The 57,671-nt window shown below is 63.1% G+C and carries 52 protein-coding genes and 2 tRNA genes (1 of these 54 running past the window's edge); 10 read left to right on the top strand and 44 right to left on the bottom strand.

All coding sequences use genetic code 11. The features are described from left to right. From bamA to dnaE, 11 genes are all read right to left on the bottom strand, one after another. Nucleotides 1–1,404 (bottom strand): outer membrane protein assembly factor BamA (gene bamA, locus ACN0TK_RS05465; protein ID WP_417308452.1); only part of this gene is annotated, 1,404 nt, incomplete at its 3' end. 294 nt (nucleotides 1,405–1,698) lie between these two features. After that, nucleotides 1,699–2,808, bottom strand: a complete 1,110-nt coding sequence (gene rseP / locus ACN0TK_RS05470; RefSeq protein WP_417308453.1) for an RIP metalloprotease RseP — start codon at nucleotides 2,806–2,808, stop codon at nucleotides 1,699–1,701. A 73-nt stretch (nucleotides 2,809–2,881) separates the two neighbouring features. Further along, nucleotides 2,882–3,772, bottom strand: coding sequence for a phosphatidate cytidylyltransferase (locus ACN0TK_RS05475; RefSeq protein WP_417308454.1), 891 nt, complete (start codon nucleotides 3,770–3,772; stop codon nucleotides 2,882–2,884). Beyond that, nucleotides 3,769–4,530, bottom strand: coding sequence for an isoprenyl transferase (locus ACN0TK_RS05480; protein WP_417308455.1), 762 nt, complete (start codon nucleotides 4,528–4,530; stop codon nucleotides 3,769–3,771). Before ACN0TK_RS05480 ends, ACN0TK_RS05475 begins: the two co-directional genes overlap by 4 nt. Before the next feature lie 30 nt (nucleotides 4,531–4,560). Further along, nucleotides 4,561–5,121 carry a ribosome recycling factor gene (gene frr, locus ACN0TK_RS05485; protein ID WP_417308456.1) on the bottom strand — a complete coding sequence of 187 codons (561 nt, stop codon included), beginning with the start codon at nucleotides 5,119–5,121 and terminating at the stop codon, nucleotides 4,561–4,563. Nucleotides 5,122–5,146: 25 nt separating this feature from the next. Then, nucleotides 5,147–5,860, bottom strand: a complete 714-nt coding sequence (gene pyrH / locus ACN0TK_RS05490; protein WP_417308457.1) for a UMP kinase — start codon at nucleotides 5,858–5,860, stop codon at nucleotides 5,147–5,149. 153 nt (nucleotides 5,861–6,013) lie between these two features. Then, nucleotides 6,014–6,946 carry a translation elongation factor Ts gene (gene tsf / locus ACN0TK_RS05495; protein WP_417308458.1) on the bottom strand — a complete coding sequence of 311 codons (933 nt, stop codon included), beginning with the start codon at nucleotides 6,944–6,946 and terminating at the stop codon, nucleotides 6,014–6,016. A 69-nt stretch (nucleotides 6,947–7,015) separates the two neighbouring features. After that, nucleotides 7,016–7,795, bottom strand: coding sequence for a 30S ribosomal protein S2 (gene rpsB / locus ACN0TK_RS05500; protein WP_417308459.1), 780 nt, complete (start codon nucleotides 7,793–7,795; stop codon nucleotides 7,016–7,018). 230 nt (nucleotides 7,796–8,025) lie between these two features. Next, the gene (locus ACN0TK_RS05505; protein WP_417308460.1) at nucleotides 8,026–10,407 is read right to left on the bottom strand and encodes a glycoside hydrolase family 3 N-terminal domain-containing protein; all 2,382 of its coding nucleotides are present in this window, start codon (nucleotides 10,405–10,407) and stop codon (nucleotides 8,026–8,028) included. Between the two features lie 143 nt (nucleotides 10,408–10,550). After that, complete coding sequence (locus ACN0TK_RS05510) at nucleotides 10,551–10,793, bottom strand: hypothetical protein (RefSeq protein WP_417308461.1); 243 nt, start codon at nucleotides 10,791–10,793, stop codon at nucleotides 10,551–10,553. Between the two features lie 317 nt (nucleotides 10,794–11,110). Beyond that, nucleotides 11,111–14,581, bottom strand: a complete 3,471-nt coding sequence (gene dnaE / locus ACN0TK_RS05515; RefSeq protein ID WP_417308462.1) for a DNA polymerase III subunit alpha — start codon at nucleotides 14,579–14,581, stop codon at nucleotides 11,111–11,113. 370 nt (nucleotides 14,582–14,951) lie between these two features. Here dnaE and ACN0TK_RS05520 point away from each other — a divergent pair, with 370 nt between their 5' ends. Continuing rightward, entirely contained in the window at nucleotides 14,952–15,347 is a 396-nt protein-coding gene (locus ACN0TK_RS05520) for a hypothetical protein (RefSeq protein WP_417308463.1), read from the top strand. Here the strand turns inward: ACN0TK_RS05520 and ACN0TK_RS05525 are convergent. The 26 genes from ACN0TK_RS05525 to ACN0TK_RS05650 all read right to left on the bottom strand — a co-directional run bounded on the left by ACN0TK_RS05525 (nucleotide 15,344) and on the right by ACN0TK_RS05650 (nucleotide 41,635). Next, the gene (locus ACN0TK_RS05525; RefSeq protein ID WP_417308464.1) at nucleotides 15,344–16,030 is read right to left on the bottom strand and encodes an ABC transporter ATP-binding protein; all 687 of its coding nucleotides are present in this window, start codon (nucleotides 16,028–16,030) and stop codon (nucleotides 15,344–15,346) included. The two genes, ACN0TK_RS05520 and ACN0TK_RS05525, sit on opposite strands and share 4 nt — an antisense overlap. Then, nucleotides 16,023–17,375, bottom strand: coding sequence for an ABC transporter permease (locus tag ACN0TK_RS05530; protein ID WP_417308465.1), 1,353 nt, complete (start codon nucleotides 17,373–17,375; stop codon nucleotides 16,023–16,025). The genes ACN0TK_RS05525 and ACN0TK_RS05530 overlap by 8 nt, the downstream gene beginning before the upstream one ends. After that, nucleotides 17,372–18,733 (bottom strand): ABC transporter permease, encoded by a 1,362-nt coding sequence (locus ACN0TK_RS05535; protein WP_417308466.1) that lies wholly within the window; start codon nucleotides 18,731–18,733, stop codon nucleotides 17,372–17,374. The genes ACN0TK_RS05530 and ACN0TK_RS05535 overlap by 4 nt, the downstream gene beginning before the upstream one ends. Then, entirely contained in the window at nucleotides 18,730–20,079 is a 1,350-nt protein-coding gene (gene proS / locus ACN0TK_RS05540) for a proline--tRNA ligase (protein WP_417308467.1), read from the bottom strand. Before proS ends, ACN0TK_RS05535 begins: the two co-directional genes overlap by 4 nt. Nucleotides 20,080–20,569: 490 nt before the next feature. Then, nucleotides 20,570–20,815, bottom strand: coding sequence for a DUF1467 family protein (locus ACN0TK_RS05545; RefSeq protein WP_417308468.1), 246 nt, complete (start codon nucleotides 20,813–20,815; stop codon nucleotides 20,570–20,572). 3 nt (nucleotides 20,816–20,818) lie between these two features. Beyond that, a complete protein-coding gene (locus ACN0TK_RS05550; RefSeq protein WP_417308469.1) occupies nucleotides 20,819–22,498 on the bottom strand; it encodes a ribonuclease J in 1,680 nt (559 codons plus the stop codon). Between the two features lies 1 nt (nucleotide 22,499). Beyond that, complete coding sequence (locus ACN0TK_RS05555) at nucleotides 22,500–23,324, bottom strand: biotin--[acetyl-CoA-carboxylase] ligase (protein ID WP_417308470.1); 825 nt, start codon at nucleotides 23,322–23,324, stop codon at nucleotides 22,500–22,502. Continuing rightward, complete coding sequence (nuoN, locus tag ACN0TK_RS05560) at nucleotides 23,325–24,770, bottom strand: NADH-quinone oxidoreductase subunit NuoN (RefSeq protein ID WP_417308471.1); 1,446 nt, start codon at nucleotides 24,768–24,770, stop codon at nucleotides 23,325–23,327. 9 nt (nucleotides 24,771–24,779) lie between these two features. After that, nucleotides 24,780–26,291 (bottom strand): NADH-quinone oxidoreductase subunit M, encoded by a 1,512-nt coding sequence (locus ACN0TK_RS05565; protein ID WP_417308472.1) that lies wholly within the window; start codon nucleotides 26,289–26,291, stop codon nucleotides 24,780–24,782. Then, nucleotides 26,291–28,324, bottom strand: coding sequence for an NADH-quinone oxidoreductase subunit L (gene nuoL / locus ACN0TK_RS05570; protein ID WP_417308473.1), 2,034 nt, complete (start codon nucleotides 28,322–28,324; stop codon nucleotides 26,291–26,293). Before nuoL ends, ACN0TK_RS05565 begins: the two co-directional genes overlap by 1 nt. Before the next feature lie 3 nt (nucleotides 28,325–28,327). Further along, nucleotides 28,328–28,648 (bottom strand): NADH-quinone oxidoreductase subunit NuoK, encoded by a 321-nt coding sequence (nuoK, locus tag ACN0TK_RS05575; RefSeq protein WP_417308474.1) that lies wholly within the window; start codon nucleotides 28,646–28,648, stop codon nucleotides 28,328–28,330. After that, nucleotides 28,649–29,257, bottom strand: a complete 609-nt coding sequence (locus ACN0TK_RS05580) for an NADH-quinone oxidoreductase subunit J (RefSeq protein WP_417308475.1) — start codon at nucleotides 29,255–29,257, stop codon at nucleotides 28,649–28,651. Between the two features lie 9 nt (nucleotides 29,258–29,266). Beyond that, nucleotides 29,267–29,755: an NADH-quinone oxidoreductase subunit NuoI gene (gene nuoI / locus ACN0TK_RS05585; RefSeq protein WP_417308476.1), complete on the bottom strand. Its 489-nt coding sequence runs from the start codon at nucleotides 29,753–29,755 to the stop codon at nucleotides 29,267–29,269. After that, nucleotides 29,752–29,985, bottom strand: coding sequence for a hypothetical protein (locus tag ACN0TK_RS05590; RefSeq protein WP_417308477.1), 234 nt, complete (start codon nucleotides 29,983–29,985; stop codon nucleotides 29,752–29,754). The genes nuoI and ACN0TK_RS05590 overlap by 4 nt, the downstream gene beginning before the upstream one ends. Continuing rightward, nucleotides 29,985–31,082, bottom strand: coding sequence for an NADH-quinone oxidoreductase subunit NuoH (nuoH, locus tag ACN0TK_RS05595; protein ID WP_417308478.1), 1,098 nt, complete (start codon nucleotides 31,080–31,082; stop codon nucleotides 29,985–29,987). Before nuoH ends, ACN0TK_RS05590 begins: the two co-directional genes overlap by 1 nt. A gap of 9 nt (nucleotides 31,083–31,091) precedes the next feature. After that, the gene (gene nuoG, locus ACN0TK_RS05600) at nucleotides 31,092–33,200 is read right to left on the bottom strand and encodes an NADH-quinone oxidoreductase subunit NuoG (protein WP_417308479.1); all 2,109 of its coding nucleotides are present in this window, start codon (nucleotides 33,198–33,200) and stop codon (nucleotides 31,092–31,094) included. Nucleotides 33,201–33,205: 5 nt separating this feature from the next. Next, complete coding sequence (gene nuoF / locus ACN0TK_RS05605; protein ID WP_417308480.1) at nucleotides 33,206–34,519, bottom strand: NADH-quinone oxidoreductase subunit NuoF; 1,314 nt, start codon at nucleotides 34,517–34,519, stop codon at nucleotides 33,206–33,208. A gap of 53 nt (nucleotides 34,520–34,572) precedes the next feature. After that, nucleotides 34,573–35,922: an NADH-quinone oxidoreductase subunit NuoE gene (nuoE, locus tag ACN0TK_RS05610; RefSeq protein ID WP_417308481.1), complete on the bottom strand. Its 1,350-nt coding sequence runs from the start codon at nucleotides 35,920–35,922 to the stop codon at nucleotides 34,573–34,575. Next, the gene (locus ACN0TK_RS05615; RefSeq protein ID WP_417308482.1) at nucleotides 35,922–37,112 is read right to left on the bottom strand and encodes an NADH-quinone oxidoreductase subunit D; all 1,191 of its coding nucleotides are present in this window, start codon (nucleotides 37,110–37,112) and stop codon (nucleotides 35,922–35,924) included. The genes nuoE and ACN0TK_RS05615 overlap by 1 nt, the downstream gene beginning before the upstream one ends. After that, nucleotides 37,112–37,723, bottom strand: a complete 612-nt coding sequence (locus ACN0TK_RS05620) for an NADH-quinone oxidoreductase subunit C (protein ID WP_417308483.1) — start codon at nucleotides 37,721–37,723, stop codon at nucleotides 37,112–37,114. Before ACN0TK_RS05620 ends, ACN0TK_RS05615 begins: the two co-directional genes overlap by 1 nt. A gap of 8 nt (nucleotides 37,724–37,731) precedes the next feature. Beyond that, nucleotides 37,732–38,307: a NuoB/complex I 20 kDa subunit family protein gene (locus tag ACN0TK_RS05625; protein WP_417308484.1), complete on the bottom strand. Its 576-nt coding sequence runs from the start codon at nucleotides 38,305–38,307 to the stop codon at nucleotides 37,732–37,734. Continuing rightward, complete coding sequence (locus ACN0TK_RS05630; RefSeq protein WP_417308485.1) at nucleotides 38,298–38,663, bottom strand: NADH-quinone oxidoreductase subunit A; 366 nt, start codon at nucleotides 38,661–38,663, stop codon at nucleotides 38,298–38,300. Before ACN0TK_RS05630 ends, ACN0TK_RS05625 begins: the two co-directional genes overlap by 10 nt. A 254-nt stretch (nucleotides 38,664–38,917) precedes the next feature. After that, a complete protein-coding gene (locus tag ACN0TK_RS05635; protein WP_417308486.1) occupies nucleotides 38,918–39,424 on the bottom strand; it encodes a hypothetical protein in 507 nt (168 codons plus the stop codon). 327 nt (nucleotides 39,425–39,751) lie between these two features. After that, nucleotides 39,752–40,264: an outer membrane protein gene (locus ACN0TK_RS05640; protein ID WP_417308487.1), complete on the bottom strand. Its 513-nt coding sequence runs from the start codon at nucleotides 40,262–40,264 to the stop codon at nucleotides 39,752–39,754. A gap of 275 nt (nucleotides 40,265–40,539) precedes the next feature. Next, a complete protein-coding gene (locus tag ACN0TK_RS05645) occupies nucleotides 40,540–41,055 on the bottom strand; it encodes an outer membrane protein (RefSeq protein ID WP_417308488.1) in 516 nt (171 codons plus the stop codon). A 503-nt stretch (nucleotides 41,056–41,558) separates the two neighbouring features. After that, nucleotides 41,559–41,635: transfer RNA gene (locus tag ACN0TK_RS05650), tRNA-Asp, on the bottom strand. 220 nt (nucleotides 41,636–41,855) lie between these two features. On the opposite strand from ACN0TK_RS05650, the gene ACN0TK_RS05655 reads away from it, so the two are divergent. Further along, nucleotides 41,856–41,931, top strand: a tRNA-Val gene (locus ACN0TK_RS05655). Between the two features lie 90 nt (nucleotides 41,932–42,021). Here the strand turns inward: ACN0TK_RS05655 and ACN0TK_RS05660 are convergent. Further along, nucleotides 42,022–42,297, bottom strand: coding sequence for an HU family DNA-binding protein (locus tag ACN0TK_RS05660; protein WP_417308489.1), 276 nt, complete (start codon nucleotides 42,295–42,297; stop codon nucleotides 42,022–42,024). Nucleotides 42,298–42,857: 560 nt separating this feature from the next. Between ACN0TK_RS05660 and ACN0TK_RS05665 the strand changes: the two genes are divergently transcribed. Together ACN0TK_RS05665 and ACN0TK_RS05670 are read left to right on the top strand one after the other, a co-directional pair. Then, the gene (locus tag ACN0TK_RS05665) at nucleotides 42,858–44,453 is read left to right on the top strand and encodes an ABC-F family ATP-binding cassette domain-containing protein (RefSeq protein ID WP_417308490.1); all 1,596 of its coding nucleotides are present in this window, start codon (nucleotides 42,858–42,860) and stop codon (nucleotides 44,451–44,453) included. Nucleotides 44,454–44,601: 148 nt separating this feature from the next. After that, nucleotides 44,602–45,795, top strand: a complete 1,194-nt coding sequence (locus tag ACN0TK_RS05670) for a GTP-binding protein (protein ID WP_417308491.1) — start codon at nucleotides 44,602–44,604, stop codon at nucleotides 45,793–45,795. 71 nt (nucleotides 45,796–45,866) lie between these two features. On the opposite strand, the gene lon is transcribed toward ACN0TK_RS05670, so the two are convergent. Then, complete coding sequence (gene lon, locus ACN0TK_RS05675) at nucleotides 45,867–48,302, bottom strand: endopeptidase La (RefSeq protein WP_417308492.1); 2,436 nt, start codon at nucleotides 48,300–48,302, stop codon at nucleotides 45,867–45,869. 292 nt (nucleotides 48,303–48,594) lie between these two features. Here lon and ACN0TK_RS05680 point away from each other — a divergent pair, with 292 nt between their 5' ends. Beyond that, nucleotides 48,595–49,407, top strand: a complete 813-nt coding sequence (locus tag ACN0TK_RS05680) for a hypothetical protein (protein WP_417308493.1) — start codon at nucleotides 48,595–48,597, stop codon at nucleotides 49,405–49,407. A 3-nt stretch (nucleotides 49,408–49,410) separates the two neighbouring features. Then, nucleotides 49,411–50,310, top strand: coding sequence for a hypothetical protein (locus tag ACN0TK_RS05685; RefSeq protein WP_417308494.1), 900 nt, complete (start codon nucleotides 49,411–49,413; stop codon nucleotides 50,308–50,310). Here ACN0TK_RS05685 and ACN0TK_RS05690 read toward each other — a convergent pair. Then, a complete protein-coding gene (locus tag ACN0TK_RS05690; protein WP_417308495.1) occupies nucleotides 50,280–51,401 on the bottom strand; it encodes a citrate/2-methylcitrate synthase in 1,122 nt (373 codons plus the stop codon). The genes ACN0TK_RS05685 and ACN0TK_RS05690 overlap by 31 nt on opposite strands. An 85-nt stretch (nucleotides 51,402–51,486) precedes the next feature. Here ACN0TK_RS05690 and ACN0TK_RS05695 point away from each other — a divergent pair, with 85 nt between their 5' ends. Then, on the top strand, nucleotides 51,487–52,569 hold the full coding sequence (locus ACN0TK_RS05695; RefSeq protein ID WP_417308496.1) for a citrate synthase/methylcitrate synthase: 1,083 nt from the start codon (nucleotides 51,487–51,489) through the stop codon (nucleotides 52,567–52,569). Nucleotides 52,570–52,615: 46 nt separating this feature from the next. Here the strand turns inward: ACN0TK_RS05695 and ACN0TK_RS05700 are convergent, their stop codons facing one another. The 4 genes from ACN0TK_RS05700 to ACN0TK_RS05715 form a co-directional block, all read right to left on the bottom strand. Further along, entirely contained in the window at nucleotides 52,616–53,107 is a 492-nt protein-coding gene (locus ACN0TK_RS05700) for a hypothetical protein (protein ID WP_417308497.1), read from the bottom strand. Nucleotides 53,108–53,411: 304 nt separating this feature from the next. Further along, nucleotides 53,412–54,911: an Asp-tRNA(Asn)/Glu-tRNA(Gln) amidotransferase subunit GatB gene (gatB, locus tag ACN0TK_RS05705; RefSeq protein WP_417308498.1), complete on the bottom strand. Its 1,500-nt coding sequence runs from the start codon at nucleotides 54,909–54,911 to the stop codon at nucleotides 53,412–53,414. Between the two features lie 147 nt (nucleotides 54,912–55,058). After that, nucleotides 55,059–55,574, bottom strand: coding sequence for a GNAT family N-acetyltransferase (locus ACN0TK_RS05710; RefSeq protein WP_417308499.1), 516 nt, complete (start codon nucleotides 55,572–55,574; stop codon nucleotides 55,059–55,061). 32 nt (nucleotides 55,575–55,606) lie between these two features. Continuing rightward, entirely contained in the window at nucleotides 55,607–55,915 is a 309-nt protein-coding gene (locus tag ACN0TK_RS05715) for a chorismate mutase (protein WP_417308500.1), read from the bottom strand. A gap of 138 nt (nucleotides 55,916–56,053) precedes the next feature. On the opposite strand from ACN0TK_RS05715, the gene ACN0TK_RS05720 reads away from it, so the two are divergent. The 3 genes from ACN0TK_RS05720 to ACN0TK_RS05730 form a co-directional block, all read left to right on the top strand. Then, nucleotides 56,054–56,722: a DUF998 domain-containing protein gene (locus ACN0TK_RS05720; protein ID WP_417308501.1), complete on the top strand. Its 669-nt coding sequence runs from the start codon at nucleotides 56,054–56,056 to the stop codon at nucleotides 56,720–56,722. 92 nt (nucleotides 56,723–56,814) lie between these two features. Then, nucleotides 56,815–57,288 (top strand): c-type cytochrome, encoded by a 474-nt coding sequence (locus ACN0TK_RS05725; protein ID WP_417308502.1) that lies wholly within the window; start codon nucleotides 56,815–56,817, stop codon nucleotides 57,286–57,288. Nucleotides 57,289–57,542: 254 nt separating this feature from the next. After that, nucleotides 57,543–57,671, top strand: the start of a protein-coding gene (locus ACN0TK_RS05730; RefSeq protein ID WP_417308503.1) for a YjhX family toxin. It continues 129 nt past the right edge of the window; only the first 129 of its 258 coding nucleotides appear in the window; the start codon lies at nucleotides 57,543–57,545; the stop codon falls past the right edge of the window.

Raw genomic sequence — 57,671 nt, forward strand, 5'->3', positions numbered from 1 at the left:
GGAAATGTCGGTCGTGATCGGCAGGCCGAAGCGGATCTGACCACCGGTGGTCGTCGTGCCGTAGATGTTGCTGTCGGTCTCGTCGACGACGCGATGATAGATATCGAAGCCCGACGAAATCCGCAGACCCATGAAGCGCGGCTCGGTGAAGGACAGGCTGTAGCTCTGGCCCGAACCCGAGGCACCGATCGAGGCACGGACATACTGGCCGCGACCAAGGAAGTTGCGCTCGGTGATGGACAGTTCGCCCAGCACACCGTCTTCGGACGAATAGCCGGCAGACACGCCATAATCACCGGTCGACTGCTCGACCACCGCGATGTTCAGCACAACCTTGTCGGCAGCGCTGCCCTGCTCGAGATCAACGTTGACCACCTTGAAGAACCCGAGAGCTTCGATGTTCTTCTTGCCGCGCTGAACCATCGAACGGTTGAAGGCATCGCCCTCACCAAAGTCGAGTTCACGGCGGATCACCGCGTCGCGGGTCTTCTCGTTGCCGGTGATGTTGATGCGCTCGACGTAAACGCGGGCACCCTCATCGATCAGATAGGTGACGTTGAACGTGCCCGAAGCGATGTCGCGGTCGACACGGGGACGCACGTCGGCAAAGGCATAACCCTGGGCCGTCGCCTCGAAGGCCAGGGCTTCCTGGCTCTTTTCGAGATCGGCGATCGAGTAGCGCTCACCCTTGTCCGTCCGCACCAGTCCGCGCAGGGAATCGGTGTTGAGGCCGCCAATCGAGGTCTCGATGCCGACATTGCCGAACGTGTAGCGCTCGCCTTCGGAAATCGTGAAGTTCACGAAATAGGCGTTCCGCGAGCTGTCGTACTCGGCAACGGCCGAGGTGACATAGGCGTCGGGGAAGCCATGGTTCATGTAATAGAGCTGGATCAGCTGCTTATCGATCTCGAGCTGCGTCTGGCTGTACGCGTCGTCGCGGAACAGCCAGCTCAGCAGATGAGTCTCGCGAGTCCGGATGACGGACTTCAGCGTGCCAGCGTCGTAGGTGTTGTTGCCCGTGAAATTGATGGCAGCGATGCCGGTCCGGCCACCCTCATCAACCACGAAGGTCACGCGGGTCCGCCCTCCGTCCACGGCTTCAAGCCGCGGCGTCACGGTGACGTCCACATAACCCTTGTCGACATAGGCCAGACGAATGTTCTCGGCATCGGCAGCGATGCTGCCCTGCGTGAAGCTGCCCCGGCTTCCGACGTCCACCATTGCCAGCAGTTCTTTGTCAGAAAAGCCGGAATTGCCCTCGAAAAGCACCGAGGAGACGAGGCGCGCCTCCTGAGCCTGGGCCACTCCAACCCCGATAAGACCGCTGGCTGTCGAGAGCGGCACGGCCGCCACAAGGGCGAACGCCAGTAGGGCTCCACGCATCAGCTTCTTGGGATTGATCATATTTTATTGCCTCGTGCGACACCCGCCGAGAATCGCCATGCACAGCGCCCTCAGCAAACTCCAGTGCTAGCTTTTACCTGTATTTTAACCACGGGCAAGCCGTTGGACCGCTTCGGGTTCGTAAAAGATTGGTCCGGGTGCATTCCTGCAACACATGGAAAAGTTAGATTATCCAACGGTTAACGCCAAATGACCGCAGCAATGCGAGAACGCCGCACAGTGTGCGCTCGATACTCTTACCGAGTTCTGAACGCCGTGCAGAAGCCCCCTGCCCGGCCCGTCCGACAGAATCGATCAGAAGATATCGTTGACCAGCGTGAACACCATCAGCGTGAAAACGATCGCCAGGCCGAACCGGTAGCCGATCTCCTGGATCCGCTGCGGCAGAGGCCGACCGCGCGCCGCTTCGATGAGGTAGTAGGCCAGATGGCCGCCATCGAGCATGGGAATCGGCAGCAGGTTGAAGATGCCGATGTTGAGCGACAGCAGCGCCATCAGGTTGATCAGCGCCACAAAGCCAAGGCTGGCCACCTGATTGGAGACCTGGGCCACCTTCACCGGCCCGCCAAGCTGCTCGACATCGCCGCGACCGACGAAGAAATCGCCCAGGAAGGCTGCGGTCCGGTCGATAATGAAGCGCACTTCCTCGAAGGTCATGCCGACGGCTTCGATCGGGCCGGGGCGATAAAGCACCACGTCGTTGGGATCGACCGTGCGAGTCACCCCGATGCGGCCAACGCGTTGTGTGTTCCCAAAACGGTCTGTGGTTGTCGCCGATTCCGGCACCATGGAAAGCGTCTGTTCGGTGCCGTTGCGATCCACGACCACGGTCACCTGGCGTTCGGGTGCCGTGGCGACGAGCCGCTGGAAGTCCGAAAACCCGCGCACTTCGTAGCCGTCGACGGCGACGATGACATCGCCTGACTGCATGCCGGCGGCTTCGGCAACCGACCCGGACGTCACCTCATCGATGACGGCTGGCACAGTGTAGCGGCCATAGCCGAGCAGCAGTGCGTAAAGCACCAGAAAAGTAAAAATCACATTGGCGGCAGGCCCTGCGACAACGACGGAAATGCGCTGCCAGACGTTCTTGTTGACGAACAGCTGGCGCTGCAGTTCCGGCGAAGCATTGGCGATCACTTCGTCATCGGGCACGCTGGCCGCATTCATGTCGCCGACGAAGCGCACATAGCCGCCCAACGGAATCGCCGACAGTTTCCAGCGCGTCCCGCGCCGGTCGTTGAAGCCTATGAGCTCAGGACCGAAACCGATGGAAAACGCCTGGATGGCGATGCCATTCCACCGTGCCACCAGATAGTGCCCCATCTCGTGTACGAACACGATGATGGTGAGCACCAAGAGGAACGGCACGATGTAGCCGAGTGGCCCGAAGATGAAATCCATTATGCGTGTCCCGCTGACCGATGCGGCCTATGTGAGCATGAATTGCGTTGAGATTGCGATAAGCGCCCGGGGGTCACCAGAACAGGATGCCCGCGGCCACCGTGGGCGCACCCGGGTGAAAGGTACCGACCATGAACAGGAAGATCGCGCCGAAGGTCAGGCTGTCGAGCCGGTCCATCAACCCGCCGTGCCCGGGAATGATGTCGCCCGAATCCTTGATCCGGAAGCGGCGCTTCAGCGCACTCTCGGCCAAGTCACCGATCTGGCCGAACACGCTCGTCAGAGCCGCGAGCAGCAGGCCGACCCACCACGGTGACGATTGCGCCACGAACAGCCAGACGACAAGGCCGGAGAGCGTGCCGACAGCCAGCCCGCCGATCGCGCCGGACCAGGTTTTTGACGGCGAGATATCGGGCGCCAGCTTTTCGCCGCCCACCTGCCGGCCCGCGAAATAGGCGCCGATATCGGTCATCCAGATGATGGCGGCGAGGAACAGCCCGGCCCATAGTCCGGCATCGAACACTTCGGGCAACAGCCAGGCAGAGGTGCCACGAATCTGCAAAACCATGAGGATGACGATGCCGTAAAAGGCGAGACCGCCAATGCGCCACAGCCTGGGTTCGGTGCGACCGAAGATCATGATGACGGCGATAGCCAGAGCCGCGCCGAACAGCGTAACGAGCGGCCCCAGCGCCGGATACAGCACCGCGGAAAGCGCCAGTATGCCGATCAACACCATGCCGACCTTGGTGATCGGCTTGAGCGTGACCATCCGCTCCCATTCGCGATAGCACCCGGCAAACACCGCGCCGATCAGTGCCGCAAACAGATAGCCGCCGACATAGAGCAAGATCAGCGCCACACTGACCAGAACCAGGCCGGAAATCACCCGAGGGCCCAGATCGGTCCAGGACCGGCGCGCCAGTGGCGTGAAACTCGGACGCGGCTCGGCCGGCTCGTTCACGAGGACCTCGTCTCGATCCCGCCGAAGCGCCGGTTACGCGAGGTATAGGTTTCGAGCACCTTCAAGAAGGTCCCCTCGCTGAAGTCGGGCCAGTTCTCATCGACGAAAATCAGCTCGGAATAGGCGCCCTGCCACAGCAGGAAGTTCGACACCCGCTGCTCGCCACTGGTGCGTACGATAATATCCGGATCCGGCACGCCGTCGGTATAGAGCGCGCTCTCGATGGTCGCTTCGGTGATATCCTCGGGGGCGATCTGCCCGGCAGCGACGGCCTTGGCGATGCGGCGCGTTGCTTCCACCAGCTCGCCCTTGCCGCCATAGTTGAAGGCGACGATCAGCTCCATACCGGTGTTCGCGGCTGTCTTGGCCTGCACATCGTCGATCAGCCGGATCAGCGCACTGTCCAGCCCTTCGCGCCCGCCAATAATGCGTACGCGCACATTGTTGCGGATCAGCGTCGCCAGATCGGACGCCACGAACCGATGCAGCAGCCCGAAGATGAAATTGACCTCGTCGCGCGGCCGACGCCAGTTTTCTGACGAGAAGCTGAACACGGTCAGGTGCTGCACACCGTAGCGGATCGCCAGATCCACCATACGGCGCAGCGCCTTGACGCCCTCCACATGCCCTTCGGTCCGTTGCTTGCCGCGGGCCTGCGCCCAGCGGCCATTGCCATCCATAATGACCGCGAGATGCCGCGGGATCTTCAATCCCGCAGGCGCCTCGAGCGGCTGAGCAATGGCAGCATCGGTGGACATTGCTGTCCCTCCTGGGCGAACACGCAGGAACTAGACCTGCATGATTTCCTGTTCTTTGGCGGACACGACGCTGTCGACCTCGGCAACGGCAGCGTCGGTGGCCTGCTGTACCTGATCGGCCAAGCGGCGACTGTCGTCCTGACTCATCTCGCCGTCTTTTTCGAGCTTTTTGAGCAGATCCATGCCGTCGCGTCGAACATGACGCACCGCGACGCGGGCCTGCTCGGCATAGTTGTGCGCAACTTTGGTCAAGTCACGACGGCGCTCTTCGTTGAGCTCCGGCAGCGGCACGCGGATGACCGAACCTTCGGCCGCCGGGTTGAGACCCAGACCGGAGTTGCGGATCGCCTTCTCGACGGCCGACGCCTGCGACTGATCCCAGACCTGCACGCTCAGCATGCGTGATTCCGGCACGGTGACGGTCGCCACCTGATTGAGCGGCATCTTGCTGCCATAGGCCTCGACCATGACCGGCTCCAACAGGCTGGGCGTGGCCCGTCCCGTCCGCAACCCGGCAAGTTCATCGCGCAGCGAATCAACGGACTTGTCCATCCGTTCCTTCAGCGACGGCAGTGAAAAGCTCTCGGCCATGGATATTCTCCTGATCTGTCGCGCCTTAACCGACGCGCGTACTTCTTGTCTTGCCCGACAGAACCCCCATAAGGCCCTCCGGATCATCGAGCGCATAGACCAATATGGGCAGTCCATTGTCGCGAGCAAGCGCGAAAGCTGCCGTGTCCATAACGCGAAGATCGCGCGAGATCACCTCTTCATGGGTAATCGTCTCGAATCTCTTGGCATCCGGATTGGTCTTCGGATCGGCCGAATAGACGCCATCCACCTTGGTGCCCTTGAGCAGCACGTCGCAATGCAGTTCGATCGCCTTGAGCGATGCCGCCGTGTCGGTGGTGAAGAACGGGCTGCCCGTACCGCCGGCGCAAATGACGACGCTGCCGTCGTTCAACGCCTGATTGGCATCGCGTGCCGTGAACGTGTCCGCCACAGTCGGCATGGGCACGTTGGAATAGACTTTGACCCTGAGGCCCTTCTGCTCGATCGCATCGCCAAGGGCCAGCGAGTTGATGACGGTGCCGAGCATGCCCATGACGTCGCCAGTCACCCGGTTGGCGCCACTGGCCGCGACCGCCATGCCGCGAAAGATGTTGCCGGCGCCGATGACGATGGCGATCTGGACCCCGGCCTTCGCCACTTCGGCGATCTGATCGGCCATGGAATGCAGAAACTGCGGTTCGATACCGAAGGACTGATCCCCCGCCAGGACTTCCCCGGACACCTTCAGCAAGATCCGGTCATAGGCGGAGCGATTCATCCGCAGTTCCTTAAAAAAACGCGCATCGCAGCCGATTCCGCGACGTCCGATGCGCTTATTGCACATTCGGGCGGGCTGTTGACCAGCCCGCCCGAACAAATTCCCAACCCTGTCGCGCCGCCGAAGTTGCCGGCGCGCAACAAACGGCTGAACTCAGACGCCGGCGGTCGCTGCCACCTCGGCTGCGAAGTCGGCTTCTTCCTTCTCGATGCCCTCACCCAGCGCGTAGCAGGTGAAGCCCTTGACCGTGATCGGGGCACCGACGTCCTTTTCGGCCGCCTTCACCACGTCGCCGACCTTGTTCTCGCCATCGATCACGAAGACCTGAGCCAGAAGGGTCACTTCCTCGTAGAACTTGCGCACACGACCTTCGACCATCTTGTCGATGATCTCGGCCGGCTTGCCGGACTCACGCGCCTGCTCGGCGAAGATCGCTCGCTCGCGCGCCACTACGTCCTGGTCGATGTCGTCGGGCGACACGGACAGCGGCTTGGTGTTGGCAATGTGCATCGCGAGCTGCTTGCCGAGGGCGGCGAGAGCTTCCTTGTCGCCGGTCGACTCGAGCGCCACGATGACGCCAAGACGACCCATGCCAGGCTGCACGCTGTTGTGCACATACGAGCCGATCACGCCGTCCGTGACCGACAGAGTCGCCGTGCGGCGCAGCGTCATGTTCTCGCCGATCTTGGCAATCGCTTCGCTGAGCTCGGACGACACCGAACGACCTGTACCCGGGTACGGCATCTCGCTGAGCTTGCCAGCATCGCCATCGGCATCGAGCGCCAGTGTGCTCACGGCACCGACGATGCCCTGGAACTGTTCGTTGCGCGCCACGAAATCGGTCTCGGAATTGACCTCGACGATCGCGCCGCGGGTGCCGTCGACTTTCACGCCGACGAGACCTTCGGCCGCGACGCGGCCGGCCTTCTTGGCGGCCTTGGCCAGACCACGGGTCCGCAGCCAGTCGATTGCAGCGGTCAGGTCGCCATCAGTCTCCTGAAGCGCCTTCTTGCAGTCCATCATCCCCACGCCGGTCTGGTCGCGGAGTTCTTTCACCTGCTGGGCTGTCACCATAAAAATCACCATTCCGCGGTCCCCTGGGGAGACCGCGCCTTTTGAGGACTGAGGTCGAGCCCGCCGGAGCGGGCTCAGGTCTTAGCTGGCGGCGGCGGGCGCTTCTTCAGCAGCCAGCGCCGGCTCCTCGGGCGACATCTCGGCTTCGCCGAGGTCCGCACCACTGCCAGCAGCCGAACGCGAGATGCCGTCGATCGCAGCACGTGCGACGAGGTCGCAGTAAAGCTCGAGAGCGCGCGCGGCGTCGTCATTGCCCGGGATCGCGAAGTCGACCGAATCCGGATCGCAGTTGCTGTCGACGATGGCGATCACCGGAATGCCGAGGCGGTGTGCCTCCTTGATGGCATTGGCTTCCTTGTTGGTGTCGATCACGAACAGCAGATTGGGCAGGTTGCCCATGTCCTTGATGCCGCCGAGGTCGCGCTCGAGGCGCTCCTGCTCACGGCTGAGCAGCAGCAATTCCTTCTTGGTCAGGCCGTGGCCACCTTCGGCCTCCTGCGCTTCAAGTTCACGCAGACGCGCGATCGAGTGCGAGATGGTCTGCCAGTTGGTCAGCGTGCCGCCGAGCCAGCGGGAGTTGACGAAGTACTGAGCCGAACGGCGGGCTGCATCGGCGACGACCGGAGCGGCCTGGCGCTTGGTGCCCACGAACAGCAGACGGCCGCCATCGGCGACGGTGTCCGAGATCAGCTGCAGCGCGCGCTGCAGGGCCGGAACGGTCTGGCTCAGGTCGAGAATGTGGATGTCGTTGCGCACGCCGAAGATGTGGCGTTCCATCTTCGGGTTCCACCGATGCTTCTGGTGGCCGAAGTGAACACCTGCTTCGAGCAGCTGACGCATAGAAAAATCGGGCAATGCCATAAATGGCTCCTTTTCCGGTTATTGCCGCCGCAGAGCACATGCGACGGGCTTCGCCCGCCACCGGCATGGAGCTTCTGGACCGAGGGTCCGAATTCCGCTCTGCGTGTGAATTACGTCCCAAACTCTGGACGCGCCGCGCATATAGGGTGTTTTGCGCCGTGAGGCAAGTGGCTGCGGGCGGTGGCGCCCTGCCCGCAGCCTGTTGGGTGACGCGCAGTGATGCGAGGCTCTTAAGCCGTGCGGTCTGACACTGTCGCGCGGCTTTGCATGCGCCAGGTTTTGCCCAGCAAGGTCCGCTCCCCGGTGACGGTAACGACTCCCGACAATCTGATGTCGCTGCTTGAGGCACCGATATAGACGTCGAAAGCGCCCGGCTCCACACCGCGCGCCATGTCCGAACCTGTGAAGGCCAGCATGTCGGTCGGCACGTCAAAGCTGACGGTCGTTGCTTCACCCGCCGCCAGTTCGACGCGCGCAAACGCCTTGAGCTCCTTGACCGGCCGGACAACCGAAGCCAGCTGATCGCGGACATAGAGCTGCGGCACGGCGACGCCGGCGCGGCTGCCGGTGTTGCGCACCGAAAAACGCACCCGCACGGTGCCGGTCGCCGCATCCACCTGGTCCTCGGCGATCTGCAGGTCGGAATAGGCGAACTCGGTATAGGTCAGCCCGTGCCCGAACGGGTACCGGCTGCCGAAATGGCGGGCGATCGGCGTGCCCGAACTCTTGAACTTGTGGTTGTAGAAATAGGGTGCTGCCGCGGCGCTGCGCGGCACCGACAGCGTCAGCCGGCCCGAGGGCTCGACCACGCCGCGCAGGACGTCGACCAGGGCATTGCCGCCTTCCTGACCGCCGAAGAAGGACATGACCTGCGCCGCGACCTTGCCCTCGAGCCCGCCCAGATTGTAGGGGCGGCCCGAACTGATGACCACGACGACCGGCTTGCCGGTGGCAACGACCGCGTCGAGCAGCTGCTGCTGGACGCCCGGCAGTTCGAGAGTGTCGACATCGGAGCCTTCGCCGACGGTCCCGGTCTGGAAAATGCCCGAGAGGTCGCCGACGCAGACCACCGCGACGTCAGCCGCTTCGGCTGCCGCCACTGCATCGGCAATCAGATCGGTGCGGGTCGAGAGCAGCGACTCGACATCGAGGCTGGAACTGTCATCGACATCGCCGGGAAAGACAGGTGCACCGGATTTGCGCTCTTCGAGGATATAGCAGCCCTGCGCGAACCGGACCCGATCGGCGCCAAGTGCGGCTTCGAAGGCGGCGCGCGGCGTCACGACATTCTGCGTCGCCTCCACCTCATTGGCGACAATGAGATGCACCGGGAAGGCGTAGTCGCCCAGAAGCGCCAGCGGATCGTCCGCCGTTGGCCCGATCAGCGCGATATTGGTCGCGTCCTTGAGCGGCAGCACGCCATCGTTTTCGAGGATGACGACGCTTTGCTCCGCCACCTTGCGGGCCAGCGCAACGGTATCCGGCTGCTGCAGCGCGATCGCCGTCTCATCGGCATAGGGTTTTTCGAACAGGCCGATGCGGAACTTCTCGACCAATACGCGGGTCACCGCGGCATCGATCGTTTCCATGTCGATCTCGCCACGCTCGAGCGCCTCGGGCAGATGGCTGACGCAGTCGTCGCCCGGCAGTTCGACGTCGAGACCGGCCCGCAGCGACATCGCCGCAGCCGCGCCCGCATCGGCCGCGACGCGATGGTGCTGGTAGAGCAGGCTGACGCCGATGTAGTCGGCGACGATCAGCCCATCGAAGCCCCACTCGTCGCGCAGCACCGTGGTCAGCAGGTGGCTCGAGGCATGCACCGGCTCGCCGTCGATATCGTGATAGGCCGGCATGACCGACGCGGCATTGCCGAGCTTCACCGCCATCTCGAAGGGTAACAGAAATGTATCGTTTAGCTCGCGCCAGCCGAGATCGACCGGGGCGTGGTTGCGGCCGCCCTGCGACAGCGAATGGCCGGCATAGTGCTTGAGGGTCGCCAGCAGGTCCCGCTTGTCGCCCTGCAACCCGCGCACATAGCGGGTGGCGAGCACGCCGGTGAGATAGGGATCCTCGCCGAAGGTCTCCTCCGTGCGCCCCCAGCGCGCATCGCGGGCCACATCGAGCACCGGCGCCAGCCCCTGCCGGCAGCCGACCGAACGCGCCTCGTCGCCGATGGCCTTGCCGACGGCTTCGATGAGGTCCGGATTCCAGGTCGCGCCATAGCCGAGCGAGGACGGGAACAGCGTCGCGCCGCGGATCATCAGACCGGACAGGCACTCCTCATGCGCCATCACCGGTATGCCGAGCCGCGTCTCCTCCAGCATGAATTTCTGCAAGCTGTTGAGCGCACGCACCCCGTCGACGGGATCGATCGCCTGGCTGCCCAGCGGCCGGGTGATCTGTCCAAGACCGAGTGCCAGCATGTTCTTCAGTTTGTCGGGGTCCGCCGATCCCGTGAAACTGTCCGAGCGCACACGGTGTTTGCCATCGGGCGACAGCAGCAACCAAAGCGCGTGCAACTGACCGAGCTTTTCCTCGAGGCTCATGCGCTCCAGCAGGTCTGCGGTACGTGCCTCAGCCGAACGCGTGGCGTCCTTGTAGATCGGTGTCATGAAATCCCTCGCACAGCGCGTGTGTCGCGCCTGTTGTCGTTTGAAAGCGCCCACCGAAGCTGCTGCCCTGCGCCAGCAACCCTTCCCGGGCGATCCAGGAGATAGCAAGTTTTGGCGGAACAATGAACCCGGCACGACGGGCCTCAGCCGAGTCCGGCCTGCTGAAAAATCCACTCGAGGAAGCTGCTGGTCTGTCGGGCCGAACCGCTAAAGCTCGCCGCAACGCATTGCATGGAATGCGTGGTGCAGCGTGACAGCGTGTCGGGCCAGATGAGATCGACGCCGACGATGCCCACCAGTACCGCTGAAACCAGCAGCAGGCTCTTCATGCTGCGGGCAAAGGCAAACAGCATCAGACCGCCGAAAATGACGATGACGTAACTCACCGCACCCGGCGGCGTCCGCAGGTCTCAACGAAGTTGATCGTCGCGCTGGGCACCTGTGTCATGACGCGCCACCCTCCAGTAGCGCGGCACATGTTCGGCCCAGACTACTAAAGAACACTGAATCGCCTCAGTATTCATTTCCGAAGATTGCGGGCAACCCGCACTGTAGATGCGGAAAACGGCTACGAACATTGTTGGTCAACTCGGTTCGCATTTGCGTGGTCCACAGGCAAACGCCGCGTAGGAAACGAACACGGCCCAGTCGAACAGCAGCGCATCCGGCAGCTTGCGGCCACCAATGCTCAGCCGACCGAGCATCAGGTCAGGCGCACGTCCATCACGCCATCCATGGCTTTGACCGCGCCGGCGAGCTCCGGGTTGATGCGATAGCGCCCCTTGAGTTCGACCTCATACTCCAGCGCCCCGCCGTCGCGGATGACAACGAAGCTCACCTGCCCTTCGCCGCCGGATTTCAACTGCGAGCTGATCGGGCCGAGGCAGCGCTCGGAACCGGCAAACACTGTGAGCCGCCGGCCGATGCGCTCGGCGAGGCCCTCGATCGGCTCCGCACTGATCAGCCTGAGGCTGATCCCATCGGGCCGCTCGTCGGCCTCGACATTGAGAACGACCGATCGGCCAGTCTGCAACGTGGCGCTGTACTGTTCGATCTGTTCTGAAAAGGCCACCATCTCGAAACTGCCCGAGGTGTCCGACAGCGTGATGATCGCCATCGGATTGCCCTTCTTGGTGCGCCGGTCGTTGCGCGCCCCGATCGTGCCGGCGAGCCGCCCTGCCCGTGCGCCCGCTTCCTTCACCGCCCGCTCGAAATCGCTGAAGGGTTGCACCCGCAAACGGTCGAACAGCTCGGCATACTGGTCGAGCGGATGGCCGGACAGATGAAACCCGATGGCGTCATGCTCGCGCTGCAGTCGCTCTGCCGGTAGCCAGTTCGTTACGTGTTGGTTGAGCGATATCGGCTCCGGTTGGTCGGAGGCGAACATGTCGACGATGCCGTCAGCAGCATTGGCATTGGTGCGCTGCGCCGTGGCGACGACCGCATCGATTGCGGCAAAGGCCTGTTCCCGGCGCGGCACCAGCAGATCGAAAGCGCCGGCGTTGACCAGGGCTTCGAGCGTCCGCCGGTTGATGATCCGGGAATCGACGCGCGTCGCAAAATCGGCGAGATCGGCGAAGGGGCGGTCACCGCGCCGCTCGACGATATGCTCGGCCACCGCCTGCCCCACGCCCTTGACCGCACCGATGGCGTAATGCACCCGCTTGTCGCGCGTGGTGAACACGGCCTCCGACTGGTTGACGCAGGGCGGCACCACTTCGATGGCGTGCTTTTTCGCGTCCTGGCGGAATTCCGACAGCTTGTCGGTATTGCCCATGTCGAGGGTCATCGTCGCCGCAAAGAACTCATGCGGGTAATGTGCCTTCAGATAGGCGGTCTGATAACTCACGAGCGCATAGGTCGCAGCGTGCGACTTGTTGAAGCCGTAGTTGGCGAACTTGGCCAGCAGATCGAAGATCGTGTCGGCGAGGCTCGCCTTCAGCCCGTAGCGGATCGCGCCTTCCTGGAAACGGACGCGCTGCTTGTCCATCTCGGCCTTGATCTTCTTGCCCATGGCGCGGCGCAGCAGATCGGCTTCACCGAGCGAGTAGCCGGACAGGATCTGCGCGATCTGCATCACCTGTTCCTGATAGACGATGATGCCATAGGTCTCGTCCAGCACGGTACTCAGCGCCTCGTGCGGATATTCGACCTCTTCCTCTCCGTGCTTTCGCGCATTGAACAGCGGGATATTGTCCATCGGGCCCGGCCGATAGAGCGCCACGAGCGCGATGATGTCCTCGAACCGGTCGGGCTTCATGTCGATCAGCGCGCGCCGCATGCCCGCGCCTTCCACCTGGAAGACACCGGCAGTATCGCCGAGCTGGTAGAGCTTGTAGGTCGCCTCGTCGTCGATCGGCACGTCCTCGATGCGGAAATTGCCGCCATCGCGATTGATCAGGTCGACGGCGCGCTTGGTGGTGGTCAGCGTCTTGAGGCCCAGAAAGTCGAACTTCACCAGCCCGGCCGCTTCGGCCCATTTCATGTTGTACTGGCTGACCGGCATGTCGGAGCGCGGATCGCGATAAAGCGGCGCCAGCTCCTGCAGCGGGCGGTCGCCGATGACGATGCCGGCAGCATGCGTCGAGGCATGGCGAAACAGGCCCTCGAGCTTTTGCCCGATGGCCAGCAGTTCGGAGACCTGTTCGTCCTCGTCGGCCATCATCCTGAGCTGCGGGACTTCCTTCAGCGAACGCTCCAGCGTCCACGGATCGGCCGGATTGGCCGGCACCAGCTTGGCGATGCGGTCGACCTGGCCATAAGGCATCTGCAGCACGCGCCCGACGTCGCGCAGAACGGCGCGCGCCTGCAGCGTACCGAAGGTGATGATCTGCGCCACCTGCTGGCTGCCGTACTTCACCTGCACATAGCGGATCACCTCTTCGCGGCGATCCTGGCAGAAATCGATGTCGAAGTCGGGCATCGACACGCGTTCGGGATTGAGGAAGCGTTCGAACAGCAGGTTGTAGCGCAGCGGGTCGAGATCGGTGATCGTCGTCGCATAGGCGACGAGCGAGCCGGCACCCGAGCCACGCCCCGGCCCCACCGGAATGTCCTGCTGCTTTGCGTACTGGATGAAGTCGGCCACGATCAGGAAGTAGCCCGGATACTTCATCCGCTCGATGATGCCGAGCTCGAACTCCAGCCGCTCGTGGTACTTTTCGACGCTCACACCGGGCGCCGGGCCGACGGTTTTCAGGCGATTTTCGAGCCCCGTCCACGCCATTTCCGCAAGGGCACGCGCCTCGGCGGCAACGGCCTCTTCCTCGCTGAGCTCCGGGGCAGCAGCGAACTTGGGCAGTACCGGCTTGCGCGTCACCGGCCGGTAACCGATCCGTTTCGCGATTTCGACCGTGTTGTCGAGCGCCTCGGGCAGATCGGCGAACAGCTCCGCCATTTCGGCCCGGGTCTTGAAATAGTGCTGGTCGGTGAGCTTGCGGCGCGCCGTCTGCGACAGCACCGTGCTGCCGGCGATCGCCAATAGCGCGTCATGCGCCTCGTAATCGTCCTGCGCCGGATAAAAGGGCTCGTTGGTGGCAACCAGCGGGATGCCCTTGGCATAGGCATAATCGATCAGCAGCGGCTCGTTCAGCGCTTCCTGCGTCGTGCCGTGCCGCTGGATCTCGATATAGAACCGGTCGCCGAAGACGGCGTGCAGCCGGTCGATCCGCTCATGCGCCTGCGCATCGAGCTTGTTGGTGAACCACGGGTCGATCGCCCCCTCGGGTCCACCCGAGAGACAGATGATCCCCGCCGTCGACAGTGGGTCGAGCCAATCGGTATGGGCCGCAACCGCCCCGTCGCCGCCCTCGAGATAGGCGCGGGAGACGAGGGCCGACAGATTGGCAAAGCCCTCTTCGCTGCCCGCCAGCAGCACGACACTGCCCTTGCCGAAATTCGGCCGGTTGTTGCCGCGCTCCTGCATCCGGTCGGCTGCGCTGGCATCGACACCGAAATCGAGCGCCAGTTCCACCCCGACGATCGGCTGGATACCCTTGTCGGCAGCTTTTTCGGAGAACTCCAGCGCACCGAACAGGTTGTTGGTGTCAGTGATGCCGATCGCCGGCTGGGCATCGGCCTTGGCAAGACCCAGCACCTTGGCGAGTGGCAGCGCCCCTTCCAGCAGGGAATAGGCGGAATGAACGTGCAGATGAATGAAGCCTGGACCAGCCATGGATCGTTCCTAAGCGCCGCCGGTCCGTTCGCCAACCGCGGATTGGTACAATCCACATGCGTCACACGAGTCGGGCAGCGATATCCATCCAGGTAAGCGAAGCGGCGGAAAAACCGACAATAGTCACGAGAGCGAGAAAATCTTTGACGAAACCGAGCATTACGACCTCCTGTTGCCTGTTCGTTCTTGTATGTTCTTTTTTCGTTCACGTCTAGCAACAGCGCTGTAACCGAGAACATGCAGTTAACAGAACGTGAACATGCAAGGGCTCGCCCCTGTTATCCCCGCTGACTTTCAGATAGGAAGGCGCGCATGATTGTTCTTGACCAAGCCCGACGCGTAACGGCCTGCGACTCGCCCGGTCGCCCTCATGACGCAGTTGCCGTCTTCTGCTCTGCCAAAGCCCGAGCCTGACCGGATGGCGCTCGATCCCCGCGACATGGAACGCCTCATCCGCATCCTGCGCCTGCTCGGTTCGGACCACCCGGGCGAGCGCGCCTCGGCCGGGCTCGCTGCGCACCGGTTGCTGCAGTCACTCCATACGGATTGGGAAGCGCTGCTCGCCCAGCCGGAGGCCAAGGTGGTTCTGCAGAGGGTGCGGGACTGGGATCTCGATCAGCGCAGCGCTGCCGAATCCCGTATCCGTCAGCTCAAGGCGCAGACCGAACGGCAGGACCGTCAGATCAAGTCCCTGCGCACGCGGATCAACACGCTGACGGAGCGCGAACGCCTGCGGCGGGAATTGAGCGAAAGCGACCCCGACTAGAGGGTCATGGTCTCCACCTTGCCGTCGCGCAGGGTGACGATCCGGTCGGCGCGCCGCGCCAGATCGTGATTGTGAGTGGCGATCAGCGCCGCCACGCCTTCTTCCTGGATCAGACCGGTTAGCGCCTGGAACACCATGTCGCTGGTCGCCGGGTCGAGATTGCCTGTCGGCTCGTCCGCGAGGATGATGCGCGGATGATTGGCGGCGGCTCGGGCGATGGCGACGCGCTGTTGTTCACCGCCAGACAACTCCGCCGGGCGATGCAGGGCCCGCGGCCCGACGCCCAGCAGTTCGAGCAGCTCATGACCGCGCTTTTCCGCATCGGCTTTGTCGACACCGCGGATCATCTGCGGCAAGACGACGTTTTCGAGCGCCGAGAACTCGGGCAGCAGATGGTGAAACTGGTAGACATATCCGATCGTGTCGCGCCGCAGCATGGTGCGGCCGCGTTCGTTGAGCTTGCTGGTGGGCGTACCGACGATCTCGACCTCGCCCGATTGCGGGCGCTCCAGCAGACCCGAGATATGCAGCAGCGTCGACTTGCCGGCACCCGAGGGCGCCACGATCGCCACCATCTCGCCACCGCGTACTTCGAGATCGGCGTCTTCGAGCACGCGCACGCTGGTGTCGCCCTGCCCGTACTGGCGATGCACCTTGTCGAGCTTCAGATGAATCTCACTCATAGCGCAGAGCCTCCACGGGGTCGTACTGGGCGGCGCGCCAGGCGGGATAGAGCGTCGCCAGGAAACTGAGACCGAGCGCCACCGCAGCGATGGTGATCACTTCGGACGGATTGGTCCGGCTCGGCAGGGACGAAAGATAGAACACCTCGGGCGGGAAGATGGTGATGCCGAGGAGATTGGACAGAAAGGCCCGCAGCGTTTCGGCATTGGCGGCGATCACGATGCCCAGCCCCACGCCGATGGCCGTGCCGGCGACGCCGATCGTGACCCCGGCAATACCGAAAATCCGCATCACCGCGCCGCGTGTGGCGCCCAGGGTGCGCAGCACCGCGATATCGGTGCCCTTGTCCTTCACCAGCATGATCAGGCTGGAAATGATGTTGAATGCCGCAACGACGATGATCATCGACAGGATGACGAACATCACCGTGCCCTGGCTTTGCAGCGCATCGAAGAAGTTCTGGTGCCGCTGCTGCCAGTCCGACAGCACCAGCGGGCGCTCGACCTGCTGGCTGATCCGGAATCGCATGTTTCCGATGTCATTGGCATCGGTGAGGAAAACCTCGATGGCGGTCGCACGGTAGATCCGGTCGAAGGCGGCTTCGCGTTCCTCGATACTGGCGTCTTCGGGGGGCGGCGACACGCCGGGCTTCAGCACCCGGTCGAACATGTTGAAATAGTCCTGCGCGGGCCGCAGCGGCATGAAGAGGTACAGGCTGTCGAACTCGGTCATCCCCAGATCGAAGATCACCTTGACCGGGAAACTGCGCACCTGCGGCGCCCTGCCCTCGGCCGTCATCTGACCGTTCGGGCTGACCAGCGTCACCGGATCGCCGACGACGACATTGAGCTTTTCCGCCAGACGCTTGCCGATCGCAACGCCTTCGCCGGCATCCCAGTCGTCCCAAGAGCCGAGGATCGCCCCATCACGCAGCAACCCGAGCTTGGCGACCGAACTGCCGCTGATGCCGCGCGCGATGATGCCGGTGGAACTGGAGCGCGGGCCCTTGGCCAGCGCCTGCCCCTCGACATAGGGAATGGCCGACACGACACCGTCGACGCCTTCGATATCGATTGCCGACGCCTCGTAGTCGGTAAACCGCGCCTCGATCGGATAGGCCGCGAAATGCCCGTTGAGCCCCAAGAGCTTGCTGACGATTTCGGCGTTGAAGCCATTCATCACCGAGGTGACGACGATCAGCGTCGCGACACCCAGCGCAATGCCGGTCAGCGTCAGCCCGGCGATCACCGAAACGAAGCGGTCCCGCCGCCGCGCATGCAGGTAGCGGAACGCGACGAGGAATTCGAAGCGTGAAAAGGCGCCGGTGTCCTGTGGCTCACTCACTTGTTCAGCCCCTGCACCGGGTCGAGCCGGGCAGCGCGCCAGGCGGGATAGAGCGTCGCGAGGAAGGTCAGCACCAGCGACAGGCCAACGACCGCGACCACCTCCGCCGGATCGACCCGCGACGGCAGCGAGCTGAGCTGGAACAGTTCGGGCGGAAAGATCGAAATGTTGAGCAGGTTCGAGATGCCGCTGCGCAGCGCCTCGGCATTGATCGCGACCACCAGACCCAGGATCAGCCCGATGAAGGTGCCGCTGAGCCCGATGGCAAAACCCGTCATCGAGAACACGCGGAGGATCGCGCCGCGAGTCGCACCCATGGTGCGCAGAACGGCGATATCGGGTCCCTTGTCCTTCACCAGCATCACCAGACTGGCGATGATGTTGAAGGCGGCCACCAGAATGATCATCGACAGGATGACGAACATCACCACGCGCTCGACCTGCAGTGCAGAAAAGAATGTGGCGTTGCGCTGCTGCCAGTCGGCGAGCGCCAGGGGCCGGTCGAACGTCGCCTGAATGCGGTCCCGCATCGTGCCGATCGCGTCGGGATCCTCGACGAACACCTCGACACCCGACACCTGCGGAACGCGCTCATAGGCTGCGTCGATCTCCTCATCGGTTGCCATGACGCCCGGCATCTCGACGCCCGGTTTCAACCGGTCCTCGAACAGCTTGAAATAGGCCTGGGTCTCTTCCATCGGCATATAGAGGTAGAAATTGTCAAACTCGGGCATGCCGAGGTTGAAGATGACGCTGACCGGATAGACCCGCATGGCCGCCGTCTGGCCGAAGGGCGTCATCGTGCCGTCGGGGTTCACGATGGTGACCTGATCGCCGATGGTGACGCCCAGCCGCTCGGCCAGCCGCGCCCCGATGGCCACGCCGCCGCCATCGTCCCACGAATCCCAGCCACCCAGGATGATGGAATCGTGCAGCGTCGTCAGCTTGTCGATCGAGCGGCTCTCGATGCCGCGGACCAGCACGCCGGTCGAATCCGCCTGCCCCGAAACGAGCGCCTGGCCTTCGGCGAACGGGATGGCATAGCGCACCCCGTCGACGCCCTCGATCCTGTCGACCACCGATTGATAGCCCTCGAAGGGTTCGGCGACGGTCTGGACGATGAAATGGCCGTTGATGCCGAGAATCTTGCCCAGCAGTTCGGAGCGGAAGCCGTTCATCACCGACATGACGACGATCAACGTCGCGACCCCCAGCGCCACGCCGATCAGCGTCAGGCTGGCAATGACCGAGACGAAACGCTCCTTGCGGCGGGCCCGCAGATACCGGCCCGCCAAAAGGAATTCAAAGCGTGAGAACGGCCCGGCGCCGCCTGACGCAATGGCCGCCCTGTCGCTCAAACCGTGTCCCGCCGCTGGGGCACGATCAGCCCCGTCAGCCGTTCGACGGCGGCATCGAGCGCCAGCGTCTCGCGTTCTCCGCTCGCCCGGTGCTTGATCTCCACCTGCCCGTCCTTCAACCCGCGTGGCCCGATGATCAGCTGATAGGGAATGCCAATCAGGTCGGCCGCCGCGAACTTGCCGCCGGCGCCCATGTCGCGATCGTCATAGAGCAGATCGAGGCCCGCAGCGGTCAGCTCGGCCTCGAGCTTTTCGGCAGCTTGGCTGGTCGCTTCGTCGCTTGGCTTGAGGTTGATCAGCACGACCTCGAACGGCGCCACACTGACCGGCCAGATGATTCCGGCCTCGTCATGCGACGCTTCGATGATCGCCGGCACCAGCCGGGTCGGCCCGATGCCATAGCTGCCCATATGCACCGGCACATCCTTGCCGTCCGGCCCGGTGACCACGGCCTTCATCGGCTCGGAATATTTCGTGCCGAAATAGAAGATGTGCCCGACCTCGATACCACGCGCCGCAAGCTGCTGGCCTTCCGGCACGGCAGCGCGGAACCCGGCTTCGTCGGTCATCTCGTCGGTGGCCGCGAACAGCGACGTCCAGTCCTTGAAGATCGGCGACAGATCGCCCGTGAAATCGGTGTCGATCGGCGGGATCGGCTTGTTGACCAGATCCTTGTCGAGATAGACGGCGCTCTCGCCCGTATCGGCCAGCACATGGAACTCATAGCTCATGTCGCCGCCGATCGGACCGGTGTCGGCCCGCATCGGAATGCCGACGAGGCCCATGCGGTAGAAGGTGCGCAAGTACGCAACGAACATGCGGTGGAAGGCGGCCACGGCGCCCTCTTCGTCCATGTCGAACGAATAGGCGTCCTTCATCAGGAATTCGCGGCTGCGCATGGTGCCGAAGCGCGGACGCACCTCGTCACGGAACTTCCACTGCACGTGATAAAGGTTCAGCGGCAGGTCCTTGTAGGAACGCACATAGGTGCGGAAGATGTCGGTGATCATCTCCTCGTTGGTCGGACCGTAGAGCATGTCACGCTCATGGCGATCCTGCACCCGCAGCATTTCCTTGCCATAGGCGTCATAGCGCCCGCTCTCGCGCCACAGGTCGGCCGACTGCAGCGTCGGCATCAGCAGCTGGATCGCGCCGGAGCGGTTCTGCTCTTCCTCGATGATCTTGACGACCTTGCCCAGGACCTTGAGGCCCAAAGGCAGCCAGCTGTAGCTGCCTGCAGCCTGCTGCTTGATCATGCCCGCACGCAGCATCAGCTGGTGCGAGATGATTTCCGCTTCCTTTGGCGTTTCCTTGAGCAGCGGAAGAAAATAGCGGCTGAGACGCATGACAACTCCTGACCGAGCCGGGATTCGATTGGCCACCGTATAGCGCAAAGCGGCACAAAGTGGGACGGGCAAATGCGCCCCTTTTTAGGGCATTGCAAAGAGGCTGCACACGGCGCAAGCATTGCTCAAACCTGAATGCTCTCTATTCTTGCCCCTATGTAAAATTGCGATGGCTGGCATGCAGAATCCGCGTGACAGCCCCAGAATCTATTGTTAGGGTCCGCCTGCATAAGAACACAGGCAACCCTAAGTTGCTGGACGTCGACAACGTCAAGGGAGGAGCGCTGGCCGCCACTTCATCGTGTGCCTAAGACCGGCGAATTGTCGATAACTCATACAAGCAGGGCCTTTGGCCCTGCTTTTTTTGTTTCTGCTTCAGGATTCTGCTGCAAACGCCCCTTGGCGCGAAAGATTTGCCGCGCGCCGCGATTCACACACGACACGCGACAACTTCATGAAGCGGGCGAGACGATCCTCGCGATCGACTGGCTCAGCGCCAGTATTCCTGCAGCCAGGGCGTCGTCAGGCCCAGCAGCAGCAGGCCGGTCACCACCACCGCCAGCAGCGACGTCACCAGCAGCTTGGGCCACAGCTTGACGAGACTGGGCGCGCCCCGCTCGGTGCCGCTGACCCAACTGCCTTCATCCACCTGATTGCGCACCTTGAACGGCAGCACCACGAACAGGCACAGCCACCAAACGACAAAGTAGATTGCGATAAAGGTTCCGACTTGCATGCGTTAGACCTGATGCACGAATACGGTCACATTGGGTTTGCGGCCCCAGAAGCTGCCCACCTCGTTGCGCACGGCGCGGGTCAACGCGGTCTGCACCATGCTGGGGTCGGCGCGGCGCTTGGCGGGAATCGATTTCAGCGTGCCACTGACGACACGCCGCACCAGCCGATGCATCGAATCCTCGTCGTCCTCGACCTCCGGCACGCCTTCGAGCGCCATTTCCGGTGCCCCGAGGATATGGCCCGACCGGTTCAGCACGACACTGACCATGATCGCCCCGCCGAAACTGAGACGCCGCCGGCCGCGAACGCCGCTCTCATCGGGCGTGCACAAGATATTGCCATCGAGATAGAGCTCCCCGGTTCTGACTTCGCCGGGAAAGTGCATCACATCGGGGTAGAAGCGCACCATGTCGCCATTCCGCGCATGCACGACTTCTTGAATGCCTTCCGACTTGCCAAGCGCCGCATGCGCCTCGAGATGCGCCGCCTCGCCATGGACCGGCACCAGCAGGTCGGGCTTTACCAGGCTGTAGAGCGTCTTCAGCTCTTCTCGGCGCGGGTGGCCGGTGGTGTGAACGAGCGCCGTCGCATTGGTGACGACATCGACACCGCGGTCGATCAGCATGTTCTGGATATCGATGACTTCGCGCTCATTGCCCGGGATGGCCCAGGACGAAAAGATCACGCGGTCGCCCGCGTTCAGCGAAATCTCCGGATGCTGCTCGCGTGCAATGCGTGCGATGGCGGCGCGGGATTCGCCCTGGCTGCCCGTGCACAGCAATACGACTTTGGCGCGCGGCAGGTTGCGGAACTCGTGCTGATCGAGAAACGGCGGGATGCCTTCAAGCATGCCGAGCTCGCGCGCAATGCCACTGATCCGGTGCAGCGCGCGGCCGGACATCACCACCTGCCGGCCGGCCTTGTGTGCTGCCCGCGCCACCGAGATGATCCGGCCCACATTGGAGGCAAAGGTCGTGACGGCGACCCGGTGCGGCGCCTCGGCGATCAGCTTTTCGAGATTCTCCGCCACCGACTCCTCGGAGGGGCTGGTGCCCTCCTTCAGCGCATTGGTCGAGTCGCAGACGAGCGCCAGTGGCGTCGAGCGGTCTTCGCCGATCTCACCGAGGCGCTTGATGTCGGTGGGCGCCACGCCGATCGGGTGCGGATCGAGCTTCCAGTCGCCGGTGTGCACCGCGCGGCTGGTCGGTGTGGTGATCAGCAGTGCGCAGGCCTCGGGGATCGAATGCGCCACATTGATCGGCTCGATGGTGAAGGGCCCGATGGTGAAGGGCTTGCCCGCCTGCATGCGGCGGATCTCGACATGCTCGGCAATGCCTTCGGATTCCCGCTTTGCCGTCAACATGGCGGTTGCGAAGGCCGTGGCATAGACCGGCCGGTCGAACGCCGGCCACAGGTCCATCACCGCACCATAGTGGTCTTCGTGGCTATGGGTAAGGATCAGCGCTTCGACGTCGTCGGCGTGATCTTCCAGAAAGCTCGGATCGGGCAGGATCAGATCGATGCCGGGCTCATCGGGCCCGGCAAACGTGACGCCGCAATCGACGACAATCCACTTGCGGCGATTTGCAGGACCATAGCCATAGGCAGCCATGTTCATGCCGATCTCGCCGACACCGCCGAGCGGCACGAAAACCAGTTCGTCTTGCGCCGTCTTGGCCATTTTAATTCCTCACACTGGCGGTCGCGCCGAAATGCACGTCTCCCGCGGTAATAGCGATGAGACGGTTGTCATTAGCGCGAACCATCAACCGTCCCGTTTCATCAATCGTCTCGAAAATGCCGCGCACCACGTCGCCGTCGCGCGACACCGCGACCTCGGCGCCGATGCCGGCAGCAGAACCGCGCCAGGCGCCGAGAATGTCGGCCACCCCGCGCCCATTGTCCCAAAGTGCGATGGCGTCGACCCAGCTGTCGCTGAGAACGCCGAACAGGTCGATGGCAGATGCGGACACGCCAAGCGTCTGCAGCGAGGTCGCCGGATAGGGCAGCCCCTGCGGCGCGGCGACGACGTTGACCCCGAACCCGATGACGATGGCCGTCGATCCATCCGGCCGGCGATGCGCCTCGAGCAGGATTCCGGCCAGCTTGGCGCCATCGGCGAGCACATCGTTCGGCCATTTGAGCGCAATGCGGGCGCCCTGCCCGTCCGCGCCGTCGATCCCCACGCGCACCCGCGCCTCCGGCACGGTGCGACGCAGCGCATCGTTCATCGCGACACCCGCGACAAAGCCCAGTGTCGCCGCGATCTGCGGATCGGCATCGGGGACGATAAGCAGGCTGGCGGCAAGATTGCCATGCGGCGATTCCCACACCCGGCCACGTCTGCCGCGCCCCGCAGTCTGCTGCAGGGCGGCGAACCAGACATCGCCGGCGTCGCCAGCTGCAGCCGCCTGCGCCGCCTCCGTCGAGGTGGAGCCGACGCTGTCATAACCGTGGAGGCGGTAACCTCGTGTGGCGGCCCGGGGGCCCAGCCAGAAGCCTGTCACTTAGAACAGGCTTCCCGCGGCAACGCGCGCAGCTGCCGAAAGCGGCGCACCGACGGTGAAGAAATAGGTGACCAGCAGGAAGCCGACGACCGACATCACCACGGCATGTTCCGCCGAAATGCTGCGGAAGCTCGCCACCGGGTCATCGAAATACATCACCTTGATGATCCGCAGGTAATAGTAGGCGCTCACCGCACTGGCCAGCACACCGATCACCGCGAGGATGAACAGGTTGGCTTCGATGGCAGCCAGGAACACCTGCCACTTGGCGAAGAACCCGGCGAGCGGCGGCAGGCCGATCAGCGAGAACATCAGGATCGCCATCATCGCGGCAACGAAGGGCCGCTTCTGCGACAGGCCGGACAGCTGGCCGATGGTCTCCACCGGGCCCTCTTCGGTGCGCAGTGCCAGAATGCAGGTGAAGATGCCGATGGTCATCGTCACATAGATCGCCATATAGACCGCGACGCCTTCGACACCGATCGAGGTGCCGGCGCTCAGCCCGACGAGGGCAAAGCCGACATGGCCGATCGAGGAATAGGCGAGCAGGCGCTTGATGTTCTGCTGACCGATGGCCGCAAAAGCCGCGAGCACCATCGAGGCGATCGACAAGAAGATGACGATCTGCTGCCAATCGGCTGTGATATTGCCGAAGCTCACCGTGACCACGCGGACGATCAGCGCCATCGCGGCAACCTTGGGCGCCGCCGCAAAGAAGGCGGTGACCGGCGTCGGCGCACCCTCGTAGACGTCCGGCGTCCACATGTGGAAGGGCACGGCCGAGATCTTGAAGGCGATACCGGCCATCAGGAACACCATGCCGAAAATCAACCCGATCGAGCGTTCGTCGACCGAGACTGCAGCGACGATGAGATCGAGCTGCGTCGTGCCGGTGAAGCCATAGACCATGGACGCGCCGTAGAGCAGCATGCCCGAGCTCAGCGCACCGAGAACGAAATACTTCAGGCCCGCCTCGGTCGCCTTGGCATCGTCGCGCTTCATCGCGGCAACGACGTAGAGCGCCAGGCTCTGCAGTTCGAGACCGACATAGAGCACGATCAGGTCGTTCGACGACACCATGATCATCATGCCCACGGTGGCGAGCAGCACGAGCACCGAATATTCGAACTTGTTGATCCCATGCTCTTCCGCACTGGAGAGCGAGATCAGCAGCGTGAATGCCGCGCCGCCGAGCACCAGCACCTTCATGAAGCGCGAGAAATCATCGACGATGAAGCCGCCGTTGAACAGCACGCCCTGCTCGCCCATCGTCAGCATCAGCCCGATGGCCGCAACCATCAGCACGATGGCGATGACTGCGACCGCAGCAGGCTTCAGGGCTTTGACGAACAGCGCCAGCAGCAGCACCACGACGGCACCGCAGGCCATGAGCAGTTCGGGATATGCGGGCGCCAGGGAGGCGAAGCTCGTAACGTCGGACTGCATGCCCGTCTCCTAGTGAGCCGCCGCGACGGCGGCCGGCGCGGCGCCGATGGCGTTGGCGAAGTTTTCAGCGACCAGGTTCACCGATGCGGCAGTCGCATCGAGAATTGGCGCCGGATAGAAGCCGAAGAGAATCGTGATGATGATCAGCGGCACCAGAACGATGATCTCGCGTGCGTTGAGATCGAGGATATCCTTCAGATTGTCCTTGGTCAGCGCCCCAAAGACCACGCGGCGATAGAGCCACAGGGCATAGGCTGCCGAGAAAATCACGCCGAATGCGGCAAAGAAGGCCACCCAGGTGTTCACCTGGAAGGCGGCGAACATAGTGAGGAACTCGCCGATGAAGCCCGAGGTGCCCGGCAGGCCGACATTGGCCATGGTGAACACCATGAAGGCCACGGCAAACATCGGCATGCGCGACACCAGACCGCCATAGGCCGCGATCTCACGGGTGTGCATGCGGTCGTAGACGACGCCGACGCAGAGGAAAAGCGCGGCAGAAACGAAGCCGTGCGAGATCATCTGGAACAGCGCGCCATGCACGCCATAGACGGTGCCGGTGAAGATACCCATCGTCACGAAGCCCATGTGGGCGACCGACGAATAGGCGATCAGCTTCTTCATGTCCGTCTGCACGAGCGCCACGAGCGAGGTGAAGATGATCGCCGCGATCGACAGCACGAAGACGAAATCCGCGAACTGGTGCGAGGCATCGGGGAACATCGACAGCGAAAAGCGGATGAAACCGTAACCGCCGAGCTTGAGCAGGATCGCGGCCAGGATCACCGAGCCGCCCGTCGGCGCCTCGACGTGCGCTTCAGGCAGCCAGCGATGGAAGGGCCACATCGGCATTTTCACCGCGAACGAGGCGAAGAACCCGAGCCACAGCCAGGTCTGGGCTTCCGGTGTGAAGCTGAACTCGAGCAGCCGCTGAATATCGAGCGTGCCCGCCTGCCAGAACATGTACATGATCGCCAGCAGCATCAGCACGGTGCCGGTGAAGCTGTAAAAGAAGAACTTGTACGTCGCCTGGATGCGCCGCGCCCCACCCCAGATGCCGATGATCAGGAACATCGGGATCAGCGTGCCTTCGAAGAAGACATAGAAGATCGCCAGATCGAGCGTCGCGAAGGCGCCGATCATGAAGCTCTCGAGCACGAGGAAAACGATCAGGTACTCGCGCACCCGCTTGGTGACCGAGCCGAAGCTGGTCAGCACGACCGCCGGCATCAGCACTGCGGTGAGCGGAATGAAGAGCACCGAAATGCCGTCGACGCCCATGCGGTAGCCGATCGACTCGCCAATCCAGTCGTAGTTCTCGACGAACTGGAAGGCCGTCGAATTCGGGTCGAACAAGTACCAGAGGTACAGGCTCAGCGCCGCAGTCGCGACAGTGAAGGCGAGCGCGATATTGCGCGCCAGATTGGCCGCTGCCTCGTCCTTGCTGACGAAGAGCAGCACCAGGGCGCCCAGCATCGGCAGGAAGGTAATGACCGTCAGAAGGTGGTCGCTGAAGATCATCAGAGCAGTCCCCCGGCGGCGATGGCCCAGGTGAGCAGCGCCGCAATCCCGATCAGCATGGCGAAGGCATAGTGGTAGAGGTAGCCCGACTGCAGCCGCACGACCCGGCTGGTCACGTCACGCACCCGCGCGCCAATGCCTTCGGTGATGGTGCGATCCACCAGCCAGTCGTCAAACCCGGTCCACAACGCCCGTCCGACATAGAGCGTGGGACGCACGAAGATACGGTCGTACAATTCGTCGAAATACCACTTGTTGAGCAGGAACTGGTAGAGGCCCGAATTGGCCTTTGCCAGGCGGCCCGGCATGGCCGGATCGCGAATATACATCTGCCAGGCTGCGACAAAGCCGAGGATCATGGCGATCGTCGCCGACCACTTGACCCACAGCGGCACGTGATGCGCCTCGTCGAGCAGAGCTTCGTTGACCACGAGCGATCCCTGGAAGAAGTGCTCGATGTGCTCGGCATGGCCGAAGAACAGATCGTAGAACACCACACCGGCGAACACCGCACCGATCGACAGCACGCCGAGCGGGATCAGCATGACCATCGGGCTTTCATGCGGCTCATGCGAACCGTGATCGTCATGCGCATGGTCGTCATGTGCTGCATGCGCGTGGCCCGCACCCCACCGCGGTTCGCCGTGGAAGGTCATGAACATCAGCCGCCAGGAGTAAAAGCTCGTGAAGGCTGCTGCGATGACCAGCGACCAGAAGGCGATATAGCCCGTCGACGCACCGGCCGCATACGAGACCTCGATGATGCTGTCCTTGGAGAAGAACCCGGCAAAGCCGAGCGGCGTACCCGGAATACCGACGCCGGTGAGCGCCAGCGTACCGATCATCATCGCCCAGTAGGTCAGCGGAATCTTGGTGCGCAATCCGCCCATTTTCCGCATGTCCTGCTCGTGATGCATCGAGTGGATCACCGCGCCGGCGCCCAGGAACAGCAGTGCCTTGAAGAAGGCATGCGTGAACAGGTGGAAAATGCCCGACGAATAGATGCCCGCCCCCAGCGCCACGAACATGTAGCCGAGCTGCGAACAGGTCGAATAGGCGATGACGCGCTTGATGTCGTTCTGCACCAGACCGATCGTCGCAGCAAAGAACGCGGTGATCGCCCCGATCATCATGACCGTCATCATGGCGGCCTCGGAGGCCTCGAACATCGGCGACAGCCGCGCCACCATGAAGACGCCCGCGGTCACCATGGTCGCGGCGTGGATCAGCGCCGACACGGGCGTCGGGCCTTCCATCGCGTCCGGCAGCCAGGTGTGCAACAGGAACTGCGCCGACTTGCCCATGGCGCCCATGAACAACAGCAGACACACGACGGTCATCGCATGCAGATCCCAGCTGAGGAAGCGCATGGTGTCGTCCGCATGCTCGGCAACGGCGTGGAAGGCGCCGTCGAAATCGAGGTGTCCAAGCACCACGAACGAACCGAAGATGCCGAGCGCGAAGCCGAAGTCACCGACGCGGTTGACCACAAACGCCTTCATCGCGGCGGCATTGGCGGCCGGCCGCGTGTACCAGAAGCCGATCAGCAGGTAGGACGCGAGGCCCACGCCTTCCCAGCCGAAGAACATCTGCAGGAAGTTGTCGGCGGTCACCAGCATCAGCATGGCGAAGGTGAATAGGGACAGGTAGGCAAAAAAGCGCGAGCGGTGCGGATCGTCGGCCATGTAGCCGATCGAGTAGACATGCACGACACTCGAAACGGTCGTCACAACGACCAGCATGACTGCAGTCAGCGTGTCGACCCGCAGCACCCAGTCGAGCGACAGACCGCCCGAATGAATCCAGCTCAGCACCGTCACCTTCATCGCCTCGGCATGCCCGGCAGCGCCATGCGCGCCCTCGGCCGCCTCAGGCGCAAACCAGAAGCCGGCAAACACGACCCAGCTCAGGACCGCGGCGACGATCAGCAGCCCGGTGGTGATGAATTCGCTGGTGCGATGGCCGATGATGCGACCGAGCAACCCTGCGATCAGCGCCCCGACCAGGGGGAAAAAGACAATGGCCTGGATCACGGGTCAGCCCTTCAACGAGTTGACGTCTTCGACGGCGATGGAGCCGCGGTTACGATAGTAGATGACGAGAATGGCGAGCCCGATGGCCGCCTCGGCCGCCGCGACAGTCAGGATCAACAGGGCGAACACATGCCCGGCCAGATCGCCCAGTTCGGCGGAGAAGGCCACGAAGTTGATATTGACCGCCAGCAGGATCAGCTCGATCGACATCAGGATGACGATGACGTTCTTGCGGTTGAGGAAGATGCCGAACACGCCCAGCGTGAACAGGATGGCGGCGACGGCCAGGAAATGGCCCAGCCCGATTCCGGTTTCTGCCAGCATTTACAGCCCCTGCCCCGATTTCACTTTGACCACTTCCACCGCTTCCGAGCGCTTGCGCCCGGTCTGGCGGAACACGTCCTGACGCTTGGCCCCGCTCTTGTGGCGCAGGGTCAGCACGATGGCGCCGATCATCGCGACCAGCAGCACGGCGCCCGCCGTCTCGAACACGAACACATAGCGCGTGTAAAGCAGCTCGCCGAGCGCGCGGGTGTTGTCCACACCGGCGACCATCGGCACCATGGCCGTTCCCGCCGCCTCGGGCGCCAGCACATAGCTGCCGGCGACCAGCAGCAGTTCGAGCAGCAGGATCACCCCGACGACGATGCCGATGGGCGCATATTGCAGCATGCCCGCACGTAGCGTCGCGAAGTCCACATCCAGCATCATGGTGACGAACAGGAAGAGCACCGCGACCGCGCCGACATAGACGACGATCAGGATCAGCGCCAGGAACTCCGCCCCGGCCAGCATGAACAGGCCTGCGCCATTGACGAAGGTCAGGATCAGGAACAGCACCGAGTGCACGGGATTGCGCGCGGCGATGACCATCAGCGCCGAAGCGACGGCGATGATCGAGAAGACGTAGAAAAAGAACAGCGGCAGCGTCATCTCAATCCCTTAGCGATACGGTGCATCGGCAGCGAGGTTCGCCGCGATTTCGCGTTCCCAGCGGTCGCCATTGGCAAGCAGCCTCTCCTTGGAGAAGTAGAGCTCCTCACGCGTTTCGGTGGCGAATTCGAAGTTCGGCCCCTCGACGATGGCATCCACCGGGCAGGCCTCCTGGCAAAAGCCGCAATAGATGCACTTCACCATGTCGATGTCGTAGCGCACCGTGCGGCGGGTGCCGTCGTTCTGGCGCGGGCCGGCCTCGATAGTGATGGCCTGCGCCGGGCAGATCGCCTCGCACAGCTTGCACGCAATGCAGCGCTCTTCACCATTGGGGTAACGGCGCAGCGCATGCTCGCCCCGGAACCGCGGCGAATAGGGCAACTTTTCGAACGGGTAGTTGATGGTCTTTTTCGGCGCGAAGAAATAGCGCATCGCCACAAAGAAGGCGGCAACGAACTCGCGCAGAAGCAGACCGTTCAGGAACTGGAAGAACCTCATGCTGTCTCCCCCATCTTGAACGCAGCGAATGCGAAAATGCCGATGAACATGATGGGAATCTGAACCCGATAGACGAACTTGAGCAACTTTTGCAGCGGATCGACCTGCCCATTCGCCCCGTAAAGTGCGTTGCGCTGCCGAAGAACGTAGGGAAAAACAACGAAGTTTGCGAAAATGGCGCTAAGAGCACCCACTCCGGCGCCAATCAGTGCGCGAACAATCGGGTCCATCAGGCCATACCTCCCTGCCAGCCCCAGCCCGTGAGCATCAGGACAAAGGCGACAATCACGACCATCACGAGCGAAATGGGCAGGAACACTTTCCAGCCGATCCGCATCAGCTGGTCGTAGCGATAACGGGGCACCATGGCCTTGGCCATGGCGAACATGAAGAACGCCAGGCAGACCTTGAGCGTGAACCACACGACGCCCGGGATCCAGTTGAACGGCGGCAGGTCGATCGGCGAGGCCCAGCCACCCAAGAACAGGATCGTCATCATGGCGCACATCAGCAGGATCGAGATGTACTCGCCCAGCATGAACAGCAGGTAAGGCGTCGAGGAATATTCGACCATATAGCCGGCGACGAGCTCGGATTCACCTTCCGGCAGATCGAATGGCGGCCGGTTGGTTTCCGCCAGCGCCGAGATGTAAAACACCACGAACATCGGGAACAGCGGCAGCCAGAACCAGTTGAGAAAGCTCAGCCACGGCACGCCCAGCAAATAACCAAGGCCCATCGAATTCTGCGCGATGACGATGCCGGTGAGGTTCAGCGTTCCGGCACACAGCAGCACGGTGATGATCACGAGGCCGATAGAGACCTCGTAGCTCACCATCTGCGCCGCAGAGCGCAGCGCGCCCAGGAAGGCGTATTTCGAGTTCGACGACCAGCCGCCCATGATAACGCCGTAGACGCCGAGCGAGGAGATCGCGAAAATATAGAGGATGCCCACGTTGATATCGGCCAGCGCCCAGCCGAAATCGACCGGGATCACCACCCAGGCGCTGAGCGCCAGGATTGAGGTGACGAGCGGCGCCAGAAGGAACACCACCTTGTCGGAACTCGCCGGGATCACCGTTTCCTTAAAGACGAACTTCAGCAGATCCGCGAAGGACTGCAGCAGCCCGAAGGCACCGACGACATTGGGGCCGCGACGCGCCTGCACCGCCGCCCAGATCTTGCGATCGGCCAGCAGAATGAAGGCGGTGAAGATCAGCAGCGACACCAGGAACAACAGTCCGAGGTAGACAAACCCGACATGCTCGCCCCACCCGAGGATGGGGATACCGAACAGGTAGTCCAGCGCTGAAACCACGAAATCCATACCGGGTCCTTACTCCGCTGCCTGCTTCAGGCCCGCCGCCAGGGCGGCGCACTCCCCCATCGTGGCCGAAGCCCGGGCGATGGGGTTGGTGAAATAAAAGTCGTCGATCGGCGAGGTGAGCGGCGCCGAGCTGCTCTTGGTCGTGGCGCCTGCCAGCCGGCGGACGTCCTCGACGCTACCGGGCTTGATCCGGTCGATCTGGGCCAGATGCGGGTATTCCGCATAAATTGCGGCCCTGAGCTGCGCCAGCGAGTTGAACGGCAAAGCCGAACCCAGCACGGCGCTCAGGGCGCGGAAGATCGCCCAGTCTTCCTTGGCGTCGCCCGGCGGGAACACGGCCCGCTCGGCCATCTGCACCCTGCCCTCGGTGTTGACATAGGTGCCCGACTTTTCGGTGTAGGTTGCCGCCGGCAGGATGACGTCGGCGCGGTGCGCACCGGCATCGCCATGCGTGCCGACATAAACCACGAACGCGTCGCCCATGGCGGCGGTATCATATTCGTCGGCACCCAGCAGGAAGAGCACGTCGAGTTCGCCCTTGCCGGCAAGACCGATCTGATCGGCCGAACACACGCCGCCGTCATGCGGCACGAAGCCGATATCGAGACCGCCGACGCGACCCGCCGCATTGTGCAGCAGCGCGAAGCCGTTCCAGTCTTCCGAGGCGCCCGAACCGGTCGCCAGCTTGGCGGCCATGGCAATGACGTCGCGGCCGACCTGCTTGCCGAGGCTGGCATGCGACACCGCACCCTCGCCGACAATGATCAACGGGCGCTTGGCCTTGGCGAGGATCTCGCCAAAACTGCCCTTGCGCGCCACCAGATCGCTGATCGCCGACAGGTTGTTGCCCAGATATTCGTAGTCATAGGTCAGGTCGGCATTGTCGCCGATGACCCCGATCGGCGTCGAATTGGCGCGCCAGGCCTTGCGGATCCGCGCATTCAGCACCGAGGCTTCCTTGCGCGGGTTCGAGCCGATGATCAGGATGGCATCGGCCTCTTCGATCCCGGCAATCGTCGGGTTGAACAGGTAGGCCGAACGCGGCATCGACGGATCGATCCCCGACATTGCCGGACGGCAGTCGGTCATCCCCGAGCCGAGCGACGTCATCAGCGCCTTGAGCGCATACATGTCCTCGACCGAGGCCAGGTCGCCGGCAATCGCGCCGACCTTGTTGCCGCCCCCGGAGGCCTTAATGGCGCCCGCGACCGCGGCGAAGGCCTCGTTCCAGCTGGCGGGCCGCAGCTTGCCGTTGACCCGCACATAGGGGCGGTCGAGCCGCTGGCTCTTAAGTCCGTCCCAGATGAAGCGGGTCTTGTCCGAAATCCACTCTTCGTTGATCGCGTCATTGACGCGCGGCAGGATGCGCATCACTTCGCGGCCACGCGCATCGACGCGGATGTTGGAGCCCACGGCATCCATTACGTCGATGGACTCGGTCTTGGTCAGCTCCCACGGCCGTGCGTGGAACGCATAGGGCTTGGAGGTCAGCGCGCCCACCGGGCAGAGGTCGATGACATTGCCCTGCAACTCGCTGGTCAGCGCCTTTTCCAGATAGGAGGTGATCTCGGCGTCCTCACCGCGGCCGATCAGGCCCATCTCGGTGATGCCGGCAACCTCGGTGGTGAAACGGACGCAGCGCGTGCAGTGAATGCAGCGGGTCATCTCGGTTTTCACCAGCGGCCCGAGATACTTGTCCTCGACGGCGCGCTTGTTCTCGTGAAAGCGGTTCTTGTCCACGCCATACGCCATGGCCTGGTCCTGCAGATCACACTCGCCGCCCTGATCGCAGATCGGGCAATCGAGCGGATGGTTGATCAGCAAGAATTCCATCACGCCTTCGCGGGCCTTCTTGACCATCGGCGTATTGGTGAACATCTCCGGCGCTTCACCGTTCGGGCCCGGGCGCAGGTCCTTCACCGACATGGCGCAGCTTGCCGTCGGCTTGGGCGGACCGCCCTTCACCTCGACCAGACACATGCGGCAATTGCCGGCGACCGACAGCCGCTCATGGTAGCAAAAGCGCGGAATCTCGGCACCTGCAGCCTCAGCGGCCTGCATCAGCGTGTAGTAATCGGGGACCTCGACGAGTTGGCCGTCGACTTTGATATTTGCCATTTGCCTTACTCCGCCGCGATCGACGGCACGGCGCCGTCTGAGGTGGACGAATAGGTGTACTGATCGATCCGCGCCTCGATGACGTCGCGGAAATTGCGGATCAGCCCCTGTACCGGCCATGCGGCCGCATCGCCCAGGGCGCAGATGGTGTGCCCCTCGATCTGCTTGGTCACTTCGAACAGCATGTCGATTTCGCGCTTCTGGGCGCGGCCTTCGACCATGCGCTCGAGCACGCGCATCATCCAGCCGGTGCCTTCGCGGCACGGCGTGCACTGCCCGCAGCTTTCATGCTTGAAGAACGCCGCGATGCGCCAGATGGCCTTCACGATGTCCGTCGACTTGTCCATGACGATCATGCCGCCGGTACCGAAGCTCGACTTCTTTTCCTTCAGCCCGTCAAAATCCATGATGGCGTCCATCATGTCCTCGCCGCGCACCACCGGACAGGATGCACCGCCGGGGATCACGCCCAGCAGGTTGTCCCAGCCGCCGCGGATCCCGCCGCAGTGCTTCTCGATGATGTCCTTGAAGTTCTCGCCCAAGGCTTCCTCGAACACCGCCGGTTTGTTCACATGGCCCGAGACCATGAACAGCTTGGTGCCGGTGTTGTTCGGGCGACCGATGCCGGCGAACCAGGCACCGCCACGGCGCAGGATTTCCGGCACAACGGCGATCGACTCGACATTGTTGACCGTCGTCGGGTTGCCGTAGACGCCCATGGCCGCCGGGAACGGCGGCTTCAGCCGCGGCTGGCCCTTCTTGCCCTCGAGCGATTCCATCAGCGCGGTTTCTTCGCCGCAGATATAGGCGCCAGCGCCGTGATGGACGACGATGTCGAAGTCCCAGCCGTTGACATTGTTCTTGCCGATCAGCTTGGCGTCATAAGCCTGCTGCACGGCGGTCTGGAAATTCTCGCGCTCGCGGATGAACTCGCCGCGGATATAGACATAAGCGATATGCGCGCCCATGGCCCGTCCGGCGAGCAGACACCCCTCGATCAGATGATGCGGATCATGCCGCAGGATCTCGCGATCCTTGCAGGTGCCGGGCTCGGATTCGTCAGCATTGACAAGCAGCTGGCTCGGGCGGCCGTCACCGGCGCCCTCCTTGGGCATGAACGTCCATTTGAGCGCGGTCGGGAAACCGGCGCCGCCGCGGCCACGCAGGCCCGAACCCTTGACCTCGCCGACGATCCAGTCGCGGCCGCGATCGATGAAGGTGCGGGTGTCCTGCCAGGCGCCGCGTTTCCGCGCGCCCTCGAGGCCCCAGTCGCCGGTGCCATACAGATTGGTGAAAATGCGGTCTTTATCTTCTAGCATTCCGACCTACTCCGTAACCTGGCGCGACATGACGCAATCCATGCAATCGACCATCAGCGTGGCCCCTTGCCGAAGACCCGGCGGTACTCTTCAACACCGCCGCTGGCCAGTACCTTGCCCTGCTCAATCCACCGGTCACGTGCCACGCGACCCTTGAAATTCAGCCGGCTCTCGAGTTTTTCGATATCCGCATCGTTCATCGCGGCAACCTGAGACCAGGTGGTGATGCCGAGTTCGTTGAGCTTGCGCTCCAGCACCGGACCGACGCCCGAAATCAGCTTCAGATCATCGCGGTCACCTGCCGGCGCGGTGAAGATCGGCGCGTCGGCATCAGCCTTGGCTCCGGTCTTCGCAGTGCCCTGAGCAGCCGGTCCATCTGTGGCGCCCGACTTGCTCTCGGCGGATGCATCACGGTCAGAGCCCGGCGCATCGTGCTTTTCGCCGTCGCGATCACCGTCATCGATCTTGGCAGCTTCCGACTCGCCGCCGGTCGCGCCGGGGCGCATGGCGTCGTTCGGCTCGCCATCGGCGTCGGCCTCTTCCTGGTTTTCTTCCCGCACGGCCTCGGTCTTGGCATAACTGGCCTTGGGCGCGTCACCTGGCGTCTTCAACGCCGGTGCAGCCTCATCGGGCACCTCGCCATTCTTGCGGCCCGGCTTGGTCGGCGCGTTCTCGGCATCACCGGACGGCGCGGGCTTTTCTTCAGCCGCAGGCTTGGGCGCCGGTGCAGCGGGTTTTTCGGCCGGCTTGTCTTCCGGCGGCGGGAAAGCCTTGTAGGTCCGCTCGGCCGTAGGCGTCTCGAGCAAGGTTGTTGCCCCGCCCTCGGCGGCGCCATACTTGCGCTCGATCTGTGGGCCCGGCTGGACACTGTCGCCCTGCCCGGCGGCAAACTTGTCGATGATCGCCTCGAGCTTGTCCGGCGTCAGGTCCTCATAGGTGTCCTTGCCGATCATCACCATCGGTGCGTTGACGCAGGCACCGAGGCACTCGACCTCTTCCCAGCTCATCGTGCCTTCGGAATTGGTCTCGAACGGATCGTGATTGATCTTGCGCTGGCACACCGAGCGCAGGTCTTCGGCGCCACGCAGCATGCACGGCGTCGTACCGCACACCTGGATATGCGCATTGCTGCCGACCGGCTTCAGCTGAAACTGCGTATAGAAGGTCGCGATCTCGAGCACGCGGATATAGGCCATGTCGAGCAGCCGGCCGACTTCCTCGATCGCGGCGCGGGAGACCCAGCCCTGCTGCTCCTGCGCCCGCCACAGAACGGGAATCACGGCCGACTGCTGGCGGCCCGCCGGATACTCGGCGATCTTCTTTTCGGCCCAATCCAGGTTTTCAGGCGTGAACGTGAAGCTCTCGGGCTGAACAGACGGGTCTGCGAGGCGACGGACAGACATTAGCGATCGACCTCACCGAACACGATATCGAGCGAACCCAGAATGGCGGCAACGTCCGCCAGCATGTGTCCGCGACACAGGAAATCCATGGCTTGCAGATGCGCGAACCCGGGGGCACGGATCTTGCAGCGATATGGTTTGTTGGTGCCATCGGACACCAGATAGACGCCGAACTCGCCCTTGGGTGCTTCGACCGCGGCGTAAACCTCGCCCGACGGCACCTTGAAGCCCTCGGTATAGAGTTTGAAGTGATGGATCAGGGCTTCCATCGACTGCTTCATCTCGCCACGCTTGGGCGGCACAACCTTGCCGTCCGTCGACGACACGGGCCCCTGCCCTTCAGCGGAGTTCAGCAGCTTGATCACCTGGCGCATGATCCGCACCGACTGGCGCATCTCTTCCATGCGGCACAGGTAGCGATCGTAGCAGTCGCCGTTCTTGCCGACCGGAATGTCGAATTCGAGCTGGTCGTAGCACTCGTAAGGCTGCGCCTTGCGCAGGTCCCACGCATCGCCCGCTCCGCGCACCATGACGCCCGAAAAGCCCCATTTCCATGCGTCTTCGCTCGTCACCACGCCGATGTCGACGTTGCGCTGCATGTAGATGCGGTTGCCGGTCATCAGCGACTCGATATCGTCGAGCGCCTTGAGGAACGGATCGCAGAAAGCCTCGATATCGTCGATCAGGTCCTGCGGCAGGTCCTGATGCACGCCGCCCGGCCGGAAATAGGCCGCATGCATGCGGCTGCCCGAGGCGCGCTCGTAAAAGATCATCATCTTTTCGCGCTCGTCGAAGCCCCATAGCGGCGGGGTCAGCGCGCCAACGTCGAGCGCCTGCGTCGTGCAGTTGAGAACATGGTTCAGCAGCCGGCCGATCTCGCAGAACAGCACGCGCACGAGCTGCCCGCGGAACGGCACTTCGAGGCCCAGCAGCTTTTCCACCGCGAGGCAGAAGGCGTGTTCCTGATTCATCGGCGCGACATAGTCGAGCCGATCGAAATATGGCACGGCCTGCAGATAGGTCTTGGTCTCGATCAGCTTTTCGGTGCCGCGATGCAGCAGGCCGATATGCGGATCCACGCGCTCCACCACTTCGCCGTCGAGCTCGAGAATGAGCCGCAGCACACCGTGCGCCGACGGATGGATCGGCCCGAAGTTGATGGTGAAATTGCGAACGTCGACTTCGGACATCAGGTCTTCGCTTTCTCGTCGCCGGGCAGCACGTAATCGGTGCCTTCCCAGGGCGACAAATAGTCAAACTGCCGGAATTCCTGCGCCAGCTTCACCGGCTCGTAGACGACGCGCTTGCGCTCTTCGTCATAACGCACCTCGACATAGCCGGTGGTCGGGAAATCCTTGCGCAGCGGATAGCCGTCAAAACCGTAGTCGGTGAGGATGCGCCGCAGATCCGGATGCCCGGTGAACAGGATGCCGAACAGATCGTAGGTTTCGCGCTCGAACCAGTCGGCGCCCGGCAGCAGTCCGGTAATCGACGGCACCGGCATGGCGTCGTCGGTCATCACCTTGATTCTGATGCGCATGTTCTGCCGCGGGCTGAGCAGGTGATAGACCACGTCGAAACGCAGCTCGCGCTCCGGATAGTCGACACCGCACACGTCGCAGATCGAAATGAAGCCCTCGTGCACATGCAGGAAGGTGACGATCTCCAGGATCGACTCGCGCTCGGCCAGCAAGGTGAGCTCACCAAAGCTCAGATCGAAGCCGTTCAGCGCGTCGCCAAGTGCGTTCTTGGCGCGCTCCGCCAGCGCTGCCAGCGGCGATGGGGTTTCACCCTCGGTCATTGCCGGTCCTATCGTTCGATCGTGCCGGTACGGCGAATTTTCTTTTGCAACAGCAGGATGCCGTAAAGCAGCGCCTCGGCTGTCGGCGGACAGCCCGGCACATAGATGTCGACGGGCATCACGCGGTCGCAGCCACGCACCACGGAATACGAATAATGATAATAGCCGCCGCCATTGGCGCAGCTGCCCATCGAGATCACGTAGCGCGGCTCGGGCATCTGGTCGTAGACCTTGCGCAGCGCCGGGGCCATCTTGTTGGTCAGCGTGCCGGCAACGATCAGCACGTCCGCCTGGCGCGGCGAGGCGCGCGGCGCCGTGCCGAAGCGCTCGATGTCATAGCGCGGCATCGACATCTGAATCATCTCGACGGCGCAGCAGGCAAGGCCCGTCTGCATCCACATCAGCGAACCCGTGCGGGCCCAGGTGATCAGCTGCGAGGCCGTGGTGGCGAGAAAGCCCTTGTCGGCGAGCTCGGCATTGACCTCGGTCACGAATGGATCGCCGGCGCCCACGGGCTTGTTGGTCCGCGGATCGATGACACCGCGCGGCTGCTGGGCAACCATGGTCGTCTCGTTCAATCCCATTCCAGTGCCCCTTTGCGCCACTCGTAGATGAAGCCGACGGTCAGGACGCCGAGGAAGATCATCACCGAAGTGAACCCGAACCAGCCGATGTCGTGGAACGCCAGCGCCCACGGAAACAGCAGCGCCACTTCGAGATCGAAGATGATGAACAGAATCGACACCAGGTAGAAGCGGACGTCGAACTTCATGCGGGCGTCGTCGAACGCCTCGAAACCAGCTTCGAACACCGACACCTTCTCGGGATCGGGATTCCGATAGGCAACGATGGCGGGAGCGATCATCAGGGCCAGTGCGATGATCGCGGCGAGGCCGACGAAGATCACAATCGGCAGGTAGTTGCTCAGCAACTCGGTCATAGGGCAGCCTAATTTTCGGACCGACCGGGAGGGGCCGGTTCGCACGGCCAATCAGGCAATTATGGGCCAGATTGGCGGCGCGATTGCGTTGATCCGGGCCTATTCCATTACACCCAGCGTTTCAAGGAAAACAAAACCTGACTGCATTGGTCATATAATGACTTAGCAGAGGGCACGCGCTCGGCTGGCTGCGCTCTCTTGTGCAAAGGCCCCGCCGAAGCGGGGCCTGAACAGGACCTGAGATCGGCCAACAGCTAGAAGTGCCACATGGCGCCGACGGTGGCCGACCAGTATTCCCCATTGTAGCTGACCACCTGACCTCGGATGCTCATGTCATCCGACATCATGGCCTCAACACCGAGACCGGCGAGATAGCCCCAGTCGCCATCCGTCACACTGGCACCGCCAATGCCATAGATCAGAAGCGAGTCGGCGGTGAAGCCGGCGCGACCGGCGAGATAGCCGTTCCAGCCACTGTCGTCGCCGAAATACGGACCGACCGCACCTTCGACACCGAGCAGGAACATGGGCGAAACGGAGAAGTTCGCGCCGACGACACCCTGAACGGTGCCGTAGATATCGCCCGACTCAAAAAGCCCACCGCCCTGCACGCCGAGATAGAAGCCATCCCAACCCGAGGTCGCCATGGCGACGGTTTCCATCATCGGCGGGTCGTAGATGACGAGATCGGCGGCCTGAACCGCTGAAACCATGCCCAGCGCCGCAGCCGAAGCAACGAGAGCAGAAATAGTCGTTTTCATATGTAGCCTCCTGACATGCACACCTATGTGAGGGGTCAAGTCGGGATCGCTGACAATAGTTGATCGCATCACCTTTGCATCGCACAGTGCCATATCCTGCCCGGCGGTGCATTCGTGTCACACAAGACTAAGCCGAACGCCCACGCGCACATGCAATACTCGCAGGGACGTAGCAGACTATGCGTATAGGTGGCGCGCGTCAGTTCGGCGGAGGGATTCGCGGCGCCAAATCGGCGCCCGGTGCAGAAATCCGAGCCGCCCCCGAACACCACACAAAAAAAGGGCCCCGCCGAAGCGGGGCCCAAAGCATCAAGACTCAGACGAGTCTTAGAAGTGCCAGTTCAGACCGACCTTGGCGACATGCGCATCGTCGGCGCTGCTGCTGAAGTCGTACTGGTACTGGTACTCGGCCTTGAGCGACAGCTCTTCGGTCATGGCGAATTCGACGCCAACACCGATCGGTGCGTAGGCTTCCGTGTCGGAGTTGTAGCCGAGACCGAGCAGGCCGTAGAAGGCGATGGAGTCAGCAGCGAAGCCAAGCTTGCCGTGCACCTGGCCCTGCCAGCTGTCGTCGCTCAGCCAAGCAACGTCACCCTCGACGCCGACCAGCAGGTTCTCGTCGATCATGGCGTTCACGCCGAGGTTCGCACCGAGCGAATAGATCGAGTCGGTCTGACCCGAGAAGTACAGGCCGATGTACGGACCGTCCCAGGAGTGACCCGCCGAGTAGTCCATCATGACCGGAGCGGGGGTGTCGATGATCAGGTCCGCGGCGTAGGCGGCCGAACCGACGCCGGCAAACGCCACCGTGGTGAGCAATGCAAGCTTGAGAGTACGCATAGTTGGATTCCTTTTAGTTGGTCCGCATTGAGGTATGAGCATCACGGTACGAGCATCAAGTTACGAATTGGTGGCTACGTTCCTGGGGCCCCGCCTTTCCGGGTTCATGTTGCTGCCCCGCAACAGGATGTGGCAACATTGTGGCCGCCTAACGGCCTAAGTTTGAATTGGTTCCGGCGGCATCATGATTTTTCTTTCGCCACGACCGGAGAACTCCAGACGCGCCGGGATTCGAGTCGCACGTGTGCCGGAAGGCAGCGAATACGCAGTGTTGCTTAGAAGTGGAACTTGGCGCCCAACGTGACCTGATCCTTCGGGTTACCACCCTCAAGATCGAACCCACGAAGATACTGTGCACCGACCGTCAGGTCTTCCGTGACCGCAAGCTCGACACCACCGCCGAGCAGTGCGTCTGTCTCACCCGTTCCGGACAGGTCGGCACCGAAACCGGCTGCGGCATAGACCAGCACCTGATCGGTGAGCAGCAGACCGGCCCGACCGAGCACCTGACCATAGGCCGTGTCGAACGTATCGCCGGTCAGCCCCTGGATCGCGACTTCACCACCGACGAGAAAAAAGTCGAACTGCGCGTTCACACCGACATCGAAACCGACGCCCAACTGGGTGTCGTAGTCCGGGCTGGCTTGCACGCTGCCGAACACGCCTGCGTAAAAGCCGTTCCAGTCGAACCCGCTCGGCGCATCATAGACCGGCAGCCCTGCCCCCTGCGTGCTGATCGGCACGCTATAGGCATCCGCAGCCAGAGCGACACCCGGGCAGAGAACAGCCATCAAAGCGACTGTGAACAAGGGATACGCGCGCATTTCGCTCTCCATGCCTCGGCATGTGACGCAAACCGCCATTCGTGCCGTTTGGTTGCAGCCCCCTGCACCAATTCAAGGCTATGGCTTGCATATTGCACCAATCCCGCCCGCAGGCCACGCGTGATTCGCCGTTATTATTAATTGTGATCCGTTTTTGAGGCGAATTGGCGAGAGTGCAGCCTCGTAAACTGGGGAAGCTGCGCGTGCGCCATCCACAATCGAGGCATAGGTTCAGATATGGTTTCGGCTCCAGATCCGATGTCTCATTGAGAGCTGACCGACAGGACTGGGCGAGCACCGAGTAGACCGCTGGAACGGCGCCCCACAAGAGACGCTGAACCGCGCCGCCCGCGCCCTGCCGCGCGAGGCTGGCGCATCACCTGGTCATGGATTCCGACGCGCGAACTCAAACCCGCTCGAAGCGAATTCGCGATCAAAACCAGAAACTTATGTTGGGAGGTTGGGGCACGTGGCGCGAGTGACGGGACTCGAACCCGCGACCTCCGGCGTGACAGGCCGGCGCTCTAACCAACTGAGCTACACCCGCTGTTGCGGCGTCTTCGCCGCGCAACGTGGGGTTCGTTTAGAGGCCCCCCTCGGGCAAGTCAAGCGACAAAATCCGCCTTTGTGAAACCAACTTGCATCTTCCCCAACCGCCGCCTGAAAAGCGTACCGCAAACGCGCCCGCTGCGTCGCAGGCGCTTGACGGAGTTTGGTCTAAACCCTAGGTAGGCGCAGCCGAATGGCTGCCTCGTGCAGTCCCAGGCGGGCGGTTAGCTCAGTTGGTAGAGCATCTCGTTTACACCGAGAGGGTCGGCGGTTCGAGCCCGTCACCGCCCACCAGATTTTCGGCTGCCCTTCCCCGGCTTCAGACAAAAATATGGCCCCGGCGAGAACGCGCGGGGCCACAATGATCAGATCAGCTGAACTGAATCAGTTGATCGCGTCTTTCAGACCCTTGCCGGGCTTGAACTTGGCCTGATTGGAAGCCGGAATGTTGATCTCGGCGCCAGTGGCCGGATTGCGGCCGACGCTGGCTTTGCGAGCCGAAACCGCAAACGTGCCAAAACCGACAAGACGAACTTCGTCGCCGCTCTTCAGCGACTCAGTGATGGCGTCGAACACGGCGTCCACGGCGTCCCCGGCCTGAGCCTTGGTCAGGCCCACTTTTTCGGCAACAACGCCGATGAGATCATTCTTGTTAGACATAGCGTTTCCTCACTGTGGGTTGCCCGCCCATACCGGCGAACCAAAACGCGGAAATCCTTTTGACGATTCTTGCCGCAAGGCAAGGAAATCCGGGCCTTTCAGGCCGCCGACTCCCGCATTCCTGTTAATGAAGGGCCAAATCTGGCTCAACTTTGTCCGCCACGCGGCAAACCCGTGGCGATACGGCAGTTTTCCAGGGATGCGGCGGGATACCGCCTCCGAATCGCCAACCCGGACCTTTATTGGCATAGCCGCCAGCCGTTACGTGCTGGGTTCGCTGCGGGACGAACCGACGGCAATGTCGCAACCACCTGCTCCACGCGGCGCGGACCACGACCAATTCTTCGGCGCTGAAGCACGCCATCGAAACGCATCTGGTCGATGCCGACGCGGCGGGAAAGCTGAAACGCTGCCTGCCGGACGCGCAAAGCCTCAGGGCTTGCGCCCACGGCCAGGCGGTCTTATCTCATGGTTCAACCGCAACACCGACCGGACGGTCCCGATGGAAATCACCTCGAAAGACGCACGCTTCCGCATCGCTTTCGAGGACTCACATTTCCATGCCTGTTACCATTTCCCTGCACGATATCAGCTGGTCGACGCCTGACGGCCAACCGGTTCTCTCCAATCTTTCACTGAGCTTCGGCCCCGAACGCACCGGCCTCGTCGGCCGCAATGGCGTCGGCAAGTCGACGCTGCTGCATCTGATCGCCGGACAGTTGACGCCCGCCGCAGGGCGGATCGACCGCAGCGGCAAGCTCGCCCTGCTCCGTCAACTGGCGCGCCCCGATCCGGATGAAACGCTGGCGGAACTGTTCGGCATCACCGAAGCACTGGCGCTTGTCGACCGCGCCGTCGCCGGCACGGCTTCTGTCGCCGAACTCGCCGAGGCCGACTGGACCCTTGAAGCCCGATTCGCCGAGGCGCTGGACCGGATGGGCCTGCCATCGGCAAAGCCCACCACGCGTCTGCTCACCCTTTCGGGCGGACAGACAACGCGGGCCGCGCTGGCGGCACTCACCTTTTCGTCGCCCGACATGCTGCTGCTCGACGAGCCGACCAATAATCTCGATGCCGCCGGCCGCGCATCCGTCATCGCGCTGCTGGAGAGCTGGCGCGGTGGCGCCATCGTGGTCAGCCACGATCGCGACTTGCTCGATACGATGGACGCGATCGTCGAGCTCACCAGCCTCGGCGCCACCCGCTATGGCGGCAACTGGACGGCCTATCGCGAGCGCAAGGCGATGGAACGCGCTGCGGCCGAACAGGATCTGTCGCGTGCCGAACGTGACCTGGCCGACTCCCGCCGCGCCGCGCAGCAGGCCCGCGAACGGCAGGAGCGGCGCATCGGCGCCGGCAACCGCAAGGCGGCGAAAGGTGACATGCCCAAAATCATGGCCGGTGGCCTAAAGCGCCGGGCGCAGGAAACGGCGGGGACACTGAAGACACTCGGCGACCGCCGGACCGCCGAATCCAGCGAAAAGCTCTCGGCCGCACGCGAGAAGATCGAAATCCTCACGCCATTCACCGTCGAACTTCCGCCCAGCAGACTGGCGGCGGGCCGGACTGTCGCACGGGCCGAACGGCTCAGCGCTGGCTACACGGCGGATACCCCGATCCTTTCAAATCTCGATCTGCACATCGTCGGCCCGGAGCGTATTGCGCTGACCGGTCCCAATGGCAGTGGCAAGAGCACCCTGCTCAAGGCACTGACCGGCGGGATAACGCCGCTTTCCGGTACCGCGGAGATTGCCGTCTCCTGGACCCTGCTCGACCAGCGCATGGGCCTTCTCGATCCGGCGCTGACCATCGCCCAGAACTTTTCTCGGCTCAATCAGGGCGCCGACCGCACCGCCTGCCGTGCCGCCCTCGCCCGTTTCATGTTCCGCGCCGATGCCGCGCTGCAGCAGGCCGGCACACTGAGCGGCGGGCAATTGCTACGCGTCGGTCTCGCAGCCGTACTCGGGCACCAGCCGCCGCAGCTGCTGATTCTCGATGAACCGACCAATCATCTCGATGTCGACGCGATCGAAACGCTGGAAGCCGGCCTGCGGGCCTATGACGGCGCGCTGCTGGTCGTCAGCCACGACCCGGCCTTTCTCGAGGCCATAGGCATCAGCCGAACCATCGAGCTGCCGGCGCGGGCCGCACGTTAGCGACTGCTGCTGGCGCCGCACGGCAAACCCGCCACTGACACTGATGCCGTGTGCTCCGGAAAACCGAATACAGCACGGGCAGAACCGCAATCGTCTTTCCCGAGTAGCGATGTAATGTTATTACGTAACGGCTCTAAAGGAGGCATATGTGACGAAAAAACTGCCCGTGACCGTTCTCTCCGGCTTTCTGGGTGCCGGTAAAACCACCCTGCTCAATCATGTCCTGGCCAATCGTGACGGCCTGAAAGTCGCGGTGATCGTCAACGATATGAGCGAGGTGAACATCGACGCCGCGCTAATCCGCGACGGCGGCGCCAACCTGTCGTGCACCGACGAACAGCTTGTCGAAATGAGCAATGGCTGCATCTGCTGCACGCTGCGCGGCGACCTGCTCAAGGAGGTCACCCGGCTCGCGTCCGATGGACGCTTCGACTACCTGCTGATCGAAAGCACCGGCATCTCTGAGCCGCTTCCGGTCGCAACGACCTTCGACTATCGCGACGAAATCGGTTTCTCGCTGGCCGACATCACACAGCTCGACACGATGGTAACCGTCGTGGACTGCGCCAACCTGCTGCGCGACTACGTCTCACAGGATTTCCTCTCCGACCGCGGCGAAACCCTGGGACCGGAGGATAACCGCACGCTCGTCGACCTGCTGGTCGAGCAGATCGAGTTCGCCAATGTGGTGGTGCTCAACAAGGTATCGACAGCGGCGCCGGCGGACCGCGCGGCAGCAATCAAGATCATCAAGGCGCTGAATGCCGATGCGCGCATCATCGAAGCCGACTTCGGCAAAGTCGCGCCCGCAGCGATCCTCGGTAGCGGTCTTTATGATGTCGAGACCGCACAAGAGAACCCGCTGTGGTTCAAGGAACTCAACGGCTTCACCGACCACGTGCCCGAAACGCTCGAATACGGCATCCGCTCCTTCGTCTATCGCGCACGGCGGCCATTCAACCCTATGCTGTTCCAGGATTTCGTTTCCAGGAGCTGGCCCGGCGTCCTCCGGGCTAAGGGGTTTTTCTGGCTCGCCACCCGGCCCGACAAGGTGGGCGAATTGAGTCAGGCCGGCGCAATCGTCCGCACCGAACGTCGCGGCTTGTGGTGGGGTGCCGTGCCGCAGTCGCGCTGGCCCGATCATCCGGATTGGCGCAGCGCCATGGCCCCCTATCTCGACCCCGTCTGGAGCGACCGGCGCCAGGAACTGGTGTTCATCGGCACGGATCCGATGGACGAGGCCGCGCTGCGCCACGCGCTCGACCAGTGCCTCGTTCCCGCGCGCCAGTTCACGCCGGAACGCTGGCAGGCCCTACCCGACCCCTTTCCTGCCTGGGGCTGACCCGACACGAGATCCACAAACGCAAACGGCGCCCCGAGGGGCGCCGTTCTGTTTTCAGCCCTATGGACCGATCAGTGCTGCAGACCGGCAGCGACATCGTCGCCTTCGACGCCGAGGTCCGGCACCACTTTCGGCGCGTCCTCGTCATAGGTCCACTCGATCGCCTCGGGCTGGCTGACCAGTGCGTGCTTGAGTACCTCGTCCATATGCGCCACCGGAATGATGGTCATTCCTTCGGTCACATTGTCCGGGATCTCCTTGAGATCGCGGGTGTTCTCGTCCGGGATCAGCACCGTCTTGATGCCCGAGCGGAGCGCCGCGAGCAGCTTCTCCTTCAGCCCGCCGATCGGCAGCACCCGGCCGCGCAGCGTCACCTCACCGGTCATCGCGACGTCGTTCTTGACCGGAATTCCGGTCATCAGCGACACGATGGCCGTGGCCATGCCGATGCCGGCCGACGGCCCATCCTTCGGCGTCGCACCTTCCGGCACGTGCAGATGGATGTCGCGCTTGTCGAACAGCGGCGGCTTGATGCCGAGCGCCGTGGCACGCGACCGCACGTAACCCGAAGCGGCGGTGATCGATTCCTTCATCACCTCTTTCAGGTTACCAGTGACGGTCATGCGGCCCTTGCCGTGGGTCATCACGCCTTCGATGGTCAGGATTTCGCCGCCGACCGAAGTCCAGGCGAGCCCGGTGACCGCGCCGATCTGCGGCTCCGCATCCAGCTTGTCGTTGCGGAAGAAGGCTGCACCCAGATAATCCTCGAGCTTCTCGTCGGTGATTTCCACCTTCGCCAGCTTGTGAGTCATCAGTTCGCGAACCGCCTTGCGCATCAGCTTGGAGATTTCGCGCTTGAGGTTACGCACGCCGGCTTCCCGCGTGTAATCGCGGATCACCGCCATCAGCTGCGCGTCGCCGAGCACGAATTCCTTTTCCTGCAGGCCGTTCTCTTTCAGCGTCTCGGGGATGAGATGCCGCCGGGCGATCTCGAACTTCTCCTCTTCGGTGTAACCCGACAGGCGAATGATCTCCATCCGGTCCATCAGCGGGCCCGGAATGTTGAGCGTGTTCGAGGTGGTGACGAACATCACGTCGCTCAGGTCATAGTCGACCTCGAGATAGTGATCGGCAAACGTGCTGTTCTGCTCCGGGTCGAGCACTTCGAGCAGCGCCGAGGACGGATCGCCGCGGAAGTCTTGGCCCATCTTATCGATCTCGTCGAGCAGGAACAGCGGGTTCGACTTGCCGGCTTTCTTCAGAGACTGAACGACCTTGCCCGGCATGGAGCCGATATAGGTCCGGCGATGGCCGCGGATTTCGGCCTCGTCCCGCACGCCACCCAGCGCCATGCGCACGAACTCGCGGCCGGTCGCCTTGGCGATCGACTTGCCGAGCGAGGTCTTGCCGACGCCCGGGGGGCCGACGAGGCACAGGATCGGTCCGCGCAGCTTGCCGGTCCGGCTCTGCACGGCGAGATACTCGAGGATGCGTTCCTTGACCTTTTCGAGGCCATAGTGATCGTCGTCGAGCACCTTTTCGGCGAACAGCAGGTCGCGCTTCACCTTGGACTTCTTGCCCCACGGCAGCGACAGCATCCAGTCGAGATAGTTGCGAACGACGGTCGCCTCGGCGGACATCGGGCTCATGGTCTTGAGCTTTTTCAGCTCCGCATCGGCCTTGGTCCGCGCTTCCTTCGAAAGCTTGGTTTTCTTGATTTTCTCTTCGAGCTCGGTCAGCTCGTTCGAGCCTTCCTCGCCATCGCCCAACTCACGCTGGATCGCCTTCATCTGCTCGTTGAGATAGTACTCGCGCTGCGTCTTCTCCATCTGCCGTTTGACGCGGCTGCGGATGCGCTTTTCGACCTGCAGCACACCGATCTCGCCCTCCATGAGGCCGAGGATCTTCTGCAGCCGGTCGGCGACCGCGATGGTGCCCAGCAGCTCTTCCTTCTGCTCGATCTTGATCACCAGATGGCTGGCGATGGTGTCGGCGAGCTTGGAATGGTCGGAAATCTGGCCGACCGCGCTCACGACCTCGGCAGAGATCTTCTTGTTGAGCTTCACATAGTTTTCGAACTCGGATTGGGCCGAGCGCGACAGCGCTTCCAGCTCGGTCGGGTCTTCCTCGGGCTCGGGCAGCGTCGTCGCTTCGGCCTCGAAATAGTCGACCGTCTGCAGGTACTGGTCGATCTCTGCGCGATGCAGCCCCTCGACCAGCACCTTCACGGTGCCGTCGGGCAGCTTCAGCAACTGCAGCACAGAGGCCACGGTGCCGGTCGAATAGATTTCTTCGGGCGACGGATCATCGTCCTGGGCATTCTTTTGAGTGACGACGAGAATGTGCTTGTCGTCGCGCATCACCTCTTCGAGCGCCTTGACCGATTTCTCGCGGCCGACGAACAGCGGTACGATCATGCCGGGGAACACGACGATGTCGCGCAGCGGCAGCACGGGATAAACCCGATCGCGATCGAAGCCCGAGCCGCCTTGGGTAACGTCAGACATATCTGGTCCTTTCCTGATGCGCTCCAGCCGGGAGGAGACGGAACGCACCTTTTGGCAATCGGGGTAGCCCTCGGAGTGAGCGACGATCCCGATTCTGCATATTAGATAGGGTGCCCTGCCCAAAGGGCAAGTCAACCTGCCCGATCTGGTGGCTGCGCACACGCAAAGCTGTGCGGATGTGATCGGGCGCGGTCCGAAATCCCGCTCCGCAGAACTCCCGTCGGGGCGCGACCGGACTTACGGCGCCCGCGCTTTGGCGTTTTGCTCGGCAGGCTGTAACCGGGAGGAAACCATGCCACGCATCCTGTCGCTCGCCACGGTCGATCTCTTGGTCAACCGCACCGATCCACCCAGCCTGGTAATCCGCGTGCAGGGCACCACCGGGACGCCTGGCTGGAAGAACATCCACCTCGAACCGCTCGAAAAGACCCTGTCCGCCGACGGCATCATGGACTTCGAAATCGTGGGCGATCCGCCCGATGGCATCGTCATACAGGTCCTTTCCCCTGTGATGATCGACGAGGTCTGGACCAGGGACGTCGAAAAGATCATCGGTGTCGCCGTGCACTCCCGCACGAACACCGTCACGAAACTGTTGGCCCCGCCGCCCATTCCGGACGCGCAGATCGAGGAGGCAACATTCGGCAATCGCCCGACCGTGCCGCCACCGGACTTCCAGAACCATCCCGCCTTCTCCCGCACACTGAGTGATGTCGGTGTCCGTTCCCCGACCTTGTGGGTCGGCGAGGACGTCAAGACCCTCGCAATTGGCGAGGAAGGCACCTGGCCACATCAGTGGGGCGAGACGCCGCCCCTTTCCATACCGGTCGAAATGCGCGCGGACGTCGGCAAGTTGCCGCCACATGACGTCACCAATCCGATCCTCGACCAAGTGAGACCGCCGCCCTTCGACACGACTAGCCCAAGGCTCGACACCACGGACCCAAGGCTCGACTACTTCAAGCCGCCAGTCCCGGAAAAGCCGCCGCTGACCGAGAAGCCGCCGCCGGGCGACTTTGGCCTCGGCTTTGGCAACAATGGCTTCACCGATCCGCCGCCGCCCGACTTCTTCCGCATGCACGCCCTGCCCTTCGGCCGACGCTGAGCGGTGTCTGACCTCCTCATCGCCGGCGGGCGGCGCGACACCAACCTGCCCTGGCTGGCCGACATCGCTGCCCGAATCGGCCTGCCCTGCCGGACCCTGATGATCGACGAGACGCATTCGCCGGCCTTCTCGTGGAACCTTGAGGACGGCGTCGCCCAGCTCGACGGTGCAGCACTCGACTGCCGAGCCTGCTTTATCCGCTACGACGTTTTCACCGCGCTGCAGACCGGCAGGCAGGAACTGTTGGCCGGCGCGTCGGCCTGGTATGCCGCCGTCGACGCCTGGTGCGCTGCGGCGGATGTCTTCACGCTCAACGCCGAGATCCACCCACAGACCGCAAGCAAACCCTGGATGCTGGGCCGGGCCCGTGCAGCCGGCCTTGAGGTCCCGCCAACACTCGTCAGCAATGTGGAAGCCGAGATCGCGAAGTTCAGGCCGGCCGACCGGTCCATTGCCAAGCCGGTCGCCGGCGGCAGCTATGTGGTCGACGCACCGCAGGCGATCGCCGGAACCGACTGGCTCGACGGTACGGCGCCGCATCCGGCCATCGTCCAGCCGAAACTGGCCTATCCCGAACGCCGCATCTATCGCGCCGGCCCGGCGTTCTTCGTCTTCGACATCGCGTCCGAAACACTCGACTCCCGGCTCGATCCGAAGATGCGCATCACCGAACTGCCGGCGACAACCTTGCCGGCCGGACTGCTCGACCGCCTGCGGGAAATGACCGATGACCTCTGCTGCGATTTCTGCGCCATCGACATGAAGACGGATCCGCTAGGCGGCGACCTCGTCTTTCTCGAGCTCAACACCGGACCGATGCTCCGTGCCTATGACGAGGTGGCCGGTGGGCGTATGGGCGAGGCACTTCTGCGCTACCTGATGGCGGGCGGCGGGCCGACGTAGCGCGCCCGCGGACGGATCAGGTCGCCCTTCGTCGCCTGTTCGAGCATATGCGCCAGCCAGCCGACGCTGCGCCCCAGCGCAAACAGCGTCTGCGGCGCCTCGCTCGGCAAGTCAAAAACCGTCTGCAGCGCTGCGAGCGCAAAGTCGATATTGGGCAGTTCGCCCGTCACTTCAAAGGCGGCGCGGGCGAGCGATTCGTAACTATCCGGTAACGCAATGTGGGATAGCAACGCCTGCGCCCGCACATCGCCCTGCGGATAGAGCTGGTGCCCGAATCCGGGCACGCCACGCCCCTCGCCGAGCCAATCACGGAGGCCTGCCTCGGCAGCATCGTCCCCCAGGCCGCCGATGTCTTCCGCCAGCACCCGCACTTCCGCAGCCGCGCCGCCATGCCGGGGCCCACTCAGTGTTGCGAGCCCGGCGAGCGCTCCTGCCGCCAGAGAGGCTCCGGTCGAAACCGCCACCCGCGCCGCAAAGGTCGAGGCATTGAGTTCATGGTCCGCGAGCAGCACGAGCGCGCGGCGCACGATATCGGCCGCAGCCGGACGCGCCCAGCGCGCGGCGAGGCGCGCATGGACCGGCGCCGTCTCTTCCCCCGCAAAGCCAGTGCAAATGGTCGCCAACACGGTCTCCGCATCCGAGCGCAACGCCACCGCCGGGCGGCCGGCGCACGCCGGCATGCGCCCCGCCAGCTGTGCCACCCGCTCCAGCACCGAGCCGGTCTCTTCAGGCTGCGGCGCCGGGGCATCAAGCGCACCGAGCAACAGTACCGCCAGATCCTCAAACGACATGCGTTCCGCCAGAACGGCAGCGTCCTGACCGCGGTAGTAGAGCCGCCCGCCGGCGATAGTGGTGATCGCCGTCGCCAGCACCGGCTCGCCCCAGCTGATCGTTTCGGCCGCCACCGCCGAACTGCTGCGCCGCCCCCGGGCGCGCTTCGCCAAGCGCTCGACATCCTCGGCACTGTAGAGGCTGCGGCGTTGGTCTGCCGGGTCCGGCCGCGCGCGGATACGGCCACGGCTGACACTGGCATAGAGCGACTGCGGCTTGCTGCCCAGCCGGGCCAGTGCTTCACGGGCGGTGAGCCACATTGACGTCTCACGTTGATCGATATCATCAAGATTGACGTCAATGATAACCCGCCGATATTCGCCTCGCAAACAGTGAGGTGCTGAAATGAGCAATGGATTGGAAAACGTCGTCGCCGCCGAGACGGTGCTGTCGGATGTCGATGGTCTCGCCGGCCGGCTGGTGATCCGCGGCCTGCCGCTCGATGCCATCGCCGGCAAGCTGAGCTTCGAACACGTGCTGACGCGCCTCTGGGCCGACATGTTTCCCGCTATGAAGGATCAGCTTCAGCCTGCCCTTGGGGCGTCACGCGCAGCCGTCTTCGCTGCTCTTGCCACCGAGTTCGCCTCAGCCGCAGCGCTGCCGCTGTTCGACGGCATGCGCGCCCTGCTAGCCCGTCTGACCGACGACGACAGTCTCGACTCGGCGCTGCGTCTCACGGCCGGACCCGCGGTCGTCCTGTCGGCCCTACTCCGGCTCAAGGCCGGCGATCAGCCTCTAGCACCGGATCCCGCACTTGGTCACGCCGCGGACATGCTGCGCATGACCTCGGGACGCCAACCATCGGCCGCCGAAACGGCCGGTCTCGACACCTATCTGGTGACAGTCATCGACCATGGACTCAACGCCTCCACCTTCACGGCGCGCGTTGTCGCCTCCACTGGCGCGGGGCTAGGTTCCTCCGTGCTCGCTGCGCTCGGCGCTCTGAAGGGCCCCCTGCACGGCGGCGCCCCCGGCCCGGTGCTCGACATGCTCGACGCGATCAGAACGCCCGAGGCAGCCGAGACCTGGATCCAGACTGAACTGCAGTCCGGCGCGCGCCTGATGGGCTTTGGCCATCGCATCTACCGGGCGCGCGACCCACGCGCCGATGCGCTGGCCGGCGCGCTGGCGCAGCTGAAGGCAGGTGGCGGCGTTAACGCACGGCTTGCATTGGCCGAGGCGATCGAACGTGCCGCGCTCGCCGCGCTGGTGCGGCATAAGCCGGACCGAAAGCTGGAAACCAATGTGGAGTTCTATACGGCGCTGCTCCTCGAGGCGCTGGGCTTTCCGCGCGACGTGTTCACCGCCGTCTTCGCGGCCGGCCGCATCGGCGGCTGGATCGCCCATGCCCGGGAACAGGCGCTGACCGGGCGCCTGATCCGTCCGCAGTCAGTCTACGTCGGTCCCAAGCCGCAACGCGCGGCTTGAGCCGAAAGCCTGCTGACCTGCTGAACGAACCGTGGCTGGACGACGATCAGTCGTCGTCCCCGTCATCATCATCATCATCATCGCGATCATCATCGTCGTCATCATCGTCATCCCGATCATCGTCGTCATCCCGATCATCGTCGCGATCGTCGTCATCCCGGTCGCTGCTGCGATCGCCGTGGTCATCGTCTTCATCGTCACGGTCATCATCATCATCGTCTGACCCGCGCACATCGTCCCGATCGTCGTCACCGTCGTCGTTATCATCATTGTCCGAACCCGACGTACTGGAGTAGCGCGACGAGCGGGCGATTTCGATCTTCACCAGTTCGCCGCTTTCGAGCGAATAGATCGCCTCGACCTTCTCGCCGTCCCGGAATGCCTCGATCTTGGCGTAGCCGCCCGACTCGCGCATCGAGATATTGCTGTAGCCGTCGTCGGCATATTGCTGGGCGAGCACCTCGCCAGTTGTCGCTGCAAGGGCCGGGCTTGCCGCGAACATCATTAGCGTCGCCGAAATGGCAAAAGCGCGTCTCATCGAAATCTCCATCCTTCGGCCATCGCGGCCACCCGTTCCGATGACGTATCCGCCGCATAGGCGCTGACAATAACGTCACCATTCGAACTTAATCTGAAGGTCGGGGATGAACGTCCGCTTAGGCGCGCCGCTGCAGCTTTATGGAAATTGTTCGGGCTAGGTCAGAATCAGAGGCGGTCGGGCGCGCAAGAGAACCGGCGGCATGCCTTTTTGCTCTGCTCGCGCCAACAGGCCGGGCAAGGCACCGCCGACCATGTCAGCCTGTGCCGATGCTTCGATCTATTATCAGGTCGGCCTGAGGAAGCTATTCCAGCCCCAGCTTGCTCTTCAGCAGGTCGTTCACCGCCTTCGGATTGGCCTTGCCACCCGAGGATTTCATCACCTGGCCTACGAACCAGCCGATCATCGTCGGCTTGGCCTGCACCTTGGCCACCTGGTCGGGGTTGGCGGCGATGATCTCGTCCACCACCTTCTCGATGGCACCGAGATCGGTGACCTGCTTCATGCCCCGCCGCTCGACGATCTCGGCCGGGTCGCCTTCTGGCTCCTCGGCAATGATGATCTGCAGCAGGTCCTTGGCGAGCTTTGACGAAATCACCTCCGCCGCGACCAGATCGACGATCCCCGCCACCTGGCTCGGCTGGATGCTGGATTCCCAAACGCTCAGCCCCTGCGAATTCGCATAGGCGGCGATGTCGCCATTCACGAGGTTGGCCACGGCCTTGCCGTCGCGGGTCTTGCCGCCGAAGGTCACGCAGGCCTCGTAGTAGTCGGCCGTCTCGCGCTCCAGCGTCAGCACCATCGCGTCATAGGGCGTCACGCCATAGTCGGCGATGAACCGCGCCTGCTTGTCGTCCGGCAGTTCCGGCAATTCGGCGGCCAGCGCATCGATGAAGGCCTGGTCGAACTCCAGCGGCAGCAGGTCCGGCTCCGGGAAATAGCGGTAGTCCTGGGCGTCTTCCTTGGAGCGCATCGACCGCGTCTCGCCGGTCTTGGGATCATAAAGCCGCGTTTCCTGCTCGACCGCGCCGCCATCCTCCAGAATGTCGATCTGGCGGCGCGCCTCGAATTCGATCGCCTGCCCGGCAAAGCGGATGGAATTGACGTTCTTGATCTCGCAGCGCGTGCCGAATTCACCCCCCGGCGCCCGCACCGACACATTGATGTCGGCACGCATCGAGCCCTGCTCCATGTTGCCGTCGCAGGTGCCGAGATAGCGCAGGATGGTCCGCAGCTTCGCCAGATAGACCTTGGCCTCCTCGGACGAGCGCAGATCGGGCTTGGAGACGATCTCCATCAGCGCCACGCCGGCCCGATTGAGATCGACAAAGCTCATCGACGGATGCTGATCGTGGATCAGCTTGCCCGCATCGGTTTCGAGATGCAGCCGTTCGATCCCGATCTCGACCTGTTCCCCGTCGACATCGAGCATCACCACGCCCTCGCCGACGATGGGATCCTTGTACTGCGAGATCTGATAGCCGGGCGGCTGGTCGGGATAGAAATAGTTCTTGCGATCGAAGATCGACCGCTTGTTGATCTGCGCCTTCAGCCCCAGCCCCGTTCGCACGGCCTGGCGCACGCATTCATCGTTGATCACCGGCAGCATGCCGGGCATCGCCGCGTCGACAAAGCTCACATTGGAGTTCGGCGGCGCGCCGAACGCGGTCGACGAGCCCGAGAACAGCTTGCTGTCCGACGTCACCTGCGCATGCACTTCCATGCCGATGACGATTTCCCAGTCGCCGGTTGCGCCCTTGATGAAATGCTTGGGGTTCGGGGTACGGGTGTCGATGAGGCTCATGCTGTCCCGGCAGTTCGATTTCGGTTTGGTTCTGTCTATGACAATTCCCCAGCACGGGGAAAGGCTTTCGATGCGCCGCGCGCCGCGAATCTCGTCCCAGCGAAGCGCTTTTGATCGCTCAGCGACAGAAGCTGAGCCGGGAACGGGCTAGTGGTCGTCGACCTGCCCGTAAAACGGGCTCAACCGCTTTTCCAGCCGCACATTGATCTGTGGGTCGCGGCGGCTTGTGCCCTCGCGCTTCAGCGCCAGGATGCGATAGCCCTGATGCTGATAAAAGTTCACCGTGCGCACATTATCGGACAGCGTATCGAGCTGCACCGTCTCGGCGCCCTCCAGCTCCAGCAGCGATTCCATGCGCCGCAGCAGCAGTGAGCCGATGCCCTGATTCTGCAGCACCGGCGTGACGAACAGATACGGAATATAGGCTCTGGTCCGCGCCCGGGCGCACCAGCCAACCGGCACATCATCGATCTCGGCAACAATCGTGCGCGCCAGCAATTCGTGTACCGCGATGTTTAACCGGCGCTTTTCGCCCTTTTGGCTGGCCTGTTCACCAGCCAGAAACGGGCGCAGATCGCGATCCCAGGCGAGATAGGCAATCTCGGCCAGCCGTTCGGCTTCACTGGCCTGGGCCTGACGAATGGTCACGACGGTCGACTGCATCGCTTCACTCCAGCAGCGCGGAACGACCGATCTTAGCCGTGACGCTTGCGCGCGGCGATAATGCCTTTTTCGTAGTTCACATTCCAGTCGATCAATGTGCGCCAGATCAGTTCGGCCTGATCCTCGTCGAGATCCAGCTCTTCGGCGCGCTTGCGCTGCCGCTCGATGATGGCTGCGATCCGTGCGGGATCATAGGCCTCATGCGCGTCGGTCTTGATCTCGGCCATGCGGGTGACATAGCCGTGCCGCTCGGCGAGCAGGGCCAGCAGCGCCTTGTCGATCCGGTCGATTTCAACGCGCACATCCTCCTTGGACATGCATTCGGCGGGCGGCTTGGTCACGGGGCAACTCGGCTGGCTGATTGAAATGCGCCTCTGGTGTGCACTGGCCTCGCCTCGATTTCAACCGTCGCGAGCGCTAGTCTGCTTCGGCACGAGAGGCACCAGACGCGCTCCGATGCACTGTTTCCCGAGGTATCCATGTCCCGCCAGATATCGAATCAAACCCGTCTGGGTGCCCTGTTCTGGGTGCTCACCGTCGAGTTCTTCATTGCCCAGTTCATCGCCCAGTCCGCCTTCACGGACTATTCCTTGCTGCTCGAGGACATCAGCAATCTCGGCGTCACGCGTTGCGATCGCATCAACCCGGCCAGCGGCGTTCTCACCTGTTCGCCGCTGCACCTGGTGTTCAATGCCGGCATCTTCATCAATGGAGTGCTGGTCGTTCTCGGTGTCTGGCTGACCCGGCAGTTCTGGCCGCGCAGCGGCAGGACCACCATCGCCCTGTGGATCATCGCAGTCGGCGGCGGTCTCGGTTGCATGATCGTGGGTCTTTTTCCGGTCAACGAGAATGAAGCCCCGCATGTCGTGGGCGCCATCCTCGCACTGCTGGTGTCCTGCGGTGGCATCGCCCTGCTCGGCACCGTGATGTGGCGGTCCAGCCGCGGCTTTGCGCTCTATTCGATCGCCAGCGCCCTGCTCTGCATCACGGGTTTCGTGCTCTACGCCCTCGCTGTCAGCCAGCAGATCGAGATTGGCCGTGGCCTTGCCGAACGCATCACCGCCTGGCCGCAGAACCTTTGGTACATGGTCACCGGCACCCTCATCCTCACGCACCGGATCTCCCCCCGGAAATCGCCACGCGCCTGATTTCGGCGCAAAATTTGGATGCGACGTCCTGTCGCAGGTGGTATAAGCGCCTTGGCCGGGAGGAACGGCCTTTACGCGACGGGAGGACTCACATGCTGCGCTTTGCCTTGTTTGCTGCCGCCGGCCTTATCGCTGGCACAGCCTACGCCGAAGACGTCAAACCAACGGTCGACATGGGCGCACGGATCGCCGTCGTCGGCGGCTGCCACGATTGCCACACGGTGAACTATGCCGAAACCGGCGGCGAAATCGATCCCGCTGCGGCGCTCACCGGGAGCCCGGTCGGCTATCAGGGCCCCTGGGGCACGACCTATGCCAAGAACCTCAGGATCACCGCAACGCAGTATGACGAGGACAGCTGGGTCGAGTACCTCAGCACCTTCCAGGCGGGCCCGCCCATGCCGTGGTTCAACGTCCATGCCTTCACCGAGGCCGAGATGCGCTCGCTGTATATGTACATCAAGTCGCTCGGCGAGCCCGGCGACCCGACCCCTGAATCGGTGCCGCCCGGCGAAATGCCGACGACGCCCTATATTGTGTTCGCCCCGCCACAGATGCCGGGCTGATCCATCTGAAGCTACCCTAGCCGCTTGTTACCTTCGAGCGGCTCCGCTTAGTTTTCACCGTCGCGCCAACCCCGGCGCGGCGGGTCTGACTTTGGGGGAACAGATGCTGATTGTCGTGGAGACCTTGAGGACCTAGTCGCCTTTGCGACTGGTCGGACACACCCGTCGGGCGCCGAGCGATAGCCGGTGCGCGCATGATGCTGTCTGGCGCCGGCTGCCGAGTGGCACGGGCGCCGATCCCAGGTCTCACGAAATTGGACATTTCCCGTTCCGAGCAGCGCGTGCTGCACGCTCTGGCGCAAGGTGGCGCCATTCAACCCATCCGCAACGACGCCGGCAAGCTCGACGCCGTGCAGTGCTTCACCCGCGACGGGTGGCTGATG

It is taken from the genome of Devosia sp. (genome assembly GCF_048261455.1).
Classification (GTDB): domain Bacteria; phylum Pseudomonadota; class Alphaproteobacteria; order Rhizobiales; family Devosiaceae; genus Devosia_A.

Bases quoted from the DNA above. Each gene is read 5' to 3' on its own strand.
- rseP (WP_417308453.1), bottom strand. From the start codon at position 2,808: ATGGATTTCATCTTCGGGCCACTCGGCTACATCGTGCCGTTCCTCTTG.
- ACN0TK_RS05480 (WP_417308455.1), bottom strand. From the start codon at position 4,530: ATGTCCACCGATGCTGCCATTGCTCAGCCGCTCGAGGCGCCTGCGGGA.
- frr (WP_417308456.1), bottom strand. From the start codon at position 5,121: ATGGCCGAGAGCTTTTCACTGCCGTCGCTGAAGGAACGGATGGACAAG.
- pyrH (WP_417308457.1), bottom strand. From the start codon at position 5,860: ATGAATCGCTCCGCCTATGACCGGATCTTGCTGAAGGTGTCCGGGGAA.
- tsf (WP_417308458.1), bottom strand. From the start codon at position 6,946: ATGGTGATTTTTATGGTGACAGCCCAGCAGGTGAAAGAACTCCGCGAC.
- rpsB (WP_417308459.1), bottom strand. From the start codon at position 7,795: ATGGCATTGCCCGATTTTTCTATGCGTCAGCTGCTCGAAGCAGGTGTT.
- ACN0TK_RS05505 (WP_417308460.1), bottom strand. From the start codon at position 10,407: ATGACACCGATCTACAAGGACGCCACGCGTTCGGCTGAGGCACGTACC.
- dnaE (WP_417308462.1), bottom strand. From the start codon at position 14,581: ATGGCTGGTCCAGGCTTCATTCATCTGCACGTTCATTCCGCCTATTCC.
- ACN0TK_RS05520 (WP_417308463.1), top strand. From the start codon at position 14,952: ATGACGCAGTTGCCGTCTTCTGCTCTGCCAAAGCCCGAGCCTGACCGG.
- ACN0TK_RS05525 (WP_417308464.1), bottom strand. From the start codon at position 16,030: ATGAGTGAGATTCATCTGAAGCTCGACAAGGTGCATCGCCAGTACGGG.
- proS (WP_417308467.1), bottom strand. From the start codon at position 20,079: ATGCGTCTCAGCCGCTATTTTCTTCCGCTGCTCAAGGAAACGCCAAAG.
- ACN0TK_RS05545 (WP_417308468.1), bottom strand. From the start codon at position 20,815: ATGCAAGTCGGAACCTTTATCGCAATCTACTTTGTCGTTTGGTGGCTG.
- ACN0TK_RS05550 (WP_417308469.1), bottom strand. From the start codon at position 22,498: ATGGCCAAGACGGCGCAAGACGAACTGGTTTTCGTGCCGCTCGGCGGT.
- nuoN (WP_417308471.1), bottom strand. From the start codon at position 24,770: ATGCAGTCCGACGTTACGAGCTTCGCCTCCCTGGCGCCCGCATATCCC.
- ACN0TK_RS05565 (WP_417308472.1), bottom strand. From the start codon at position 26,291: ATGATCTTCAGCGACCACCTTCTGACGGTCATTACCTTCCTGCCGATG.
- nuoK (WP_417308474.1), bottom strand. From the start codon at position 28,648: ATGCTGGCAGAAACCGGAATCGGGCTGGGCCATTTCCTGGCCGTCGCC.
- ACN0TK_RS05580 (WP_417308475.1), bottom strand. From the start codon at position 29,257: ATGACGCTGCCGCTGTTCTTTTTCTACGTCTTCTCGATCATCGCCGTC.
- nuoI (WP_417308476.1), bottom strand. From the start codon at position 29,755: ATGAGGTTCTTCCAGTTCCTGAACGGTCTGCTTCTGCGCGAGTTCGTT.
- ACN0TK_RS05590 (WP_417308477.1), bottom strand. From the start codon at position 29,985: ATGGACCCGATTGTTCGCGCACTGATTGGCGCCGGAGTGGGTGCTCTT.
- nuoH (WP_417308478.1), bottom strand. From the start codon at position 31,082: ATGGATTTCGTGGTTTCAGCGCTGGACTACCTGTTCGGTATCCCCATC.
- nuoG (WP_417308479.1), bottom strand. From the start codon at position 33,200: ATGGCAAATATCAAAGTCGACGGCCAACTCGTCGAGGTCCCCGATTAC.
- nuoF (WP_417308480.1), bottom strand. From the start codon at position 34,519: ATGCTAGAAGATAAAGACCGCATTTTCACCAATCTGTATGGCACCGGC.
- nuoE (WP_417308481.1), bottom strand. From the start codon at position 35,922: ATGTCTGTCCGTCGCCTCGCAGACCCGTCTGTTCAGCCCGAGAGCTTC.
- ACN0TK_RS05615 (WP_417308482.1), bottom strand. From the start codon at position 37,112: ATGTCCGAAGTCGACGTTCGCAATTTCACCATCAACTTCGGGCCGATC.
- ACN0TK_RS05620 (WP_417308483.1), bottom strand. From the start codon at position 37,723: ATGACCGAGGGTGAAACCCCATCGCCGCTGGCAGCGCTGGCGGAGCGC.
- ACN0TK_RS05625 (WP_417308484.1), bottom strand. From the start codon at position 38,307: ATGGGATTGAACGAGACGACCATGGTTGCCCAGCAGCCGCGCGGTGTC.
- ACN0TK_RS05630 (WP_417308485.1), bottom strand. From the start codon at position 38,663: ATGACCGAGTTGCTGAGCAACTACCTGCCGATTGTGATCTTCGTCGGC.
- ACN0TK_RS05635 (WP_417308486.1), bottom strand. From the start codon at position 39,424: ATGAAAACGACTATTTCTGCTCTCGTTGCTTCGGCTGCGGCGCTGGGC.
- ACN0TK_RS05640 (WP_417308487.1), bottom strand. From the start codon at position 40,264: ATGCGTACTCTCAAGCTTGCATTGCTCACCACGGTGGCGTTTGCCGGC.
- ACN0TK_RS05645 (WP_417308488.1), bottom strand. From the start codon at position 41,055: ATGGCTGTTCTCTGCCCGGGTGTCGCTCTGGCTGCGGATGCCTATAGC.
- ACN0TK_RS05660 (WP_417308489.1), bottom strand. From the start codon at position 42,297: ATGTCTAACAAGAATGATCTCATCGGCGTTGTTGCCGAAAAAGTGGGC.
- ACN0TK_RS05665 (WP_417308490.1), top strand. From the start codon at position 42,858: ATGCCTGTTACCATTTCCCTGCACGATATCAGCTGGTCGACGCCTGAC.
- lon (WP_417308492.1), bottom strand. From the start codon at position 48,302: ATGTCTGACGTTACCCAAGGCGGCTCGGGCTTCGATCGCGATCGGGTT.
- ACN0TK_RS05680 (WP_417308493.1), top strand. From the start codon at position 48,595: ATGCCACGCATCCTGTCGCTCGCCACGGTCGATCTCTTGGTCAACCGC.
- ACN0TK_RS05690 (WP_417308495.1), bottom strand. From the start codon at position 51,401: ATGTGGCTCACCGCCCGTGAAGCACTGGCCCGGCTGGGCAGCAAGCCG.
- ACN0TK_RS05695 (WP_417308496.1), top strand. From the start codon at position 51,487: ATGAGCAATGGATTGGAAAACGTCGTCGCCGCCGAGACGGTGCTGTCG.
- ACN0TK_RS05700 (WP_417308497.1), bottom strand. From the start codon at position 53,107: ATGAGACGCGCTTTTGCCATTTCGGCGACGCTAATGATGTTCGCGGCA.
- gatB (WP_417308498.1), bottom strand. From the start codon at position 54,911: ATGAGCCTCATCGACACCCGTACCCCGAACCCCAAGCATTTCATCAAG.
- ACN0TK_RS05710 (WP_417308499.1), bottom strand. From the start codon at position 55,574: ATGCAGTCGACCGTCGTGACCATTCGTCAGGCCCAGGCCAGTGAAGCC.
- ACN0TK_RS05720 (WP_417308501.1), top strand. From the start codon at position 56,054: ATGTCCCGCCAGATATCGAATCAAACCCGTCTGGGTGCCCTGTTCTGG.
- ACN0TK_RS05725 (WP_417308502.1), top strand. From the start codon at position 56,815: ATGCTGCGCTTTGCCTTGTTTGCTGCCGCCGGCCTTATCGCTGGCACA.